The following is a 57,671-nucleotide window of genomic DNA, read 5'->3' on the forward strand; positions in this document are numbered from 1 at the left end:
CTGTTAGGGGCCTATTGAGGAGGAAGAGAGAAGAAAGTCGGGCTTTTTTGGTGGCGCCAGGAGGTGTTCTTGAGGGGGTTAGCGAATTACGATTCCAATTGGCTCGTAGAGGCCCCTAGATGGGCCGCAGAGGGCCACTTTTGCGGCGCAGTCTCACCGCACTCGCGCGATACCGCGCATTGAAACCGTGTCGGTCTGCGCCGTCCAGGTCTCCGTGCAGGGGTCTCACCGCACTCGCGCGATACCGCGCATTGAAACTGTGACCGGGCTTACCGTCCTTGCCGTTGAGCGTCTCACCGCACTCGCGCGATACCGCGCATTGAAACTGTGACCGGGCTTACCGTCCTTGCCGTTGAGCGTCTCACCGCACTCGCGCGATACCGCGCATTGAAACTAAGCCACCCCGGCGCCCAGGGAGCCGCTGTCCGTCTCACCGCACTCGCGCGATACCGCGCATTGAAACTGAATCGTTCCAGCGAGGAACCAGCCCCCAGGTCTCACCGCACTCGCGCGATACCGCGCATTGAAACAGACCTTAGCGGCCATACATACATCGTTCTGTCTCACCGCACTCGCGCGATACCGCGCAGGCAAAGGCACCTCACCCCCTGTGTCCCCCTCTCCACGCAGTGGCGAGGGGGAAAGGCAGCGGCGTACGGCAAAAGGGCAACGGCCCCAGGTGCGCCATCTGCGGAGGTGGTGGTTGTTGCCGTTCGCCCCCTCGCCACTGGTGGAGAGGGGGAGTCGAGCGCAGCGAGACGGGGGTGAGGTACGCCAGGAGGAACCGCGCGAGACCGCGCATTGAAACCCTCCGGCCTTGGCCCCTTCCTTGGTTTGGTTGCACCGTAACCGCGCGAGACCGCGCATTGAAACACAAACAACTTCTATGAACTGAAACGAGTCCATAGTCTCACCGCACTCGCGCGATACCGCGCATTGAAACGTTACCCTCGGTGTCGTTCCAGTTATAGAAAAAGTCTCACCGCACTCGCGCGATACCGCGCATTGAAACTCAGACATGATGGCTGACCTCCTTTCAGTTTGTCTCACCGCACTCGCGCGATACCGCGCATTGAAACGAACCGTAGGTGTTGCGGCAGCGGGCCGAACCGTTGCACCGTAGCCGCAAGAGACCGCACAGGCAAAGGCACCTCTGCCCCAAGCAGTGGTGAGAGCCAGCGGAAGGTTGCGCCAAGAGGAGGTCGGGCTGCTCTTGAGTGGGTTAGCCCTGCTTTGAGTGCTTGGGTTTCGCGGGTGCCGGCTTCTGGAACACGAGGATGTACTGGTGGTGGATGTTGGAGATGAAGGCGAAGGGGATCCCGAAGGGATAGAGGTTCTTGTTGTTCTGCGCGAGGATGGTTACGCCCTTGAGCTGCAGACCCAGGGCCTCCACGCGTGCAGCAAGGTCGGCATGGTACAGGTAGAAGCGCGGTCCGTGGCGGAAGTCAGACACGATGACCGCCATGTATCGTTTGGGCTTTAGCACGCGTCCACACTGCCCGAAGATGCGGGCCAGCTCGTCGAGAAACTGGTCGTAATCCTCGAGGTTGCCCAAGTCACCATCGCTGTCGCTGTACTGGGTCGGCAGACCGCGCGAGGTCCGTTCGGCATGGGCCTTGAGCCCGGCCTTCTTGGTGAGAATGCTCCAGTAGGGCGGACTGGTGACCACGAAGTCGAAGCTGTCGGCCTCCATCTCCTGAAGGCACGAGCGTGCATCGCCCTCCACCACAGACAACTCCAGCGAGGGCTGTGGTTGCCCCGAGACGGCCTCGGTCTGCAAACGCTCCCGAGCCACCTGCGCCCACTCGGGGGAAAGCTCGATGCCGACGCCCTTGCGTCCGGCAAGGGCACAGGCAAGGAGCGCCGAGCCACTCCCGACGAAGGGGTCGAGGACTCGCTCGCCCTGCTTGGTGAACAGCCGGATCAGGCGCTCGACGTCACGCTCGGAGAAGGTTGCCGGGTGGAGAGCCTTGAGTGCGCTTCGCGGCGGCGCCTGGCTGTAGACGAAGCTGTCGTCAAGCTGGCCGAGCAGGCGCTCGACCTCCTCCGGCGCATCCGTCTGCCGCAGCCACTGGACGAACTCCCCGGCGAGCTCCGAGAATGCCTCGTTCCCATCGTCGCCACTCAGCCAGAAGCTCTTGGTCTCGATCAGCCACTGGCGGTTGGGCAGGTCGTTGAGTGCGTTTTTGGGGTGAACCGGGTCGTCCAAGTCGTCTTCCTCCGGCCGGCTTCGCGGCGGTGGCTACTGCTTCTTCGCGTGGTGCTGGAGGAGGATCTTGATCAGGTCTTCCTCCTGGGTGACGATGATGATCTTCATGTCCTTCTCGTCACCGGCCTGGATGGTGAGGGTCTTGTGCTCCCCCGTGCTCATCTCGGAAAGGGCCGCGTCTTTGTACTTGTCCTTGTAGAACTGGGCCACCTTCCCGAAGGCGTCAGAGGTGGTGAACTGGGCCTGCGTGACATCTGTGTCGCCGCCCGAGACGGTGCTCGCCTGCTCCTGTTTGGCGCCGGGGTAGATCTCGATCCCGAGCTTGGAGAGGTCGCCTTGCTTGCCGCCCTGGTAGGTGACTTGCTTCCCATCGGGCCCAGTAGTCTTGACGGTGACCTGATCCTCGCCCTGCTTCTGGGCCTGGACTTCGACGACGCCGTTCTCAGTCTGGAGGCGGGCTGTCTCGCCCTGGGCGAGTTTGGCGGCCTCGCCCACATTCCGCAGATCCGTCGCGGCTTCCTTCGCCTTTGAACATCCCCCGAGCATGACAGTGGCCATAGAGACGACACAGCACGCCACAAGCAAAGCTCTGCAAGCCATGGTGAAGGTCCCCTTTCGGCGGAGTTCAGGCGACCGGCTTTTCCATCTTACCACAGGGCAGGCGCGGTCACAACGGGCCCTCAGCTCGCGGGCCCATTGACGGCACCTCACCCCCTGCCCCCTCTCCACGCAGTGACGAGGGGAGAAAGGCAAAGGCGAAGGGATGACGGCAAAGGCCCTCACCCCAGCCCTTCCCGAGGGGAGAGGGAGAGTGGACGGCGGTGAGAAGCGGGTAACCACTGGTGCGGGTGAAGTGGCGAAGGTCGCGACGCCGGGCGTGTGGAACCTGAGAGGAGTGTTTTCGTGTTCTGGTTTGGGAGAGCCTGCCCGTCGTCCGGGGCAGACGAGTAGCATGTCTTCGAGGTGACATCGATGCAGAGACAGCGGATATGGATCAGCTCGATCGTGGTTGTGCTTCTGGTCGTCGCGCTATACGCCTTCAACACCCTCTCGGAGCGGCCCAAACCGCCGGCCGATGTGAATCTGGAGGGGCGTCTCGCCAAGGAGACTCCCGAGGAACCGGCCGAGAACGCTGCGACGCCGGAATCCACCGTCGGCGAAGCCAGCAACGCTGCAACCTCCGAGGCGACGGCGGCCTCGGAGCAGTCAGGGGCGGACAAAGAGGTCGTCGCCCGCGCCAAGGGTTCGGTGGTCAAGCTGGTCACCGACAAGGGCACCATATACCTCGACCTGTACGATGACAAGACGCCGATCACCGTCGGCAACTTCCTGGACTTGGTCGGGAAGGGTTTCTATAATGGCCTCACCTTCCACCGGGTCATCGCGAACTTCATGATCCAGGGCGGAGACCCGAAGGGTACCGGCGAAGGCGGCCCGGGCTTCACGATTCCCGACGAGGCCGACAAGGGCCTCAAGCACGTCCGGGGCAGCCTCTCGATGGCGAAGACTGCGATGCCCAACACGGGCGGCAGTCAGTTCTTCATTTGCCACTCGCCGCAGGCGCACCTGGACGGCGTCCACACGGTCTTCGGCGAGTGCCTGCAGGGCATCGATGTCGTCGACTCCATCCAGATGGGCGACAAGATCAAGAGCGCAACGATCCTGAAGAAGTCGTCTGCGGCGGATGCGGACATCGCGAAGGGCAAGGCGGCAAGGGTGCCGGAGACCAGTGGAGGATAGTAGCCGGCCTGACAAGGACGTGCTCCTGTACCGATGCGATGACCCAGAGGAAGGCTCCCGGAGGGCTGTCGCGAGGCAGGCCGAGACCCAAACCCGCAGGCGCCGGACAGGATTCCGGTGACGGGGTGCCGGTTGATCCCCGCCTGCTGCCGAATCGGTTGACCGCCGATATGCCACCACTGTACACTTCCGCCGTCCCGGCCGGAGGCGTGTGATTGCGCCTGGGGACGAGCGGCCTTTTCCCTGGAGAGTGACCTTCTTTGGCAGCGGCTCCCGATGGTGACGCAAGGAAGCTTGGCGCCGGTTCCATCGCCCTGTTCGCGGTAAGCGCCCTACTGGTCGGCGCGATCGGCAGCGCCCAGTTGTGGAAGGCGCAGATGGGCGCCTACCCCGTGCCCTTCGGTCGGATCGTCGGGGTCATCTGGATCGCCGAGCTGCTGGCCTACTTCACGGTTATGCTGGCCCAACTGGGCGGCAAGGTCAGTGGCGCACCGGTCTTCGCGGGCGTTGTGGCCGGGATGGTGCTCCGAGCACTGGAGGCGGCTCTGGCAGCGATCCTCGGCAGCCCGGAGAACTCCAAGAGCTTTGGCGATGCCTTCGGCCACTACTACGCCGGTTACTACCTCGGGGCTGTGCTGCAGATCGTCGTCACCGCGCTGTTTCTGTGGCTGATCCGCACGGCCTTTGAGCCGCCGGAGGTCGTGCTGGTGGCGCCGAAGTCTGACGTGCCTGACATGGATCCCGAGCGACTGCGGGGCTTCCATGAGGTGACCGAGCGTCGCCGTGAGCTCATCGGCCAGCTCATGAACGCGGAGGACATGCAGCCGGAGAGCGAAGAGGCTCCACAGGCTCCGGCCGAGCAGGTGGTACTCACGCCGCCGCAGGCGCAAGAGGAATCTGCGGGGACGCCGGAAGCGCCCGCTGCGGAGGAGCCTGTCGAGGAGCCTGCTGCAACGGTCGAGGCCGAGCCGACTGCACCCGTCGCTGAGACGCCGACTCCCGAGCCTGCCCCGGAGACCGTGACTCCACCGGCAGCACCACCCCTTCCACCCGTGATCTCCACGCCGATCATCACACCGGCGGAGCCGCCTTTGACCTCGGAGCAGTCCGTCATTTTGGCCCTGCGTGAGGATGATGACGAGCGGCCCGTGCGGTCGGCTGTTGAGACCTTCCGGCCGGAACCGGCTCGACCCGCTCCGCCTTCAGAGCCACCCGTGCAGGTCACTGAGCAAGAGACCGCGACGAGTGCATCGGTGCCAAGGCCTGCACCCGAGGCCCTGGCTGCCGTCGCGGAGACCCTCAATGCGGCGACGGTGGAGATCGGCGCAGGCACTGCCGTCATGCGGCCGACACGCGAGGGTCGCGTGGTCGCCCTCGCTGCCGAGGGGCTGTACATCCTCGATGCGGTGCTGAGCTCCGCCGACCATTTCTGCCGCGGAGCCTCCTGTCTGTGCCGCGAGGCACGCATCGGCGACCCACGCAAGATCCTGCTGCGCTATCCGGGCGGCTATGCCGGAGCTGCCATGCTGGGTGATGAACAGGGAGGCCTGCTGACGCTGCTTGGTCTGCCCCGAGGTGCGAATCTGGGGGTCGCCAACCAGGCGCTGAACAAGCTGGAGACGCTGCAGCTTTCCGGTCCGCTTCCCGCATGGCCGCAGGGCCCTGAGCCGGAGTTTCCGCCCGCGTACCGAGATGCGGACCTCGAAGGGCGCATTGGTCCGCTCCTGGAGTGGGTGCCGGAGGCCGCCGGTCTCGCGTCGACTTCGTCCTCCGCCGGAGGGCGGCAGATTGTCACCCTCAGCCGCGATGCAGCAGCGTCGGCCTCGATCGCCGGAGCGGTCGCCCATGCCTGGGGAACTGCCGAAGCCCTGTGCATGGCGCTGAGCCGACCTCGCTGCGACCTGGTCATCTGGAGCGCAACGGGAGGGACGGTGGCCTGCGGAGCGGCGACAGTGGCCGGTCAGCACCTGCTGGTCGCACTGATCCAGTCGGGACCTGAGGCCGCGGGACCGGCCAACGTACGCCTGGGCCAGATTCTCAACAGCCTCGGCCGCGTCGCCGGTGAGAGTTCCATGAGCGGGGAATGAGCATGCAGCGCGCTTCGAAGCCCGAAATCGTCGCCCTCGTTCTGCTGGGCCTGGGGCTGTACAACCTTGCCCTGTGCCTGCGAGCGGCCCAGCCGGGGCTGCTGGAGACCGACCTGCCCGGGTACGTGTGGCCGCTGGGTGCGGTCGTGATCTACGCGGCCGTGGCCCTGTTCATGGCCGGGGCGAACCTGCGGGCTCTGTTGCTGCTGGCCCTGTGTCTGCTGGCGCACGTGCTAGAGGCGCTGCTGATGGGACTGGGGTTCCTGGTCCTGGCCAAGGAGCCCGGTGGACTCTCGGCGACGGTCCTCGGGCAGGGGCTGTGGGCCTATCCCCCGGCCACCTTGCTGCAGATCGCTTTCGTTGTCCCCTTCGTCTACACCCTCTATGCGGGTCTGCACCGCGAGTCGACGGCAGACCCGATCCCCCTGGTGCTGGCCCCTCAGACCGCCACTGAGGTGCCGTCTTCGGTCGACACTCCCGCAGGGGGCGACAGTGCGTAAGGTCCTCCTCCGGCTCCAGCGGCAATGGAAGCGCCTCAGGTCACGGGTGTCTGCCTTGACGGCTCCCGGGACCTTCCTGTGCGACTCATGCCGCTACGACTACCGCGGAGCCTGCAAACAGCCCCAGCGACCGAATGCGAGAGCGTGCGAGGATTACCGTCGGCGGTGAGAGGGTGGCGGACCGGCGGGGCTAGTGGTGATATGCCATGGTGAGGACGAGGACGACCATCACGACAGCGAGGATGACTTTGAGCAGCGTCCCTGCGACCCGGCCGAGCATCGCGCCAACTCCGGCGCGCTTGGCTTCCTCCACAGATCGGCCCGCGCGGCGCTCGTACCAGTAGCCGCCGGCGAAGCCGCCGAACACTCCCCCGACCAGGGGCCCCACGACCGCACCGACGAGACCGAGGACCGGGCTTAGCACCGCAGCGCCCGCGAAGGCCCCGATCATGCCTGCCACGAAGGCCCACATCATCCCCCTGGAGGAGCCCCCGTACTTCTTCACTCCCGCCGCCCCGATCACATTGTCGGCGACCTCGGCAAGAACCGAGATGCCGAGCAAGACCAGCAGGAACCACCAGGGAAGCTTCCAACCATTGAGGGCCGAGAAGACGAGAGCGTCGGCGACGATGACCAGGGTGCCCGGGATACCCAGCAGCGTCAGCACCGCGCCGGCAAAGAGCACCAGCACGAAGAGGAGGTGACCCAGGATCATCAGCAGGCCAGAGAGGGTTGCCATGTGCCCTCGTGTGGACGGGGAAGGTAGTGTCGGCAGAGAGGGATAGGGCGAGGCCGAAGGGGCCCCGCCCTATCGCGTTGTTGCGTCTAGAAGATCCGCCGCGCACCCGCGTAGTGGTCGGCGTAGTAACCCGAGCCCAAGTCGGAGATCTTCACGCCGGAGCGGCTGTTGGCGGCATGGATGAAGTTGCCCTGCCCAATGTAGATGCCGACGTGTGAGATGCCCGCCCGGTAGGTGTTCTGGAACACCAGCACGTCGCCGAGCTCCAACTCGTCGCGGCTCACGGGGCGTCCCTGGAGGTACTGCCCCGTGGTTGTCCGGGCCAACTCGACGCCGAACTGGCGGTAGACATAGGAGGTCAGGCCGGAGCAGTCAAAGACCTCCGGTCCGTCGCCGCCACGGACATAGGGCTTGCCCAGGTGCCTCATGGCCTCGCGGACGACGGCACGGCCGCTTCCTGATCCGGAACTGCCGGTGATGCTGGTGGACGACGAGATACCCGATCCGGAGGAGCCATTGCCGTAGTGCTCGGCCCGGGTCTTCACGAGGTCCTGATTCACCCAGCCCATGGTTCCGTCGGTGAAGGCGACCTTGAACCAGTCGGACTTCTGGTCGATGATGACGACCTCGGTACCGAGAGGAGCCTGGGTGACCACAGCCTCGCTGGTGCTTGCGCCCTTGCGGACATTGACGCTGGGGCGGTTGATCCAGCCGGCCTTGGCTTCGGTGCGCTCTCCGTTGACGACCTTGGTGGCCTCAGCCTGTCCCGGCGGCTGGAAGTCGAGGACCCATCCGGCGGCCCAGCCGTCATTGCCTGCAGTAGTGCGGACCTTGCACCACTGGCCCTGAGTGTCGACGACCGTTACGGGCGTGGCCTTGCTGAGCGAGAACTTGACGTCGCGGTCAGTGCCGGCACCATAGCGGACATTCGTCCCGTCGTCGGAGATCCAGGCGCGGAAGGGCTTGAGCTGGCCCTCGACCTGAGGCTCCTCGTCGTCACCGGCACGTGAGCTGGGCGCAGGGTCATCAGGGCTCTTGGCGATGGTGGTCTGTGCGCCGTGACGGCGGACGTACCAGCCGGCAATCCAGCCGCTACGACCGTCGAGGGTCGCGACCTTGCACCACAGCCCCTTCTCGTCCTTGACCCATACCGTGTCGCCCTGACGGAGTTGCCCCAGAGAGCTGGAGCTGGTGCTGGGACCCTCGCGCAGGTACACGGAGCTTCCCACGCAATAGGCCTTGTCACCATTGGAGCCTCCGCTGCCCGCGAGAGCCCGACCCTTGTGGGCGTCGGTCTCAAGCAGCTCGCGCAGGACCCAGCCGTAGCCGTTCGGAGTCCGGCACTTGCGCCAGTCCCCCTGGGAGCTGATGACGTAGATCTTGTCACCCTTGGTGAGCTGGCCGACCATGGAGTAGCCGACCGACGGGCCGCTGCGAACGTTGACCACGTTCTCCTTGATCCACACCGGTACGGGTGCGAAGTCGGGCGTCGTCCCGGAGGAGGCCGGTTTCCGTCCGGCGGCCGGATCGGTGACCAGCAGGTCGGAACGGATCCAGCCCCAGGTGCCGCCCTCGGACTTGACCTTCCGCCAGCCGCCATCGCTAGCGACGACATAGACCTTCGTGCCGCGCTTCACTTGTGCGGCGCAGTCCGTACCGACATCGGGCCCCTTGCGTAGGTTGGCGATCTCGGGCTCGATCCACGCGGCCGTGACCTTGGTGGACTTTGAGCTCGAGCTCGAACTGGAACTCGAGGAGGGAGCGGTGAAGCGGACGTACTCTTCCTTGACCCAGCCCGACTTCCCGCCAGAGAGAGAGACGCGGCACCAGCGGTCCTCGCGGAAAGCGGAGACCTCAACCTTCTGGCCGCGTGTGAGGGTACCAACTGATTCGCTGCTGGTGCCCGGCGACTTCCGGACGTTAAGTACCGATGCGTCTACCCAACCCGTCTTGGCCGATGCCAGACTCGGGAGACCCCAGAGCGCCAACGCCGCCAGGGCCAGTACTATCTTGTTGTTATTCATGCTGTGAACACCTCTCCGCAAGCAGTGGCAACCCCGAATTATAGAACGCCCCTCTCGCGGGAGTCAAACCGCCCGGCCCCGGAAATGAAACGTTACATGGCGAAATCGCCCGCTTCCGCCCGATCACTTGACTCGTTCACAAACACTTCCTATTTGTCTTCTCAGACGCCGGGCTCCTCGGGCCCCGACTGGACGCTTTCGGAGGCCCCTGGCCAGGACACGCACTCAGGACAACTCGACCGAGAGTCCGTCATAGGCGACCGACAGACCCGGGTGGCAGGCCTGCTCGACGAAGCGGTCGTGGATCGGGACGAAGTGCTGGCTCAGGTGAGTCGCGTACACGGGAGCCCCGTCGGTCAGCAGGCCCTTGTCGCGCAGCTCACTCGACAGGCGGCACAGGGTTGCCCAGTTCAGATGATGAGTGAGGCAGTCGGGGTGACCGTCAGCGTCCAGCGGGCCGAAGGTGGACTCGATCACGGCGCCCGTCAGATGACGCCCGTCGAGGAGCTGCCACCAGAGGTCTTCGGGCCATGCCGTGTCGGTGGCGTACAGCACCGAGGCGTCCCCGTTGCTGATCACATAGGTCAGCGAGTTCTGATTCGTCCAGTCGTGGCGGGCAGGCAAGGTGAGCACCTGCCAGGTCCCCAGGTCGAGCTCATCGCCCGCGTGAATCTCGTGGGCCTCGAGAGGACCGTCGACCGAGGCGAGCTTGCGCACTGTTGCCTCGTTGCCCCACACCTGCAGCGGCTCGAGACCGGCGGCTGCGCGACCTCTCGTCAAGGCGCGGAGCGACTCCGGGTCAAGATGGTCGCTGTGGGCGTGGGTGATCAGCAGGTGTCCGATCGCCTCGGGCCTGACGTGCATTTCGGCCAGTCGCCAGGCAGCCGTCGGTCCGCAGTCGATGAGCAGCGAACGATCGATGAGGAGGCTGGAGAAGGTGCGCAGGTTCCGCCCGGCGAGTTGACGGGCCTCACGACAGATGGGACATGAGCAGGTCAGGGCCTGCAGGTAGTCTGCAGCGCCGGTTCCAACGAAGTCCAGTTGCATGTTAGTGCTCCCGTGCTATGAAGGTGGGCTGACCGTCGGCGGAGACCTCGCTCTGCGACCGGCCATGGTCGAGATCGGCAAAGGCGGCGTTCGCCCTCTGCAGGAAGAGTCCGGTCGTCCATCGCTCGCCTGCCGCAAGAGACGGCAGGTCGTCTACCGAGACCTTCGCGACCAGGTAGGGCTCCAGCGGCAGGCGGTCGCGAACCTTGAGTGTGTGCAGCCCGTCGCGGACTCCAAGCCCGGCGCGGAGGATCAGGTGCGCGTCGAAGTACAGGCGCACTCCCGGTCGGTACTCGATGTCGGGGCTAGGCAACATCCGTCCGGCTTGTCGGCAGGCGACGACGAACTCCGGGCCAGGGGCGTCCATAGTGCCCAGGGCGACGTGCTGTGCGTAGTCGGGAGGATCGCCGACCAGCAACTCGCCGATCGGACTACAGTCTACGCCACCAAGCAGCGCGGCCGACCGGAGCTCACCACAGGCCTGGATCTGGCTCCAGGCCTCACGAGTGGTCGAGTGCACGAGCCAGCGCGGATCAGTCGGCCGCACGGCCGTCGGCGAGAACTCCGGCTCCAAGGCCTCTTCGACCAGTGCCTCAGCGCTGACGCCCTCCGGGCAGGCGACGATCACACTGCGCCCCTGCGCCGCCTCGTAGCGCAGGAAGTCGCCCAGACGCTGCAGCAGATGCGGAGTTCGGCGACCGAAGCTCGCGGTGTAGAGGCCGCTTCGACTCCGGCCGTTTCGCACCATCTCGTCCTCCGCAGCGCACAGGTGGAAGCAACTCCAGGTCGGGCCGAAGCTGCCAGCCGCCGAGAAGGGGTTCGAGGACTCGGGTGTCCAACCTGCCGACGCGGCCAACCACGTCACGCCGTCGTCCACCACGTCACCTCCGACAGTCTACACAACCCGGAGCCGACACCGAGGGTTCCGCGGCCTACGCTGCGGAGCGTCCTGTTGCCTATCCTGGTCGGTCTGGGAATCGTGTCAGCGCTCCTTCGGTTCGAAGGTCGGCCGACCGTCGGCGGAGACTTCCAGGGTGCCGATCAGGATCCGTCGATCGGTCTCGCCTCGGTCCGGACTCAGGCGCTCATCCGACTGGCCGATTCGCGAGGGCAAGAACAGACCGACCCACACCTCAAAGGTGCTCCCCGCCGCTTCGGCCGGGACGGAGAAGAGGCAGTCAACAGAGGACTCGCCGGGCGTCTCGAGGACACTCGCTGCCTGCGCCGAGGCGGGGTTGCCCTGGAAGATGATCCGGCCGCCGCGGTCGAAGTGGCAGAAGGGCCTCACCCCGGCTGGAGCGGCTGCGTGGACCGTCCACTTCAGCGGCAGCGACCAGCCCTGCTTCGCCGGCTGCAAGGCGCCGACGGTGACGTCGTAGTCGGCCTGCACCTGGAGCGTGCCGAGGCGGTAGCGACGATGCCCATCGCCGTCGGGCAAGGGCAAGGCGATCTGCGGCGTCCCGGTGCGACTGCCGACCGAGACATATATATCATAGGTACCGCCCTGGGCATAGTAGGGCAGCGACACGCTCAGGGCCTGCTCCGTCTCCGGCGCCTCACCCGGCGCCGCGACTGCGAGCGAGCGCATATCGAAGCTGTCGTCTACGTAGGTCGCGACGATCCCGCCCTTGCGGTCCTTGAGTGTCACGCAGGGGAAACCGCCGGGGAGACAAGGCGCTACTCCGGCATTGCGCCAGCGGCAGGTGAACTGCATCGGCTCGCCAAACTTCACCTTGCGCGGCCAGGAGGCCTCGGTCAGTTGCAGCCGGTAGCCCAGGCGCAGGTTGATGCGGTGGATGAGGTCGCCGCACTCCTGAAGGAACTCGCGAGGCCACCAGTGGATCGAGGCGTAGCTGGCATGGTAGTCCTCGACCGCCTGCAGGTAGAGCGACCCATCCTGCCAGCAGCCACGGTCGCGGGAGCCACCGTAGTGCTCACTCTCCAGGATCACCGGCAGGTTCGGCCAAAAGCCCTGGGCGAAGTTCGCATGGAAGTAAGCGTTCTTGCCACCCTGCACGAGAATGCTGTCGTCGCGGAGCGTCAGCCCCTGCTCCCGCGCATAGTCAATCGTCTCGTCGCCGCGCCCCTGCGAGGAGAAGTCGTCGTTGGCCGCCAGCAGCGTGCGGGTGAAGTACTTGCGGTGCAGGTCGATGTGACGGCGCACGGTGTCGCCCGAGAAGGGCAGACGGGTGCTGGCGAAGGTGTGGCCCTCGCCCCAGACACCGAAGGAGCCTACGTCGATGAAGGCCACCTCGGGGTTGCCATCATAGCGCTTGGCGGCTGCGGCGAGGAAGTTGCCGAGCTTCTCGAGGAAGATAGGGTCGTCGTAGTCGGGCTCCCAGAAGGGCCCGTCCTCCACGACGCCGCGGCCGGGCGTGAAGTTGTACCCGTTGGCTCCAGCCTTCTTCACCCACTCGGGCGTCGCCCAGCGCATCCAGGACTCTGAGCAGGAGAACCGGAAGGCGACCTGCTTGCCCTTGTCGATCCAGCGCTGGGCCGGGGCATCGACCACTGCCCAGTTGAAGTGGCCCTCCTCGGGCTCGACGTAGGACCAGGGGATACGCAGGTAGATCACCGTCATGCCGGGGAACTCGTCGACGGTGTCGCTGGGCTCGAGACGCGAACCATAGTTGCGCGGGTTGTTGTCATAGTAGTGGAACACCCAGCCCATCCCGGGATTGCAGAGCGCCTCCCCGGTGTCCTGCGGGTGTACCACTTCTCGCCCCTCGGGGGCTTGTGCAGAGGCCGTCATGGTCATCACCACCATGTAGATAAGGGTGCCGAGGCCGGCATAGAGACTCTTCATCGCGTAGGGAACCTCCTGCATACTGAGGCTGGATGCACGCCCGGAGGGCGCGGTGCAGCAGGTGCTTGAGCTCCTCTGCAGTTGCCGAACTTGTTTCGGCCACCTTTTTGACATCCGGTGCGGGGCGTGTTAGTGTACTGTGTCAGCTACATACCAGGTGCCTTTTGGCCCCCTTGTTCGAGGAAGCCCACTCCGTGTACCCCTTCGAGATCCACAGTCATACGAAAGAGCATTCCGCGTGCTCACGAGTTCCCGTAGAGCACCTGCTGGCCCGTGCCGACGAACTCGGCCTGGCCGGCATCGTTGTGACCGACCATCACTACCAGTGGCCGCAGGCTGAGCTGGAGAAGATCGCAAGGCGCGTCACCCGCAACGGCCTTGTGGTTCTGAGCGCCTACGAGCTGACCACTGCCGATCCGCGCACTGGTGCCCATGCCGGAGACCTGCTAGTCTTCGGCGGTCCCGACGATGCGGTGATGCCCATCTGGACGCCCTACGAGGAGGCCTGCGCTCGGGCCCATGAGCTCGGTGCAGTCACCATCTCGGCCCATCCCTTCCGTGAAGGCATGGGTGCGGGCGACCGAATCTACTACATGGACATCGACGGGATCGAGATCTACAACCAGAATCATTCGCGCCTGGATGTCCTGCGAGCACGCCAGGCCGTCCAGAAGGCCGGGTTCCTGGGAGTCGCCGGAAGCGATGCACACCGGGCTGTTCAGGTGGCCCAGTTCCTTACGGTCTTCGAGCGGCCGGTGCGGAGCATGGAGGACTTCAAGCGCGAGCTACTCGCCCGGCGCTTCCATCTGGCCTCCAACCGCCCCGACATCAACTGAGCCACTCCGGCCTGCAACCTCCGTTACTTCTCCAAAGACCGCAGTAGGCCTTCCTCGACTCGTGCCGCGTAGACCTGCGGCACACCGGTGCAGTTGGAGTGAAAGGCGACGTAGCGTGCATCGGGGCTGAAGAGGGGAGACGGATTCGTGCAGCGAGGCACGCCCACGCAGGCATGGGTCTGCACAAGGAGCTCGGCACGCCCGGTGCGTACCGAGCCGATCCACAGGTCTGCAGTGGGCGCCTCGACGGCGACCCACCAGCGGCCGTCGCGACTCACATCGAAACCCCCGAAGTGCCGCCCCTGAGCCATCACCCGCAGGTCTTCGCCCTCCAGCGCAAGGGTTACGAGACGGTCGTCGGCAAAGGCCTCGTCCGGGGTGTCGCGGTGCAGCACCGCCGTCGCAAGACGATCCTTGCCGGCCCAGTGGCAAGAGCCCCGGGGCAAGGAGAGGTCGGAATTCCCCAGGGGGACCTGACGCAGGTTCGTGCCGTCGTCGGCGATGACCTGAAGGCCGGGACCATACCCGGCGGAGAAGGTCCGGTCGCCCCCGGCCGGGCAGATCAGCAGGTCAGGGGAGGACTGCGGAGCGTACTCCACGCTTGCCTGGGCCAGCGCCGGCGACTGGAGGATCACCTCCGCCTCGCGGTGAACCAGATCAAAGCGCACAATCGCCCATAGGTCGTCGCTGACTTGCCCACAGACTGCGAAGGCTGCGCCATCGTGGCGAACGGCCCCACAGCCGCAAGAAGCGAGCGGGAATCGGGTCGCCACCACTTGCTCCTGCTGCAGGCTCCCCAGACACAGACGCCAGAGGCCCGGTCGCCCGGAAGCCTTCAGGTAGTACAGGTAGCGGCCGTCGGGACTCAGCGCAGGAGCCTGCACGCCGGCCTCGTCGAGGAGTAGCCGGAGTTGCCCTTGCTGCAGGTCCGCGAGCCAGTACTGCGGAGGCAGGTCTGGTGCGAACCGGCGCGAGTACAGCAGGTGAGTGGAGTCCTGCGTGAAGGCCGCTGCTGCGGGCGCCACGGTCTCATGGAGGAGAGGTGTGCTGGTGAGCTGGAGCACCTCGACTTCTGTGTCCGGGTCCAGTCGCGGGATGAGCTCGCAGTGAGTCGGCATCGAGGCGGCGTACATTCGGTTTCCTCCAGAGCCTTCTTCCCCGCGGAGGAGTTCGCGCAGGGCCCGACGTTAGGCTGTGTGGGTGTGGCCCTGTCGTGAAGTCGAGGCCGGCAGGGCGGAGCTTCGAACAGGTGGTGTACTCACGGCTCGCGAGTGCTCTGAGGTGACAGAGGCGGAGCGACCCATGAAGGAGGAGACACCCCGGCAAGGCACCGGCGCCTCGCGGTGGCGACTGCTCGGTCCGCTTGGCTGCCTGGCATTGCTGACGGCGCTGGTCGGTACCACTGTGGTGGCCTTCCTGGAGCCGCACTGGCTGCAGGTCGTCCGCACGGAAGTCGGCATCGCCGGTCTGCCTCCGGGCTTCGACGGACTGCGGGTCGTGCAGCTCACCGATATCCACCGCGGTCCCTATACCAGCACTGAACAGGTGCGGGCTGCCGTGGATCTCGCCAACAGCCTGCAGCCGGATCTGATCGTCCTGACCGGCGACTACTGCCACCGCAGCGCAAAGTACATCCCGGATTGCTTCCGAGAGTTGTCTCGACTGAGAGCACCCCTCGGTGTCTACGGGGTACTGGGCAACCACGACCACTGGGCCGACGCCGGTCTGAGCAGGTCCGAGATGGCCCGGGCCGGGATCCACGAGCTCACCAACCGCCACTGGTGTCTCGAGCGCAAGGGCGACCGGCTCTACCTGGCCGGTGTGGGTGACCTCTGGGCCGACCAGCAGCGGCTCGACGAGGCTCTCAAAGGCGTGCCCGCGGAGGCTAGGGTCCTGCTGCTGTCGCACAACCCGGACTACAATGAGAAGTTGCAGGATCGGCGGGTCAAGCTCATGCTGGCTGGACACACGCACGGCGGGCAGGTGGTCTTGCCCCTGCTGGGGCCGCTGGTCATCCCCTCGCGATACGGCTCCAAGTACGCGGCGGGGCTGATCCACGACGGCTGGAAGCAGGTCTACGTGTCACGCGGTGTGGGAGTCATCATCCCTCCGGTGCGGTTGAACTGTCGCCCCGAGGTGTCCTTGCTCACCCTGCGTCGGGAGTGAGTGGGTCGGTGCCTCCTGGCCGTCGTAGGCTCTGCAGCAATCGGCGTGCCGGGAGGAGGGCAGCTCACCCCATGCCTGACTCACCACTCTGGGAGACACGGGGGAAGTCCAAGTCAGGCAGCCCTCCGTCGCCAGAGGCGGGCAGCCACCTGCTTTGGCGAGTCTTGACACACTCGAAGAGGCTGGAATATACTCGGCGGGTCTAGGAGGCGTATTGAACCGCGGCGAAAGCCGCGGTCTGCGTTATGCAGTACGGCATGAAGGCGAAACTCTCTCAACTGATGGGGCGGGCGACGTGCGAGGTGGAAGCGCCCGTTCCTCCGGGTGTGGGCGCCGAGTTCCGGGGCCCTGTGAAGGGTCAGGTCGTCCTGACAAACGCCGGGGCGACGATCAGCGCCCGTGGCCACCTGAGTGCTACGGCAGTGTGCGAGTGTAGTCGCTGCCTGCTCAAGCATGAGGTGCCGCTGGAAGTAGAGGTCAACGAGGAGTGCCGGCTGGCCCAGATCGACGAGCCTCCGGCGCCGGGTGAGGAGGAGCCGCAGTCGATTCCGATCCTGGACGCCGACCTGGTGGATCTGAGCGAGTTGGTTCGTCAGGTGCTGGCGATCAACGTTCCTCCTCGGTCCCTATGCCGGCCGGACTGTCGGGGACTGTGCCCCCACTGCGGCAAGAACCTCAACGCCGGACCGTGTTCGTGCAAGGCGGAGGGTCCCGATCCCCGGTGGGCTGCCCTGCGAGGCCTCCGGTAGCTGTCAGGGGTCGCCGTTCCTGATAGGATCCAGACCTGCGCGCGGCGGATCAGCCCGCGCCCTTTTGCCGTCGCTGTAGACCAGTGGTACTTCGTGAACATCACCGGGGCACCCGTAAACAGGAGATAGTTCAATGGCTCTGCCGAAACGCAAACATTCAAATGCCCGTACCAACAAGCGCCGGGCGAACTGGAAGCTCGAGCAGCCTTCCCTCACCGAGTGCAGCAACTGCCACGCCATGATCCTTACGCACAACGCCTGCCCGAAGTGTGGGTACTACCGGGGGCGGAAGGTCGACCATACCATCAAAGGGGACGACAAGAAGAAGCGCGAGGGTAAGTAGCGCTTGGTTGTGCGGCACAACCGGAGCGATCCGGGCCGCACTGCCTTGTCTTCCAGTTGCAGACCGGTGACGTAGGGCCGGGGGACCTCAGGAGCAGCCAATGATCATCGCGCTCGATGCGATGGGAGGCGATTTCGCGCCCGAAGAGATAGTCAAAGGCGCGATTCTCGCCCAGGATGAACTCGAAGCTCAGATAGCGCTGGTCGGCTCCCAGGAGCGGATCGCACCGATCCTGGAGCAAGCGCATGCTTCGGACCGTCTGTTCATCCGTCATGCTTCCGAGGTCGTCGAGATGGAGGACAGCCCGCGTGTGGCCCTCCGCAGCAAGCCCGACTCCTCCGTCGCCCAGACTGTGAACATGGTGCTCAAGGGGGAGGCACAGGCCTGCGTCTCTGCCGGTAACAGCGGTGCCTACATGGCCCTGTGCCACACCCGTCTGCGGACGATTCCGGGCATCGACCGTCCGGCCATCGCCCTGTTCTTCCCGACTGCTGCCGGTCCCCGCGTCATTCTCGATGCGGGGGCAAATGCCGACTGCAAGCCGGCCTACCTGCAGCAGTTCGGCATCATGGGCAGCGTGTACGCTGAGTTCGCCCTCGGTCTCGAGCGGCCCCGGGTCGGGGTCTTGAGCATCGGCACCGAGTCGCACAAGGGCAACGAGCTCACCCAGGCAGCCATGCCGTTGCTGGCCGAGGCCCCCATCAACTTCATCGGGAATGTCGAAGGTGACCAGATCTTCGGGGATGAGGTAGATGTGGTGGTCTGTGACGGCTTCGTTGGCAACGTCGTCCTGAAGGTGGCAGAGGGGCTGGCGGGGATGCTCTTCTCCTCGATCAAGAAGAGCATCGCACGCAGCATGAAGGCGAAACTCGGCGCCCTGCTGCTCAAGGACGCCTTTGGGGATTTCCGTCGTCAGTTCGACTATCAGGCCTATGGCGGCGCGCTCTTGCTGGGCGTCAACGGCATTTGCGTGGTGAGCCACGGCAAATCCGATGCCCAGGCGATCAAGAACGCGCTGCTCGTGGCGGAACGATCCGCCAGGGCGCAAGTGGTAGAGCATGTCCGTGAGACCTGCCAAGGTCTCATGGAGACAAGCCAGAGCCTTAGCGTCTGACCAGGCGCTCGAAGCGATGGGAGCGCTCTGGGATCCACTCGGAGCCGAGAGTTTCCGGGGGACTCCCTCGGTGCGGTATCGCGTGTGCCTTCCGGCCTGGACCCTATCCCTCGCAGCCACCCCGCTTGACCTGACGACCCGGGCTGCGTCCCAATGAGGACAGAGCTGCACATGGAAACCCGTGGCGCGTGCATCATGGGGCTGGGTTCCTACGCCCCGGAGAGAGTGCTCACCAACGACGATCTGAGTCGGATCGTCGATACCAACGATGAGTGGATCCTAGACCACACGGGCATCCGTGAGCGTCGCATCGTTGCCGAGGATCAGGCGACCTCCGACCTGGCCTGCGAGGCAGCCAGGCGGGCCATGGAGGACGCCGGCGTCTCCCCCGCGCAAATCCAACTGATTCTTGTTGCAACCGTCAGCCCCGACCACCACATGCCGGCTACAGCCTGCCTCGTTCAGGACAAGCTGGGCATCAAGGGTGCCGGGGCCTTCGACCTTGTCTGTGGCTGCACGGGGTGGGTTCAGGCTCTCGTCACCGGCGCGCAGTACGTCCAGTCCGGCTCTATGGACCATGTGCTGGTGATCGGCGCGGACAGCTTGAGCCGTATCACCGATTGGACCGACCGCGCCACCTGTGTCCTCTTCGGCGACGGTGCCTGCGCTGCTGTTCTTGGCCCCTGCGAGCCTGGCCAGGGGCTGCTTGCCTTCCGCATGGACACGATCGGGGAGGCAGCTCCGCTTCTGGCCATCCCCGGCGGCGGCAGCAAGATGAGGATGACCCCCGAGCTTCTGGCCGAGCACATGGACTGCGTCAAGATGAACGGCCACGAGGTCTTCAAGCTGGCCGTCCGAGGTTGTCCGGACATCGCCGCCGCAACTCTCGAGCAGGCCGGGCTTGACCCGCACGAAGTCGACGTTCTGGTGATGCACCAGGCCAACCTGCGCATCATTGAGGCAGCGGCGAAGCGTCTGGACATCCCCTACGATCGTCTGCCCATCAACATCGACCGCTACGGGAACACCTCGGCGGCCACCATCGGCCTGGCGCTGGACGAGTACCGACGCGACCACGAGCTGAAGACGGGCGACGTTGTCCTGTTCGTCGCTTTCGGGGCCGGGTTTGCCCTGGCTTCTGCCGTATTCCGTTGGGTGTAGTCAACCGCCAGGTAGCCCTGCGGCCCTCGCGGGAGTTGGGCTCCGTCGGCGACCAATACAGGGAGGACCTCGCATGGATTTCGCCTTCACCGAGGAACAGCAGGAGATCTTCGACGCCGTTGCCGAGATCTGCAAGGATTTCAAGGCCACGTCGCGCCAGGTAGATGAGTCCGGCGAGTACCCCTGGGCCAACATCCAGGTCATGCGTGACTGCGACCTCTTCGGGATTCCCGTCCCTGAGGAGTACGGCGGCATGGGCATGGGCTACCTCGAGTGGGCTGTTATCGGCGAGATGCTCAGCTCGGCCTGCACCACCACCGGAGCCGTCTACGGCGCCCATATGCTGGCCCTGTACCCCATCATGGCTTTCGGCAACGAAGAGCAGAAGCAGAAGTACCTCACCCGCCTCGCTACCGGTGAGAGCATCGGCGCCATGGGCCTCACCGAGCCCGCCGTCGGCTCTGATGCAGGTTCCGTTCAGACGCGTGCCGAGAAGCGCGGCGACAAGTACATTCTCAACGGCACCAAGATCTTCATCACCAACGCCGGCGACGCAGAGGTCTACGTGGTCGTGGCCAACCTGCACCCCGAGAAGGGGACCCGCGGCCTGACCGCCTTCATCATCGAGAAGGACTTCCCCGGCTTCACCTTCGGCAAGAACGAGAAGAAGATGGCCTACCCCTCGCTGTCGAACCGCGAGCTCATCTTTGAGGACTGCGAAGTGCCGCTGGAGAACCTGCTGTACAAAGAGGGCCGGGGCTTCCGCGTAGCCATGGACCTGCTCGACGTGGGCCGCATCGGCATGGCCATCGGCGCCGTCGGTCTCGCGCAGGCCGCCTACGAGGCCGCCGTCCAGTATGCGCTGGTACGCGAGCAGTTCGGCCGCAAGATCAGCGAGTTCCAGGCCATCCAGCATCACCTGGCCAACATGGCCATGGACATCGAGTGCTCCCGCAACCTGGCCTACAAGGCCGCCTGGATGAAGGACCAGGGCGTGGAGTTCTCCAAGATCGCCGCCATGGCGAAGCTGTACAGCTCCGAAGCCGCCAATCGCGTCTGCGACAGGGCTGTCCAGGTCCACGGTGGCCATGGCTACACCGCCGAGTTCGACGTGGAGCGCTACTACCGCGAGGCCAAGCTCTTCGATATCGTTGAGGGGACCTCGGAGATCCAGCGTAACGTCGTCGCCGTCAACCTGCTGCGCGAGGCCATCGGCAAGTAGTCCGGCGGAACCGAATCGATCCTTACATCACGGGCGTTCCCACGAGTGTGTCAGGACATGAACCTCATCGTCTGTATCAAGCAAGTTCCGGACACCACTGAGGTCCGGATTGACCCGGTCACCAATACGCTGGTTCGCGAAGGGGTTCCGAGCATCATCAACCCCTTCGACGAGAACGCGATCGAAGAGGCGCTCCAGCTCCGCGAGAAGTACGGCGGCGAGGTCACCATCCTCACCATGGGGCCACCGCAGGCTGCCGATGCCTTGCGTCAGGCCCTGGCCATGGGCGCCGACAAGGCCGTGCTGCTATGCGACCGTGCCTTCGCCGGCAGCGACACTCTCGCCACCAGCTACGCACTGTCCAAGGCCGTGCGCTACCTCGGCGAGTATGACATGATCCTCTGCGGTAAGCAGGCCTTCGACGGTGACACCGCGCAGGTCGGCCCCGGTCTCGCCGAGCACCTGGGCATCCCCCAGGCCACCTACGCCATCCAGGTCGGGGTGGAGGGCAAGAAGGCCCGTGTGAAGCGCCTGCTGGATGATCGCTTCGAGCTCGTCGAGATGTCCATGCCCTGCCTGATCACCGTGGTCAAGCAGATCAACGACCCGCGGCACGCCAGCCTCAAGGGCGTCATGAAGGCCCGCAAGGCCGAGATTCCGACTCTGAGTGCCGAGGACATCGGTGCCGACCCGGAGCGCTGTGGCCTGAACGGATCGCCCACCAACGTGGTGCGCATCTTCACTCCGCAGCGTACCCGCAAGGCCGAACGCCTCGAGGGTGAGCCGCCGGAGATGGTAGCGACGCTCGTTGAGAAGCTGAGGGCAGACAAGGTCCTCTAGGCCCGAGCGTACGACAAAGCCCTCAGAAAGCTTGGTATCTGGCATGTCCATTCACGTTGATCTTGAGAAGTGCACCGGCTGCAAGCTCTGCCTCAGCGCGTGCCCCTACGGCGCCGTTGTCGTGGAAGAGGGCAAGGCCCGCTTCACCGACGATTGCAACGGCTGCGGGGCCTGCGCCTCCTCCTGCCGGTTCGACGCCATCATCGTCGAGCTGCCGAAGAAGGAAGACGTCGACACCAGCCAGTACAGCGGCATCTGGGTGATCGCCGAGGTCCATGACGGCCGCCTGGCCGATGTGACGCTGGAGCTTTTGGGCGAGGCCCGCCGACTTGCCGAGACTCTCGGCGAGGAAGTGTCGCTGGCGCTGCCCGGCAACGGAGTCGAAGGGCTTATCCCGCAGGCCGCCGCCTATGGCGCCGACAAGGTCTACCTGGTCGAGCATGAAGTGCTCACCCAGTACCGCACCGGTCCGTACACCGACGTCATGTCCGGTCTGATCCACACCTACAAGCCGGAGATCGTGCTCATCGGCGCGACTCCCATGGGCCGCGATCTCGCCAGCCGCATCGCCGCAAGGATCGGCGCCGGCCTCACCGCCGACTGCACGGGGCTCGATATCGACGTGGAGACCCGGCTGCTCCAGCAGACCCGTCCGGCTTTCGGCGGCAACATCATGGCGACGATCCTGTGCCGGAACGCTCGGCCGCAGATGTCCACCGTGCGCCCGCGGGTCATGAAGAAGATCGAGCCCCGCGAGGGTGTCACGCCGCAGGTCGTTCGCGTGTCGGTCGACCTCAACGAGCGCGTTGTGGCCTCCAAAATCGTCGAGATCCTCCGCGAAGAGGGCGGCGAGCAGGTCAACCTGCAGGATGCTGAGATCATCGTCTCGGGCGGCCGCGGGCTGAAGAAGCCCGAGAACTTCTCGCTCATCCGCGAACTGGCCGACGCCCTGGGTGGCGCTGTCGGCGCCTCGCGCGCAACGGTCGATGCCGGATGGATTCCCGCCTATCACCAGGTCGGCCAGACCGGCAAGACCGTGCAGCCGAAGCTCTACGTTGCTGTGGGTATCTCCGGCGCCGTGCAGCATCTGGCCGGGATGTCCTCCTCCGATTGCATCGTAGCGATCAACAACGATCCGAGCGCACCGATCTTCGACGTTGCCACCTACGGAATCGTGGGCGACCTCTTTGAGGTCGTCCCGGTGCTGACGAAGGCCATCAAGGAGGAGTTCGGGCGATAGGAGGCGCAGGCCGCCTCTGCCGCAAGGCAGGGGACCGCTGTGTCTTCCGACAGGCCCGGTTCTTGCATGAAGCTCATGAAGCCCAGGATCGCCTACATATTCCCCGGACAGGGGTCTCAGACGCCCGGCATGGGCAGAGAGCTTGCGCAGGACTCTCCGGCGGCCGCCGAAGTTTTTGCGGCCATCGATGACGCTCTGGGCTTTTCTCTCAGCGAGATCATGTTCGGCGACGATGCCGCCGCGCTGATGCCGACGCAGATCCAGCAGCCCGCGATCTTCGCCCACAGCATGGCCGCCTTCGCAGCACTGCGCAGCCGCCACCGCGACGGACCGCAGATGCTTGCCGGACACAGCCTGGGCGAGTACGCCGCCGTTTGTGCGTCCGGAGCCCTGGAGCTGTGCGAGGCTGCCTGCCTGGTGCGCACCCGCGGTGAACTGATGGGCAAGGCCGCCGAGGAAGTCGGTGGCGCCATGGCCGCCGTCCTGGGGATGACAAACGAGGAAGTCGAGGCTCTGGTTCAGGAGGCCTCCTCAGCAGGCGTCCTGGCTATTGCGAACTACAACACGCCGGGTCAGGTCGTTATCTCGGGCGAGGCCGAGGCGGTAGCCAGAGCCCGCGAACTGGCCCGCGAGCGCTCCAAGAAGGTCATCCCGCTCAAGGTCAGCGGCGCCTTCCACTCACCACTGATGGCTCCGGCGGCCGAGGCCCTGCGGCCTCACCTGGAAGCGGCCGACCTGTGCAAAGCCATGGTGCCGGTGGTGTCGAACGTGGACGCCGTTTCGCGCTGGGACGCCGAGGGCATCAGGCAGGGCCTCATCGCCCAGGTGACCCAGAGCGTGCGCTGGGAAGACAGTGTGCGCTGCATGATCGCTCTCGGAGTTGAGGCGTTCATCGAGCTCGGGCCGGGCAGCGTTCTGAGCAAGATGATCCCGCGCATCGAGGACGGGGTGCCTGCCTTCAGCGTCGGGACCCTGGCCGAAGTGTACGCGGTGCTGGAGCTGCTGGGCTGATCCGTACAGCGGCACCGGCCGACGGAAAAGCACTCGAGATCGGGCTCACGGGCCCTCTCGCAGGAGGTAACACATGGTTCTCGAAGGCAAGATCGCAGTCGTGACCGGCGCAGGGGGCCTCATCGGGCGGCATATCGCCAAGACCCTGGCCTCCGATGGTGCGGACATCGTCGTCAACGACATGGTGGAGCAGACGGCCAAGCAGACGGCGGAGGAGATCGAGGCAATGGGCCGGCAGACGCTGGTTACCATCGGTAGCGTCGCCAAGGCCGAGGACGTCGACGCCATGGTCGAGGCCGCCCTGGAGCGCTTTGGTCGCATCGACATCATGGTCAACAACGCCGGTATCACCCGGGACGGTCTCCTTGTGCGCATGAAGGAGGACCAGTGGGACCTGGTGCTCGACGTAAACCTCAAGAGCGCCTTCCTGTGCACCCGTGCCGTTGCGCGCCCGATGATGAAGCAGAAGGGCGGGCGGATCATCAACATCGCCTCGGTCGTCGGTGTGACGGGCAACGCCGGACAGGCCAACTACTCGGCCTCCAAGGGCGGGCTCATCGCTCTGACCAAGACTACGGCGAAGGAACTTGCCAGCCGCAACGTCAACTGCAACGCGGTTGCACCGGGCTTCATCGAGACACCGATGACAGAGCAACTGCCTGAGGAGGCACGGACTGCCTGGCTGGCGAACATCCCGCTGGGCCGGCCGGGCACGGCGCAAGATGTGGCTGACGTGGTCGCATTCCTGGCGGGCCCGCGGTCGTCTTACGTGACCGGTCAGGTGATCAGGATCTGTGGCGGCATGGTGATGTAGCGCTTCTGGACCGAGCATTACCCTACCAGTTCAACTGGGTAACCGACGCACACAACCGAAGGGAGACAAGCTGGATGGCCCTGTTCGAGAAAGTCAAGGAAGTTATCGTCCGTGAGTTGTCCGTTCCGGAGAGCAAAGTCACCGAGAGCGCGAGCTTCGATGGCGACCTGAGCGCCGACTCGCTGGACGTTGTCGAGCTGGTTATGGCCCTCGAGGACGAGTTCGACATCGAGATCCCGGAAGAAGACGCAGAGAAGATCCGCACGGTGGGCGACGCTGTTCGCTACCTTGAGGAGAAGGGCGTTAGCGCGTAAGAGCGCTACCTTGCTGTCTCGGTGGGACAGGCGGCCAGCCGGTTCTTGTAGTGCGAGGCCGGCGATGCAACCGACGGGCTGCCTGTCTCACCGCCGCTTACTGACACTCTGGGGGGTGCACCCTGTCCGCCCTGGCAAGCTGTCAGATATGCGGGTCGTGTGACCAGCAGACCTAGGTCGACCATGGGCCGGCGCGTTATGTCAGGTGCCGCGAAGGCGGCCTGATTGCCAAGGCCGACGCGGAGGCACTGCTCGCGGAGGCCGAGGGGCACTACGCCGAGGAGAGCTACTTTGGCGTCTATTCGCGCTGGTTTGCGCGGAAGCTGTGGAGTGCGCGACGCAGGATCGACCTGTTGCGGAGCTACCAGCCGACGGGCTGCGTGAGGTCGCCAGAGTCCTAAAGCCCGGTGGGGTCCTTGGGCTGGTCGTACCCAGCGGGGAATATCTGCGGGCCTGTCTGTTCCGCAACACCTATCAGAATTACCGGGGGCTGTGGGCACGAACGCACCTCGTGTACCACAACGCGCGGACCCTATCGCGGGTGCTGGTCTCTTGTGGCCTGCAACCGCTGCCACTTCCGCTCGTGCACCGTGGGGCGTTGTGTCGTGGCCCTGCGGAGGCGGCGGCGGAGCTGGTGGCGAGTGTACCGCGATATCTGCTCGCATCCTTTCGCAGAGCCTGTCGTCTCAGCCGGAGCCTGCTCGTGATCGCGCGCAAGGCCGTCTGAGGCCCACAGGAATCCTGAGCAACGAGGGCCATCACCATGCTGAACCGAGTCGTCATCACCGGAATTGGCTGCATCTCCCCAGTGGGACACTCGCTGGCCGAGGTATGGTCTGCCGCCGTCGAGGGACGGACCGGCGTCAAGCAGATCGAGCTGTTTGACACGACCGAGTATGACGTCCATTTCGCCGCGGAGATCAGCAACTGGGACCCGACGGCCTTCATGGACGGCAAGCTGGCCAAGCGCTGCGACCGCTTCGTGCAGTTCGCCATCGCAGCGGCCGACCAGGCTCTCGCCGACGCCCAGTTGGGCATCGCTGAAGATAACGCTGACGACATCGGCGTCGTGATCGGCTCGGGCATCGGCGGCATGCACGTCTGGGAGGCCCAGCACGAGATCCTGCTCAACCGGGGTCCCAAGCGTGTGTCGCCCTTCCTGATCCCGATGCTGATCTCGGACATGGCCTCGGGGATGGTCTCCATCCACACCGGCGCTCGCGGGCCGAACTATGCCGTGGTTTCGGCCTGCGCCAGCTCCACCAACGCCATCGGTGACGGCTTCGAGCACATCCGTCGCGGCACCGCGAAGATGATGATCACCGGCGGCACCGAGGCGGCCATTACCCCGATCGGGCTGGCCGGCTTCTGCGCCGCCAAGGCACTCTCGACTCGCAACGACGATCCGGCGACGGCCTGCCGGCCCTTCGACAAGACCCGCGACGGCTTCGTCATGGGCGAGGGTTCCACGATCGTGGTCCTTGAGGAACTCAGCCACGCCGTGGGGCGCGGTGCGAGGATCTACGGCGAGATCGTGGGCTACGGCGCCAGTGGGGATGCGCACAACATGGTTGCGCCGGAGCCCTCGGGAACCTGCGCCGCCAGTGCGATGCGAGCCGCCCTCAAGCAAGCAGAGATGACGCCCGACGAGATCGACTATGTCAACGCGCATGCGCCGGGGACTCCGGGCGGCGACGACATGGAAGCGCGGGCACTGGGGCTGCTGTACTCGGGCGACTACTCGCCGATGGTGAACTCCACCAAGCCCATCCACGGTCACCAGCTTGGCTCCACCGGTGCGACCGAACTCGCACTGTCCCTGATGATGATCCGCGACGGCCTGGTGGCACGCACGCTCAACTGCAACGAGGTCGACGACGACATCCGCATCGACGTGGTGAGGGGTCAGAACCGCGAAGCTCGCGTCGACACGATCATGACCAATTCCTTCGGCTTCGGTGGGCACAATGCTGTACTCATCGCCCGCCGCTACGAGGGCTGAGAATCTGCCGGGCACGCCCGGCCTTAGCAGGCGCACTGTGGAAGAACGCCGCAACAACGAGACAAACAACCATCTCACGCAGGCCGACCTGAGTGACAAGCACTGGGAAACGGTCGCGCAGGAAATCGGCTTACCTGAGGGCATGTCGACGGCACTGCTGCGCCAGGCCTTCACCCATGCTTCCTTCGCCCGCGAGGCGAACATGGGCGCTACGGCCTCCAACCAGCGATTGGAGTTCCTGGGCGACGCCGTACTCGACGTCATCCTCGTCGAGTACCTGTACCTGCGCCACCCGGACATCCCCGAAGGCCAACTGACCAAGATGAAGGCGACGGCCGCCCGGTCGCAGACCCTGGCGCGGATCGCCCGGCAGCTTCACCTGGGTACCTATCTGCTCCTGGGACGCGGCGAGCAGGAGACCGGTGGCCGCGAGAAGCCTTCTCTGCTGGCGGACTCCTTCGAGGCCCTGGTCGGCGCGATCTACCTGGCGACCGGCCTCGAAAGGACTCGCAGCTTCGTCCTCAGCCGCTTCGAGCAGGTGCTGGCCGAGATCGAGGCGCAGTCGACTATCTACGACCACAAGACGAGTCTGCAGGAGCTGCTCCAGGAGCACGCGAAGCAGACGCCCTCCTACGTCACGGTGCAGACCCTTGGGCCGCCACATGACCGGACCTTCGTCGTGCGGGTGCAGTTCCGGGGCATCAACATCGGTGAGGGTGAGGGCTCCAGCAAGCAGGCCGCCCAGCAGGCAGCCGCTCGACACGCCCTCGAAACCCAGGAGACGTGGCTCCCCGACGCGCTTGCGGAGAAGTAGCCCCTAACACTTCCGCACCGCATAGCGCAGAATCGTGCGGACCTCCCGCGCATCGGGTTTGGTCAGGTACTCCTCTTCGTGCGGGCCCGCGAGTTCGTAGCCCTTGGCTGCGATGAACTCGTGCAGGCGATCGACCGACGGCTTCTCCTCCGAGTAGGGACCGATGTGCAGGATCTGCGCCACCGTGCCATAGGTCCAGCGCTCCACCTTCAACTCCACCGTCTGGTCCTTCGAGGCGATCTCGGTAACGTCCTCGGGGATCGGCAGGCCCCAGATGCCCGTCCACTCGTCTCTGGCTACGGTGTGCGCGTCCGGCCACCGTGCGCGCAGCGGGCCGACCTTCATCTCGCGCCCCTGCTTCCTGAGAGTGAACTTCAGCCCAAAGACGCTCCCGAACAGGGCAGGCATCACCCGCTCCATCTGTGGGCCGGGCTCGCCGTGGGTGTACACGACGGCCATGGTCTGGTCCGGCATCTCCAGGATCTGCGGGTCCGTGCGCTTGACAGCCGGCATGAGGTCATCGACTCCTTGGCCAACGCAACCGGTGGAAGGACCACCGCCCTCGCAGCGCGAAGTCATCTACCCTATTCGGAAGCGTTGGTATGTACGAGTTCGCCGTCGCCGGGCCCGGTCCTGCCCCGCGTCCACCCCGTGTCACCGGAGGCACTCCGATGAGTCGTCGCCCGATGAGAGTCCGCGCTGTGGCCGTCGTCATCTACGACGACGAGACGCTTTTGGTGGAGTCCACGCACTCGCCTGGGTCCTGGGTGCCGCCGGGTGGACGCGTCGAGAGTCGCGAGGCCTTGCAGGAGGCGGCGGTGCGCGAAGTGGCCGAAGAGACCGGCGTGCAGGTAGAGACTGCGGGGATGATCGCCTATCGTGAGCTGTGGTGGGGTGAGGAGGACCTGCTGGAGTTCTACTTCGCCGCTCGACCCATCGGCGAATCGGCCGGCTGGGCCGGTTCAGGTCCCGAAGGGCGTCCTGCGAAGTGGGTGCGACTGGAGGACCTGGACAGCCTGCAGTGCTACCCGCTGGCGCTTCATGCTCTCTGCCGACTGGCCCAGGAAGCCCTCGAGGGCTCTGAACTCGTGGCCTGGCACATGGGTACCGAGGAGGTCCGGGAATGAGGCGATCTGTGCAGTGGGCCTGCCTGTCGGCGGTCCTGTTTCTGGCCGCAGTACAGCTTTGCGCAGCGCCCACTTCGGTGGCCTATCTGTGCAAGTACGGCGAGGCTCCGCGTCGGCTGCAGACTCTGCCCGTTCCGGCCACCTCCGAGCCCCTGGATACCCTCAAGAGCTGGGACCTGTTTGCCGTGGATAGCATCGCCCGCGCCGTGCGAGGACAGGCACGGCTGACTGATGCCTTGCCCCTCTTTGAGACGCTGCTTCGCAACGGTCCCTACGCCGGCGCTTTCGCGGAGAAGTCGGCGACGATCGAGCCTTTCACCGCACTGCGTGCCCGCCGGTTCCTGGATGCCGCCGCTCGTCTGGCAGCGGGTCCGAATCCGGGCCTGGTGCGTGAGCTTCTAGCAGACGCCAAGCTGGTCGCGCTGCTTCGCCAGGACACCACGGGTTCCGCTCGCACCGCCGGGGACTACTTGCTGGCCCACGACCTGACCGGCGCTGATGCGTCTTCTGCGCGGGCGAGATTCCTTCCCTGGCTGCTGGGCACACAGGAGCAGGTGAGCGACCCCGAGCTTGCGGCACGCTGCCTGACCCAGGTGGATCAGGGCAACCTGGGCGGCGACGTCGCCCGACTTCTGGCCGACACCTACCTGTGGGACTTGCGCCTGTTCCTCCTGGCCTACCCGACCGACGAGGAGCTGGCGGCGGCCCTCAAGCTGCCGGACGACCAGCTCACTTCGACCTACACCCAGAAGGTCTCGGCAGCACACCTGCGCTACTTCCTCTTCGGCGGACGCGAGGTCAAGGCAGTTGCAGAGGCCTGGGACGGCTTCGAGGCCGACCGGTTCCTGAAGGAGCATCCCGACTTCGCCTGGGTTGCCCATGCCGCCGCTCTCGCCCATGAACTGCAGGCAGGGACGGTCCTGCGAGTGACCGGCGAGGACACGCTGCTTCTGGGCAAGTCCGGGGAAACGCTGCCAAGGACGTATCTTGTCGAGCCCGCGCAGGGCGCGACCTATGCGACCGCCTCCCTCGTCTGGCCCCGGTCGGTAGACAAGACCTACGACGGTGTGCGCTGCCTACAGGACACGACGCTCGTGCGCTATCTCTCCCCTCTCAGCGCGCAGGCCAAGGATAGCGGTCTCTCCTACCAACTGGCCTTCACCAAGGCCGGCACGCAGCGGCTGACCTTCGAGTACCGGCTCTACGGGCTGGACCTCCAGACGGTCAGTCATCCGGTGGTCGTCCGCTATCCGGGCACCGAGGAGACCGATCCGACGGCAAGCAATCAGCGGTTCTCGCCACGATCGGTGGTGCTGGAGCTCACGACGCCGCCGGCTGGATTCGTGCCGGTTGCCAACGCCGGGCAGGTGCCCTCCGCTGGACAACCGCAGGTGATCAACGGTGGCCGCAAGGTCTTCGAGTTCACGGACGGCCGGCACGCCATGGAGCACCTTGTGGTGTACGAGATTCGCGCAGCCTCCGAGGACCGCTTCCCTGAAGAGGTCACCTACTGCGACCCGAACCCTCGCGGCGACCAGGCAATCAGTCAGCGCGCCACTGAGGAGGCCGAGACGCAGGTCGCCAAGCCCCTGCAGGGCTACTTCGACCTCGTCCCCGGCCGCTACCGTGTGCTCGGACGCGACTGCTGGGTCGGTCGGAAGGGCTGCGGCCAGGACGGTCAGTGGTACTACGTGCTTTGCCGCGGGACCGAGACCTACTACAAGCGCAGCGAGCTGTACCCGTACCAAAAGTACTGGGATCCGCTCATCGGTGAGCAGTCGGTCTATGACACCTCGAAGATCAAGGACGACACCATCGCCTATACCGAGGCGGTGCTCCAGGCGCTGAGGGCAGTGGGTCCGGGCAAGGCCCCGACGACCGCCAGTGCCACGCCTGGGGAGAAGACCACAGCGTACCTTGGCGAAGCTCGTCAGATCCTCCAGGAGGACACCGACTTGGTGGCCCGTGCGAATCTGATCGTGGCGGCCTGGCAACAGAAGCGCCTCGACAACGAGGCTGCTGCGAAGACCATGCAGGAGGACATTGCGGCCGCCTACGATGCTCTCTCGGCGCGAGCTGCGGCCCTGTCTGCGCCCGACCCGACACTGCAGAGGATTCAGGAGGGAGTGACGACGGCGCTGAGCGTGGGCGTTGCTGCCTCGGGGCTAATGCACCGTGGGATCCTCAGCGCTGACCCGGACAAGGTGACGCGCGGCATCAGTCTGCTGCACAGCTTCGACGCCGACCGCCAGGCCCTACAAACGCGAGTGATGACCTTCGGGCTGGAGCTGAAGTAGCGTCGCGGAGGGCCAGGGCGTCCCAAGGTCCTGGCCCTCGTCCCCGTCTTGCGGAAGGGCGAGTTGGCATCTGATGAAGTGCCGTCTCGTCTTCCAGAACCAGGCAGGTCCCCGCGATCTCGTGGCGAAGAGACCGCGACGAGGTCCGTCGTCCTGAGCCGTCGACGCAGACCTCGCTGTCACGAGCCACATCGACAGTGGCCCTCACACCTTCCACCCACCGAACGAAGGGATCCCGGCAGACGGTCTACCCGCCCTGCCCATCTGACAAGGAGCGCACAGACATGAGCAAGCTGGCAATCTACGGAGGCCCCAGGACCCTGGACCCGGCGGAGATCAAGCCCTGGCCGCCAATCGATGAGACCGACGAGAAGCTGGTGCTGGACGCCCTGCACGCGGAGAAGCAGGCTCGTGGCGATCACGCCCTCGCCTTCGAGAAAGAGTTCGCGGAGTGGAACGGCAACCGGTATGCCCTCCTCACAAACAGCGGCACGGCAGCTCTGCACATGGGCCTCGTCGGCTGCGGCGTCGGCGCCGGCGACCATGTGCTGGTCACCGCCTACACCTGGAGCTCCAGTGCTACCTGCATCCTGCACCACAACGCCATCCCCATCTTCGTCGACATCGACTTTGACACCATCAACATGGACGTCGACAAGATTGAGGCCGCGATCACTCCTCGCACCAAGGCGATCGTCGCAGTGAACCTGCACGGCCTGTGCCTGGACTATGACAAGCTCCTGGCCGTCGCCCGCAAGCACGGCCTCAAGGTCGTCGAGGACTGCTGCCAGGCACACGGCGCGCAGTTCCATGGCAAGAACTGCGGCACTTTCGGCGACTGCGCCGCCTTCAGTCTGAATCAGAACAAGTGCATGTGCAGCGGTGAGGGCGGCGTCTTCGTCACCGACGACGAGGAGGTCTACCAGAACGCCTCGCAGCTCTGGAGCTTCGGCGAGGTCCGTAAGCCCGAGGAGCGCCGGGACTACCATGCCTACGCCCTGGGCTGGATGTACCGCAACAACGAGCTGACGGCCGCCTTCGCTCGCGCCCAGTTGGCCAAGTACCCGCGTCACTTCGAGATGCTGCGGCGCAACGGTGCGGTGCTCAATGAGATCCTGCCGGGCACTCGTGCCCTCATCCTGCCCACTGAGCCCGAGGGCTTCGTGCACAACTGGTACAACTACAACCTGCGCGTCGACTACCAGGCCGCCGGATGGACCGGCGATCGGCGCCGCTTCCGCGATGCCGTCAATGCCGCGCTCAATGCCGAGGGCGTACCCACCAGCATCTGGCAGCAGTTCATCCTGCCCGAGATGACGGTCTTCCAGGCCAAGAACGCCTACGGTGGCGGGTTCCCCTGGTCGATCCCCGGCGCCGATGAGGGCGTCAACTACGACCCGGCGCAGTTCCCGGTGGCGCAGCGTCACTGCGAGAGCTACATCGCCCTCGTCATGGCTCTGCGCGCGCCCAATGGCCCGGACATCGCCGAGAAGATCGGCCTCGGCATCCGCAAGGTCTTCGACAACATCGGCGAGATCGATCCCGATCGCATCCTCCCGCAACAGTAAGGGTGAGTCACTTGAAGCTGTGCATGATGAGCTACACCATGGCCCGTCAGGGCGTGGGCGTCGAGGATATCGTCCGCTGCGCCGAAGAGCTCAAGCTCGAGGGCATCGACTGGGTCAGCACCTATGATCGTGACCCGCACGAGCTGAAGAAGCTCAGTGACGCCGCCGGTCTGACGGTCGCCTGTCACACCTTCTTCCTGCCGGGCTTTGCCTCCGGGAGCGACTGGCGTGGTGCGGCTAAGCGAGGACTCGACAACGCCCGCGTCCTGGGCGCACCCGTGGTGATGATTCCGACAGGGACCGCCCCGGACCTGAGCCGCGACGAGTTCCGACGTCAGTGGACCGATGCCCTGGAGGAGATCGCACCCCTGGCCCGTGAGGCCGAGATCGCGTTGACGATCGAGAACTTCCCGGGTGCCGAGAGCGCCTTCGTCACCGCCGCCGACTTCTATGCCGCGAAGGAGCGCGTGCCCGACCTGAAGCTCACCTTCGACGACGGGAACGCCGCCAGTGGTGAAGACCCGGTCGCCTCCTTCGAGGCTTGTGCGAAGGACGTCGTCCACATCCACCTGAAGGACTGGATCGTGCGAACCGAGCCGACCGAAGGGTACCGCAAGATGCTCGATGGTCGGTACTTCAAGGCCGCTCTGATCGGCGAGGGCGACATCCCGACCGCTGCCTGCTGGGAGGCTTTCCGCCGGGCAGGCTATGCGGGCTTCATCAACATCGAGTATGAGAGCAACGAGATTCCGGCCGCCGAGGCCATGAAGAGCGCAGTCGATTTCCTCCGGAGCCTCTGATAGAGGGCTCCATGCTCTACACAGGAGGCGGCATCAGTCGCCAAAGGGAGAAGCTTGAACATGAGCGCCAGAGCGTCCTATGGATGGGCCAGTCGCGACATCACGCCGCATCGGCCAGTCTCCTTGCGCGGCCAGTTCAACCTCCGCATCGCCACCAAGATCATGGACCCGCTGACCCTCACCGTGCTCGCGGTCGAGGCCGACGGTGAGCAGGTGCTTCTCGCCTCGATCGACAGTTGCGCCGTCGACCAGGAGATGCTCGAAGTGGCTCGCGAGAGGCTGCACGAGAAGCTCCCCGAGGTCGATCCCCGCAAGCTGATCACCGGGGCCACTCACACCCACACGGCGCCCTTCGCAGGCGGCAAAGTCGGCCTACAGAAGGACGACGACTACACGAAGGACATCCGCGCCAAGTACCCGGACTACATGACCGCTTCCGAGTACTGCAGCTTCCTGGCGGACGCCCTGGTCTCAGCGGCCTGCGAAGCCTGGCAGAATCGCAAGGTGGGCTACCTGGCCTGGGGATACACGAACGCGGTAGTGGGCGAGAACCGGCGGGTCCGCTACTTCGACGACCGCGCGATGATGTACGGCAGCACGCACACCGACGACTTCTCCCACATCGAGGGGCACGTCGATCACGGCCTGCACCTGCTGCTCACCTACGATGCGGACCAGAAGCTCACCGGCGCAGTGGTGAACATCCCCTGCCCGTCGCAGTGCACCGAAGGCTCTCAGGACTCCATCTCCGCCGACTACTGGCACGACGTTCGCGAGGCTCTGCGAGCCATCTACGGCGCAGACCTCTTCGTCCTGCCACAGTGCTCGGCAGCCGGTGACCAGAGCCCGCATCGGCAGGTAGACACTCGTGCCGAGGAGCGCATGCTCCAGCTCAAGTACGGCGCGGGCCTCAGCCGACAGGATAACCGCGGCCTGCGCAAGGAAATCGCGCACCGCGTCGCCGTTGCCGTAGAGCATATCGAGCCGGTGATCCGCAAGGACCTGCGCGACAGCGTGGTCCTCAAGCACGAGTACCAGACGCTGAAGCTCGATCACTGGAAGGTGACCGACAAGGAGTACGAGACCTTGCAGGCGGAGAGCAAGGAGCTGCAGGCACGGCTGGAGGAGCTTGGCGACGGCGACCGTCTCAGCTCGGCCTACACTTCGGCTCACTCGCGGCTTGCCTGGTGCCAGCGCGCGGTGGACCGCTACGAGCATCCGTTGGAGAACGTTCCCGTCGAGGTCAACGTGGTCCGGCTGGGCGATATCGCCATCGTCACGGCGCCCTTCGAGTACTACCTGGACTTCGGCGACCGGATCAAGGGCCGCTCCGAGGCAGTGCAGACCTTCGTGGTGCAGCTGGTCGGTGGCGGCAGCTATCTGCCGACCGAGCGTGCAGCCGCGGGTCTCAGCTACGGCGCCATTCCTGCGAGCTGCAAGGTCTCGCCGAAGGGTGGCCAGCAACTGGTCGAGGCAGCGGTCGCAACAGTCCGGAACATGTTTGCGGGCTAGGTGGCTCGGATCGTGGTGACGGTCCGGCTGCCCGCGGACATCTGAGAGTACGCGAGCTCCAGGGCCCCGACAAGGGTTCTGGGGCTCGTTCTATGCCAGAGCCCTTGACAGGGGAACGAGCCAGTGCTATATGTAATTCACATAGTATGTCAATCACATAGAGTGTAGCCATGCGCCGAGGATGCTGCCCGAGACATCAGAACATGCAAGGCCCGTGCTCCTGTGGACTGGGACGGATGTCCCGCCTGGTGGAGCCCGTCATCCTGAGCCTGCTATCTCGTGACCAGGCCCGCTACGGCTACGAGATCATGGAGCAGGCGAACCGCGAGGCGCTCACCGACTCTGAGATCGATGCCGCCGTGGTGTACCGCACGCTGCGAACCCTTGAGGACGCGGGCTGTGTGCAGTCCGAGTGGCAGCCGGGCGACGGCGGACCGCACCGCCGGATGTACCAGATCACACAGGTGGGGCGCGAGCACCTGGAGGACTGGCTGAGTGTGCTGGCCCGGCATGGCGAGCGGCTCAGCCAGTTCGTGCAGCAGCACCGGACTGAGTAAGGCAGGAGCAGGTGCAGGCCTGCTCCGTTTTCGGCTATCGTATATGTAAATCACATACAGCGGAGGTTCACGAGATGAAAGCGGCAATCGCTTGCGATGGAACACGAGTTTCCCAGCACTTCGGGCGATGCGAGAAGTACCTCGTCGCCGAGCTTGACGGCACAGATACACGCAGCGTGCAGTGGCTGGCGAACGCCGGACACGAACACGGAGTGCTGCCCGAAGTCATCCGGCGCGAGGGCGTGCAGGTAGTAGTGGCAGGAGGCGCGGGGCCACGAGCCCAGCAGCTCCTGGCTGAGTATGGTGTTCAGATGATCCTGGGGGCCTCGGGCGATGCCCTGGAGGTCCTGCAGGCCCTGGCCCAGGGGACTCTGCAGCCCGGCGCGAGCTCCTGCGACCACAGCAAGTGCGATCACACCGGGTGCAATCATACCGGCTAAGCGTCCGGCCTGCGGCGCATGCGGCCAGACGCATCACTGACAAAGGACGAGGTGACCCGAATGCGAGGTTACGGCCGTCAAGTAGGGTTGCGAGGCCGGCGTGGCTCCTGTGCCGGCAGGCGTGGTGACTGGAGGGGTGGCATGGGAAGAGGGCCCGTTGCTGAGTGTGCCTGCCCGGCCTGCGGCGCGAGGATGCCGCGACAGCCGGGTGTCCCCTGCTACCAGCACAAGTGCCCCAGGTGCGGAGCGGCGATGGCACGGGCCGACCGGACCTGCCGCGCTCTGCAGCAGACCACCACTCCGCAACCGCAAGAGCCCCATGCCAGCAGCAGTACAGAAATCGAGGAGAAGTGAGCATGCCGGAAGACTGGTGTCCCCCGGAGTACAAGGCAAAGAAACAGGACGCACCACAAGATGATCATGCGGCGCAGGAGGAACGGATCCGTGAGCACGCGGCGAACATGTCGCACCAGATCCTGGTGCTGAGCGGCAAGGGAGGCGTCGGCAAGAGCACGGTGGCCACAAACCTGGCCTGGTCGCTCGCAGCCCGTGGCCTCCGCACCGGTCTTCTGGACGCCGATATCAATGGCCCCACGGTCCCGCTGATGATGGGACTGCAGGGCCAGATCGGGAAGGGATCGCTGGGACTGACACCCATGCCGGTGCTCGAGAACCTGCTGGTCATGTCCATCAGCTTCTTCCTCGATAGCCCCGACACGCCGACAATCTGGCGCGGACCTCTCAAGGGCGGGATCATCCGGCAGTTCATCGCCGACATGGATTGGGGCCCGCTGGACTACCTCGTTATCGACCTGCCGCCAGGCACCGGCGACGAGCCCCTGACGGTGGCCCAGACCTTCCCGGCGGCCGACGGAGGCCTGATCGTGACCACGCCCCAGGAGGCCAGTCTGTCGGTGTGCCGCAAGGCGGTCAACTTCCTGAAGGCCGTGAAGCTGCCCTGCCTCGGCGTCATCGAGAACATGAGCGGCTTCCTCTGCCCGCACTGTGGCGAGAGGACCGATATCTTCTCCACCGGCGGCGGAGAGACGATGGCGCAGCAGATGGGCGTGCCCTTCCTTGGCAGCCTCCCGCTCGCACCGGAAGTCGTTGCTCTCGGTGACGAGGGCCAACCCATCATCGGGGCCCAGGCCTCGGCGGGACTGCGGGAAGCCTTCGATGAGGTGGTCGGCAACCTGCTGGCCGTCCAGACGCACTAACCCCCGACCACACCGCAGAGCAGGCGAGCCCCAGGGCCCCGACGAGGGTTCTGGGGCTCGCTTTGTCTTTGGTTGACAGGAGCCGATTCGTATATTATATATTCTGCGTTAGCCACAACCGTTGCTGCTGCCGACAGGTGTTCAGGAGGGCTCTGAGCGACATGAAGATAACCGACGTCAAAGCCATACCGGTCAAGGGCCGCCACTGGCCACGCTTCCCGATGATCTTCATCGAGGTGTATACCGACGAGGGCCTCGTCGGCACCGGCGAAGCGCTGACCTTCCAGGCGACCGGCGTGATCCAGTCCATCGAGAGCCTTGGCGAGTGGATTCGCGGCGAGGACCCTCTGCGCATCGAGCGCATCTGGGAGCGCTGCTTCCGCCGTGGCGCGAACCTCCCTGCGCTGAGCGGGATCGAGACCGCGCTGTGGGACATCGCCGGACAGGCCGCCGGGATGCCGATCTACCAACTCCTCGGCGGTGCGTGTCAGGACCGCATCCGGGTCTACGCCGACGGGTTCTTCCGTGGTGCCGATCCGACGCCGGAGGCCTACAAGGAGAAGGCTGCTGCTGCCGTCGCGCAGGGCCTCACGGCGCTGAAGCTGGACGTGGACGACTTCATGGGGCGCCTCAGCGGAGAGGCGAAGCCCGGTGAGGAGCGCCCGCTGATCCGCTGCCACGGCACGAACCTGGGACGCGGCATCCGCAACAAGGAACTGGAAGAGGTACAGTCGAGTGTGGCGGCAATCCGTGAGCACCTCGGCCCCGATGTAGACCTGGCGCTGGATTGCCACTGGGCCTTCGATGTGCCCTCGGCGCTGCGACTTGGCCGTGCCCTGGAGCCCTACAACCTGCTATGGCTGGAGGATCCGATCCCCTCGGGCAACGCTGCCGCCCTGGCCAAGCTGTCCGAGCAGTTGGCCGTGCCGATCTGCGTCGGCGAGGCCTCCAAGACCCGCTACGAGTTCCGTGAGATCTTCGAGCGCCAGGCAGCGGACATCATCATGCCTGACGTCGTCTGCGCCGGCGGTGTCCTGGAGATGAAGAAGATCGCCGCCCTCGCCGACACCTACTACATCCCGATGGCCCCGCACGACATGGTTGGCCCGGTGGCAACGGCGGCCAGTGTGCAGGTGTGTGCGTGCATCCCCAACTTCCTGATCCTCGAGCACCAGATGAACGACGTGCCCTGGCGCAACGACCTGGTGGATGAAGCGCCGGTCGTGCGCGACGGACACATCGACGTACCGACTCGCCCCGGTCTGGGGCTTCGCCTGAATCACGACGCCCTTGCTGCATACCGCGCTGAGTGACACGGAGAGGAGATTCGCATGAACCCCGAACTGGTTCCGCTGCTGGTTAACGGTCAGGACGTTACCACTGGCCGCACCTTCGTGGTCGATGATCCGGCCACCGAGGAGCAAATCGCCCAGGTGGCTGCCGCTGACAAAGAGACGACCCTTGCCGCGCTCGAGGCCGCCAAGAAGGCCTTCCCGGCCTGGTCGAAGACCACTCTCGCCGAGCGCAAGGCAATCGCGCTGCGTTACGTCGATTTGCTCGAGCGCGACCGCGAGCACCTGACGGACCTGCTCGTGGCTGAGACGGGCAAGCCTCGCGACGCTGCGGGCTACGACGTGACCATTCTGGTCAACTCGGTTCGCTTCTTCCAGGAGGAGGTCGAGCGGATCCGTCAGGAGGTCATCCCCGACCCGACCGGACGGTTCCATCACTACGTCCTGCGTCAGGCGCTGGGGGTCGTCGTCGGGTTCCTGGCGTGGAACTACCCTCTGCTGAACCTGGGCTACAAGCTCGGTCCGATCCTGGCCACGGGCTGCACCTCGGTCATCAAGCCCTCGCGGCATACTCCGCTGGCGACCCTTGCCTCAGCCCGGTTGCTGTCTGAGGCCGGTGTTCCTGACGGTGTGGTCAACGTCATCGCCTGCGACGACCGCGAGACCACCAGGGTCCTGCTGCAAAGCGACATCCCGGCGCTGGTGACGATGATCGGCTCGACCGCTGCCGGCCTGGAGGTCATGCGCACCGCCTCCACCAGCATCAAGCGCTACTCGCTGGAGCTGGGCGGCAATGCCCCGGCCATCGTCTACCCCGATGCCGACCTGCAGGACGCCGTGAACCGCATCGTCGATCTCAAATTCAGCAACGCCGGGCAAGTCTGCGTGGCGCCGAACCGGGCTCTCGTGCATGCCGAGGTGCTGGAGGACTTCCTGCGCCTGGCCGCCGAGCGCGTCGGGAAGTTCAACCTCGGCAGCGGCGTCGGCCCCCTGCCGATGATGGGGCCGATGATCACCGCCGACGCTCGCGACCGGATGCTGGAGCTGGTGCAAGAGTCCGTAGCCGACGGCGCGAAGGTGGTCTGCGGAGGTAGCAGGCCCGAGCAGCCGGCACGCGGGTACTTCATGCAGCCGACGGTCCTGCGCGACGTGCGCCCTGAGATGCGGATTGCTCGCGAGGAGATCTTCGGGCCGATCCTGCCGGTAATCCGCTTCACCGAGGACGAAGAGGCGCTGGCGATGGGCAATGACACCAACTATGGCCTCGCGGCCTATGTCTTCACCACGAACCTGAGTCGCGCGCTGCACGCGGTGGAGACTCTCCAGGCGGGTAGCGTGTGCGTGAATGAGCCGCACAACGGCGTGCACCTTCCGCACGGCGGTCAGAAGCAGAGCGGCCTGGGTTGCGACCGCTCGCACTACAGCCTCGAAGAGTACATGACCCTGAAGCGCGTAACCATCCGCAAGTAGCCTGAGGGCGAGGTCGCTGTGAGCAGTCCGAGAAGCGTCGAGCCAATCCCGCAGACCCAGCTTCTGCAGTCCGTGGCGCTGGAGCACATCCGCGACGCCATCCTGGAGGGCCGACTGGCGCCTGGGACGCCGCTGCGGATTGGTGCCCTGGCTCAGGAGCTTGGGGTGAGTCCGATCCCGGTCCGCGAGGCGCTGCAGGTCCTGGCGACCGAGGGACTCGCAGTGCACCTCCCCCGGCGCGGGATGGTCGTGAGCTCGCTCACCGCCGAGGACATCAACGACACTTACGAGGTGCGGGAGGCGCTGGAGGGTTTCGCGGTCCGCTGCGCTGCCGGAAGGATGAGCCCGGAGGGACTCGCCGAATTGCAGGCGATGCTGGGGCAGATGGAGGAGGCGACCGAGCGGGTCGACCATGAGGCCCTGCTGCGACTGGATCGCGCCTTCCACACCCGTCTGTGCGAGGCCTATCCGAACCGTCGCGCCTGGACCTTCCTGCGGCAGCTCTGGGACTACACCTACCGGATTCGCCGGTTCTACCCGCGCTCGGAGGGACGGCTGCGAGTCACGATGGTAGAGCACCGGGCGATCCTGGCGGCCTTTGAAGCAGGTGACGGCGAAGGCTGCGAGCGACTCATACGTGCCCATCTGGATGGTGCGCGTCAGGATCTGCTGGAGCGTCTTGGCGACGAAGGCGAGGCAGAAGCAACCTGAGTTCCGCAACAGCCCTGTTGCCGTCCGCGTATGCCTCACGGAGGAAGCGAAGAAGCCTGCCTTGCGGCAGGCTTCTTCTGTGACTGGTGGCAGGTGGACCGGACACCGTGCCTGCTACCCGAATCGCTTGAAGGCCTGCGGTCGGCGAGTAGCGAAAGGACCGCCACCAAGGAGGCGACCCATGGAACCCTTCACCCAGACCTTGCGCCGGCTCCTCGACGAGACACCTGTTCTTGACCCGCATTGTCACCTGCGTGCCAGTCGTCCCCAGGCCGACACCCTCGCCGACCTCGTGCTGTATCACCATGTGTGGGTGGAGCTTGTCTCTGCCGGAATGCCCGTCGAGGCCACCAGCCGCGCCGGGCTGCCCCACGAAGTCGCCGACCCGGACATGCCGCCGATGGACCGTCTTCGGGCTGCACTTCCCTGGCTCTCCCACCTGCGCAATACAACGCTGGGCTACCTGCTGCGGACTCTGCTCGAGGACTTGTACGGCGTCCCCGGCGGGCAGTTGACGGAGGACAACCTTGAGGAGGTAGCTGCGCAGGTCGCGGAGGCGAGTGCCTGTGAAGGCCGTGCCGTCGAAGTCCTTCGCGATCGTTGCGGCATCCGAAAGGCGCTGACCGTAGAAGCCTCAGGACGCCCGCCGATCGGTGAAGTGATCGGCCTGGGACGCGAGGGTGTCCCGACGAACCTCCTCAGCGGCAAGCAGACGCCCCGGCAAGTCCTGGAGGGTATGGCGCGGACGCTGGGCTCTGAGTTGCGGACCGGTGAGGACTACGCCGCCGCAATGAGGCAGCTCGGGGCCCTTCGCGGCAAGAGCAGTTTGCGCTTTGTCGGTGTGTGGGTGCTGCCCTCGATGACACTCCGGCAGCCGCAGCCCGGCGAGATCGAGGGTATCCTCGATCGCGCTCGGGAGGACCGTCCCATCTCGCCGGAGGAAGCGGGCCTGCTCTGCGGCTTTGGTCTGACGCACTTCCTGCTCGGTATGCGCGAGGGTCATCTGCGCACGATCCAGCTCATCGTCGGGGCGGAAGTCCTGCCCCCACACCGGTCGATCACCCAGTGGAGTCCGGAGCTGCCCGGCGGTCTGGCAAGACTGGCCGGAGCCTTCGAGGACTTCCAGTTCAACTGCTCGACCGCCAGCGACCTCTTCACGCAGGACCTGGGCATCCTCGCCAAACACCTCCCGAACGTCAGCGTCGCCGGTTACTGGTGGCACGTACTGTACCCGCACTATATCCGCAAGAGCCTCGAGACGCGGCTGGACATGGTGCCGGCCAACAAGATCGTCGGGTTCTTCTCCGACGCCTACCATGCGGAGTGGTGCTACCCGAAGCTGAAGCTGGTGAAGCAGATCCTTAGCGAGGTGCTGGTCGATCGCGTCGAGCGTGGGCTCCTCACCGAGGACATCGCTCTCTCGCTCGTGGCACCGCTGCTGCATGAGAACGCAGCGCGAATCTACGGGGTCGGATAGTCACAGCACCCGCGAAGGCGAAGTGCCTTGCGGCGGGAGCGAAATAGGTGGCCCAGGGAGGAGCCCGACCGGACGTCAGCGAACCAGTCGCAGGCCGCACCGAGGAGCGCAGAGCAATGGCCGCAGCACAAGCACCGCACACTTCACGAATCCGCAGCCGCCGACTGGCGCTGGTGGGAGCGATCGCCTTCCTGATGGCGCTGTCGAGATGCTGCCTCGCAGCGGAGGCACCGCAACTGAAGCCCTTCGCCCTGTGGCAACTGAAGAATCAGACGCACAGCCAGATGATGTCCTATGTGATCCGCAGCGAGTCGGGCAAGGTCATCGTCATCGACGGCGGCATGGCCGGTGACGCAAAGTACCTCTCCGCCTTCCTTGCGAAGCTGGGCGATCATGTCTCCGCGTGGTTCCTCACTCACCCGCACGACGATCACATGGACGCCCTGACCGCGATTCTCCCGAACCCCGGCAAGCTGCAGATCGACGCCCTCTACGCCTCCATGCCCAACCGGGAGTGGATGGCCCGCTACGGCTCGAAGACGGAGCTGCAGGCCTATGACCGAGCCTGCGCCGTGTTCGCCGAGACCGGGCGTGCGGTTACCGAGCTGCAGCTTGGACAGGAGATCGTCCTCGACGGGCTGCTCTTCGAGGTCCTTGGTGTCAAGAACCCCGAGATCACCGCGAACCCGGTCAACAACCAGAGTCTTCTGCTGAGGCTGTCCGGGGCCGGACGAACCGTGCTGTTCACCGGCGACCTGGGCGTCGAGGGCGGACGCAAGGCGATCACCGGGGCCTACGCGAGCAAGCTCCATGCCGACTATGTCCAGATGGCGCACCACGGGCAGAACGGCGTCAACGAGGCCTTCTATCAGCACGTCGGGGCAAGCCATTGCCTGTGGCCGACGCCGCTGTGGCTCTGGGACAACGACAAGGGCGCCGGGAAGGGCTCCGGGCCCTGGCGAACGCTGGAGGTCCGAGCCTGGATGGACAAGCCGCCGGCGAAGACGCACCATGTAGGCTGTAGGGATTCCGAGCTCATAGACTGAGGTTGCCAAATGGCTGAAGAGAGAAGCGCTAAGGAACCTGTGTCCACTCAACTGCCCGGCTATACGATCCCCGTCATCGACCTCGCCGAGGAGACTGAACGGCAGGTCGTCGTGGATCGCGAGCCGGGCCAGTATCTGGGCCACCCGACGACCGTCCTGCTGAAGGACGGGAAGACGATGCTGATCGTCTACCCGAAGGGCCATGCGCGGGGCGCCATCGTGCTGAAGAAGAGCACCGATGGTGGTCTCACCTGGTCGGAACGGCTGCCGGTGCCGGAGAACTGGGCCACCTCGAAGGAGATCCCTACCCTCTACCCGACCGTCGATGCGCAGGGCAGGCGGCGGATCCTCCTGTTCTCGAGCGAGTACCCAATCCGCAGGGCCGTCTCCGAGGACGACGGCGAGACGTGGTCGCCGCTCGAGCCCATCGGCGACTTCGGCGGAATCGCTGCGATGTGCGACTGTATCCGCCTCAAGGACGGCCGCTACATGGCGCTGTTTCATGATGACGGCCGGTTCCTGCGCAACGAGGGCACGGCCACGAAGTTCACCGTGTTCAAGACCCTCTCCGAGGACGGGGGCATGACCTGGAGTGAGCCCTTCGTCATCGCCGAGCACCCGCAGGCGTGGCTTTGTGAGCCGGGTGCGGTGAGGTCGCCGGACGGTCGCCAGATCGCCGTGCTACTGCGCGACGAGAGCCGCAAGTTCAACTCCTTCATCATCTTCAGCGACGACGAGGGTGAGACCTGGACTGCGCCGCGTGAGGTGCCGTCATCACTCACCGGCGACCGCCATCAGGCCATGTACGCGCCCGACGGTCGCCTGTTCCTCAGCTTCCGCGACAAGGCTCGTGAGAGCCCAACCTATCACGACTGGGTGGGCTGGATCGGCACCTACGAGGACCTCGTCGAGGGTCGTGAGGGGCAGTACCGCGTGCGCTTCCTGCACAATACCAAGGGCCAGGACTGCGCCTACCCGGCGGTCGAGTTGCTGCCCGACGGTACCTTCGTGGTCACCACCTATGGCCACTGGGTCGAGGGTGAGCAGCCCTTCATCGTAAGCGTCCGCTTCCGGATCGAGGAGATTGACGCGAAGGCACCCGGACGCTAACAGAGCCGCCAGCCCCTCGGCCCAGGCCACAAGAATCAGCAAAGGGCGACCCGCTACAGAAGACGGGTCGCCCTTTCTGGGTTTGCGGCAGGGGGTTCGCTACTCCGGGTAGTCGACCTTCATGACCACGTCGAGGACCGAGTACACGCCGCTGCGCAGCTTCGCGGACTTCCAGAGTGCCTCGCCGACCTGCGGGCTGTTCGACGCGCCGAACTGGAAGGTGTTGCGGCCGGCGGCGATCGGTACCGTGAACTTGCCGGGCGCGTCGAGCACCGTCTTGCCGTCGACCTGAAGGCTCATGTCCTGGCCCTTCAGAACCAGTCGGTAGGTGTGGAAGTCATCCGTGGTGTTCATCTCGTACTTCTGCTTGGTGCTGTACCAGGAGATCTCGCCGGGGGTGAGGATCACGCGGTCACCGGCGACGCCGTTGCTGAAGATGATGCTGTTGATGCCCGAGATCACCTTCGCCTGAACCTCGGCCACAGTCTCCCGAGCGGGATCGGCGTTCCACGGGTAGACGAAGTAGAGGTACTCCCCGCTATCCACGCCACGGTCAGCGACGAGCAAGGCTCCGTCCTTCGCCTCGGCGACGCGGTTCTTGCCGAGCGTCTCCGCGCTCCAGGGCGAGGCCGGTATCTTGTCTCCCTGCCAGGTGACATCCCACAGGTACTTCTCGGTCGGGACGGCCGTCGCCTTGAGCGTAACCTCGTTGTGACCGGGCTTGAAGATCGTTGCGGGCACCGGGTACTCCCACCAGGCGTCCTTGCGGGTCGGGGCAGAAAGGTCGGTACCGTTGACGGAAGCCTCCGGCCCGGTCGGTGCGGTCGTCATCACGCAGAGATGGACGGTCGCGCCTTCGCCTTCCTTGCCGAGCTCAATCGGCACGGTGATTGGCTTGTCCTGGCTGAGCGCCCAGGGGTTGTCCGGTGTGAGGATGGGGACGTTTTGGAAGCGCTCCCCGTCCTTGAGGTACATGCTTGGCCGGTAGTTGCGGACGGTAACGAAGTAGGTCTTGTCCATCGAGGCCAAGGCCTTCGGGTCACCGATCTCCGAGAGCATCGGCGCCTTCGGGTTGAAGAAGTTGAACAGGTAGATGCCGTCGGCGCCGGCCTGCCAGACCTCGGCGGCACGAGCCCGGTAGGTCTGCTGCGAGCCCCGGTTGTAGACCGGCGTCTTGGCCCGGACGCGCGACTCACTCAGCGAGGGGTAGACCGGGACGCCGTACTTGTGCCCCAGGTTGATCAGGTACTCCCAGGGGTTGAGCTGGTAGTAGCAGGTGCCGCTCAGCAGGTCCACATACCCCTCCTGCAGCCAGCGCTCGATATCCAGGCCCACTGCCCGCGCGTAGTCGACCGAGTCCGGCACGCGCACCGCAATCAAGATCGGACGGCCGCGCTTGCGGCCCTGCTCATCGGCCATGACTCGGACGCGGCGCACGAGGTCGGTCATCATGTCCAGTTCCGCCTGGCTCGCGGTACCGCCATAGGCGACGGACTTGAAGTAGCTGCAGTGGCGCAGGAAGTCGAGCTCAACCCCGTCGACGTCGTAGTTGGTGCAGATCTCCTCCAGGTAGCGGAAGGCCAGGTCGCGGATCTCCGGGTGCGTGTAGTCCACGCCGCTCCAGGGGCCGAACTGGGACTTGTTGTCGTAGCTGCCGATGAGCCACTCCGGGTGCTGGTACTTCAGCGGCGGGAAGAGCGGGTATGGGTTGTCCGGTGAGTGCGCAGCGTCGTGGGTGTCGTTCATGCGCATCGAACAGAAGATTTCGATCTTATGCTGCTTGCCGAAGTCCACGACCATCTTGAGCGCATCCGTGCCGAGGTTGATCAGGTCGCGCGTAGCGTTGCGCCCATCGAGGACCTGTCGGTCCAGGACGGTGCCCACTTTGGTGTTGTAGGTGAAGTTGCTGAAGCCGGAGCTGATCGGGCAGTAGAAGATCGTATCAACCTGCGAGCCGACCAGCGGCGAGGTCCTCTGCAGGAGCGCGTTCTCCACCGTGAGCGGCAGGTCCTTGGGGTAGTAGAGCACATCGCAGCCATCGTTGTTGAGGATGATGCGGCGCTGACGATGCGCCAGTTCCTTCCGCTGCTGCACGAAGGCGTCCTGCGACCAGGCTTCGGTCATGACGGTCACCACCATTAGCGCAAGTATCGCGAGACGGTTTCCCATGGGAGGCACCTCGTAAGGTTGTGCAACTCACCGGTTGTGGCTGAGAGCGGCTCGGGTCGTGAGTCCCCTTCAGAAGCCTCGCTTCGCCGTCTGCCCGCGTCCTCCTCCTCGCTGGTGACAGACGGCTCACGCCCTGGGAAGGTCGGAGTTGATGTGGGAGGAACAGAACCAGGTTTCCGGCACGAGCAACACAAGGAGAGAAACTGAGATGAGACTGAAGCAAGTGGTCATCGGCGGGCCGCGCGAGGATCAGCAGTGGCGCGGGATTCCCAGCATCGAGCGCAGTCCGGGCGGAAGGCTCTTCGTGTCCTGGTTCTCCGGCGGCAAGATCGAGCCCGAGGAAACCAACCGTGTCTATCTCCAGACCAGCGACGACGATGGCCAGAGCTTCTCCGAGCCGATCGTGAGGTGCGACCCGGAGGGCAAGACCCGCGCCTTCGATCCGTGCCTGTGGTTCGACCCGCGCGGACGCCTCTGGTATATCTACAATGTCGGCAACCGCGAGGAAAACCAGCACGGGGTCTGGGCGCAGTGCTGCAGCGAACCGGACGCCCCGCAACTCCAGTGGTCTGAGCCGAAGCGTCTTGGGTTCGACGTGCCCTTCAGCTTCCGCAGCAACAAACCGACCGTGCTCAGCACCGGCGAGTGGCTGCTCCCCGTCACCTGGGCCGAGGACACCCGGGGCGACTGGTTCGCCGGCGACCGCCAGCTTCAGGGCTGCGCGATCTCCGAGGACGAAGGCGAGACCTGGACGCTGCACGGCGCGGTGAAGGCCCCCTCCTGGGCGCTGGAGTGCATGTTCATGGAGCTGCACAAGGGCGACGTCCGTATGTACACCCGCTGCGGCGGCGGAGTCATCGACGAGAGCCTGTCGAGGGATCGGGGTCGCACCTGGAGCGAAGCCCGCCCGACGACCATCACGAATCCCGGCTCGCGGTTCTTCGTGCGCCTCCTCGCGAGTGGGCGCTGGCTGCTGATCAACAGCCCCGACCCGAAGGCCCGCACCGGAATGGTCGCCATGCTCTCCGAGGATGAAGGCCGGACCTGGAGCGCACCGCTGATGCTCGATGAGCGCACCAACATCAGCTACCCCGACGCTTGCCAGACCGCCGAGGGTCTGATCTATGCCGTACACGATCGCGAACGCCAGGGGGCAATGGAGGTCCTGCTGTCGGTCTTCTCCGAGCAGGACATCGTGCCCGGACTTCCTTAGGCCTCACTCAGCAGGAGCCTGCCATGCAGCCCAGATGGCACATCGCGTTCTGCAACGTGACCGTGACCGAGTATGCCGGGGTGCCCTACCGGGACTACTACGGTTCGCCTGCGGTGATGCTCGAGGCACAACTGACGGCGCAGGAGGTCGCCCAAGAGCGCTGGGGAGTCGGGCAGTTCCTGCGTCCGCACGTGGATTCGCCCTCCTGCACCTTCGCCTCCTACCTGGGCGCGCCGGTCATCGAGCCCGAGGAAGACGAGGTCCCGTATCTCGACGCCGCCCGACCGCTGCTGACGGAGGTGGCGCAGATCGACCGGCTTCGTGCAGGCGACCCTCGCCGCGACGGTTGGATGGCGCGGCGCTGGAAGGCCTGGCAGTACTATACCGCCCGCGGCTACAAGGTCGGTCTGGGCGGCTATGACGGTGGCGCCGTGACGGCGGCCTGCGAGATCAGCGGCGGGCAAGCTCTGGCGTGGTTTGCGGAGAGTCCGGAGGCGGCGCAGAGACTGCTGGAGGCCATGGTCGCGGCGACGGAGAGTCTTGCGACCTTCGATGCGTCGCTGCGAGGCGACACCTACAGGGGGCTCAGCTACACCGGCGACGACTTCTCCGGTCTGCTGTCGCCGGGGATGTTCCGGCGCTTTGCGGTGCCCTGCTACCAGCGGCTCTACGCCGGTCAGGAGCACCGGTACATGCACAGCGAGCTTCTGCGTGCCGAGCACCTGCGGATCGCTCGCGACGAAGTCGGCATCACCGAGTTCCATGGCGCGGGCTGCAAGAACCTGACCCTCGCGGAAATGCACGAGATCATGGGGAACGCCTTCTGGACGCAGCTCACTCCGCAGGAGATGGAGGAGCTTGAGCCGGAGGCCCTCGACGAGCGCATCAAGGAACTGGCGGGATGCGGTGCCTCGCACGTGCAGCTCTATCCCGGACGCGGGACTCCCGACAGGAACATGGAGGCTGCGATCGCGGCGGTGCAGCGCGAGTGTCCCGGTGGTCCGGCGTGGTAGAGCGCGAGAGCCTCACACCCAGAAGCCGTAGGTGGGGATGCCTTTGAAGATGCCGATCAGCGTCCAGACGCTACCGACAAAGAACTCGCCGAGCACGAGGCCGATGAACAGCGGCATGGCGGCCCGGTACATCTTGGCCCGGCCGTAGCGCAGGATCACGGCCTTCAGAGTCCAGGCGATGAGCAGGGGCAGCCACAGGCAGTTCATGGCCCAACTGCCCGAGACTGCGTAGCCGATGGGATGGAAGGGCCAGCCGGCGAACCGAGCGCGCCCCTCGAAGAGCAGCATGACACCGACGAACCCCGCTCCCATGGCACCGATCGGGCCCCAGGCCGGTCCCTGCGGACTGGTCAGCCAGTTCTGCAGCCGCTGGTAGGGCTGGCGACCGAAGCTCCGAGCAGTGCCTCCCCACTTCGCGCCAACACCCATCCGGAAGCCCGGGTCGAGCCATCCCCAGAAGCTCCCCACCGCGCCGAGTACGGACGCGAGGATCATGGCGCCGGCGAACTTGCGTGCGTCGAAGCCGACCTCCTCGGCCATACGGAAGCCCTCAAGCTGATGGGGCATCTCGTGGTTGCGGTAGGCGCGGTTCTGCCAGAAGAGGATGGACAGCACCACCAGGTCCTGCTTGCGCAGGTTGGCGGTCCCGACGACCTGCGGGATGATGAGGTCCGGTCCGGCGAAGTGCAGATCGTGGACCGGATGCCCCAACTCCGCCCGGATACGCGTGACGACCACGCCGAGCATGAAGAAGATCGCGAAGTAGGCCAGCGCCACCGATAGCGAGGCTCCGCCATGCACGAGCATGGCCACGAGTGCCGCGCAGCCGAGAACCATTCCCCAGAAGGCCACCGGGATCGGCAGCGGGTCATCGTCCGAGCTATCGCCTCCCGGCCTGCTGCGGTCACCCCAGACCTGAGACCAGATGTCAACCAGATGCGAGCGCATGGCCCACAGCGAGAAGGCAAAGAGGCCGACGTATCCGCCGAAGGCCTGCTCGTTGAGATAGGGCGGTGCGCTGGCTGTCCAGCTCTGCGGCTCGAATCCCAGGGCGCTCGACAGCACCCGCAGCGCCTTCCACCAGAAGAAGAAGAACCAGCACGAGAAGAGCTGGTCCTGCGGCAGCAGGTATCCCAGGCCGATGGCAAAGGGGTAGAAGGAGATGGGCGTCCAGCCCAGGGCACGCCACGGCCGGGTCTTGATGAAGGGGCTGAGATCCCAGACTCGCACGCGGATCATCGGCACCGACGGGTACAGGACATGAAGGCCGTTGAGCAGGTCGATGCTCGCCGCCAGGGCGAAGCCGATCCACAGGAGGCGGTTGCGGAAGAGCAGTCCCCGCGGCTCAGTGATCTGCAACGGCAACACAACCAACGGGTAGCTGAGACGTTCGCGCTCGGTCCACTGCTTGCGGATCAGCACGTTCATGCACAGCATGACCAGCAGCATCAGGACCATGTAGACGGACCAAGTGAGTACGGGCACACCCCAGGGGGCCAGGTGCGCGACGGTGTAGGGAGTCGTGCCGCCGTTGAAGAGTGCCTCGAGGGACTTCATGTCCCTGACGACCCAGCCCTTCGGCAGGTCGGCGAGGAAGAGCTCCTCCCACTTGTTCTCCGGTGTGGCCAGCCAGAAGGGTGCGGCCATGGCCGGTGCCAGCATCTGGATACTGTCATGCGCGGCGAGTCCCGAGGCGATGGACAGGCAGGTGTAGACGACCAGCAACTCGCCCTGCGACAGCGCCCAGCGGGGAGCACGCCACAGGAACAGTTGGTTGACCCCGCGCAGCAGGAGGATGCAGAAGATAACGTTGAAGAACAGGGAGACGGTGGTGGGGTGCCCGCTGTAGCGGACCTCCTCCATCATCACGATCCAGTAGCAGTTGAGCGGGGCGAGGAGGCAGACAAGCAGGAGGGAACGCCAGGTGACGGCCGGGCGTGTTGCGGGTTCGCGCAGGTGGCTTGCGAGCAACTGCACTTCGGGCCCCCACCGGGACGAGGGTGCAAGGAGGGCGCAGGTCACCGACACAGCCTGCGCCAATTTGCTGTGCGACGGAATCCAGGTGGGGCAATTCGCGACCGGCCGCCGGTCCGCCTCCTCAGCAGGGAAGAGAGAAGGAGGCCGTCTATCGTGCTCGCAGCGTCAGCGGCAGCGACGGCTGCGAAAGGACTACCACCGTGCCTCGGGCGGTGACGGGTACCGGGGTTCCGTTGGCCGTGGCCTCCGTGAGTCTTCGGCCCGGAACCGCCAGGCGCAGACGGATCTTGCTCGGAGTACCCCGCTCCAGTCCTCGCAGGGCCACCTCAAGCTCGTCACCACGGAGTCGTGCCCGCAGGCTGATCGGGCCCCAGCGAGTGGGGCAATCAGTTACCGCGAGACCGCCCGGCCCCGTCAGCCACCGTGCCGGGCAGGCCCGCAGCAGGTGCAGCACGTCCTGGTCGCGATCGTCGTCCACCAGCAGGTGCTTGAGCATCAGTGGAGCCATGGCCTGACTCGGCACCACCTGCTCAGCGCCGCCCTTTACCGTCCGGAACCCTTGCGGCCCAGGCAGTACGGTCACTTGCTCGTAGGAGGCCCAGTATCCGCGCGAGTGGTGGTGCGCGAGGTGCCCGTAGAAGCTGGTCAGGTAGCCTGCCACATCCTCAGCGTCCAGCAGGCCGCGCGTCCAGTGCCAGGCAGGCCAGTCGTCGAGGTGTCCGCCGAAGCGGGTCGTACCCAGCAACTCGCCGCCATGATCACGACGGTAGCGAGCGATCGCTCGCACGACGGAGGTCTCCAGCACACCCGCCGAGACCATCTCCAGCAGGTAGCGGTAGTTGCAGTAGGAGGCGTGGCGCGACTCGGTCATGCGCTCGAAGGGTGGCGGCTGCACGGGACCGGCAGGTACAAACCCGGAGGGATGCGTCGCAGCCGCTACGGCCGCCCGGATGTCCGCCTGGTATGCGGTCGCCTCTGCCGTCAGCGCTTCTCCCTCGTGGCGCGTCACCGGGTCGGCCAGGAGCGCTCGGCCCAGGTCACGCAACCCGCGGCAGACCCACACATCGCCGGCGAAGTAGAACTGCTTCCACTCCGCGGCGTCACCGTGGTAGTCCGCCTCAGGCAACCCGGGGAGGAGGCCCCGGGTCGTCGCGTCGTCCGACGCCAGGGCCTCACGGCGCAGGTCCAGGAGACGGCGGGCAACTCGCCGCAGGATCACCAGGTGCTCGTCCCACCAGGACTGGTCGGCCGAGAGCTCCCGGTAACGTGCAGCGGCGGCCAGCAACTGCCCGTACTCGGCGACCGCGGGACCGTAGTAGTCGAAGGTCCCGTCGGGCTGCACATACCGGCCCAGGTAATGGCTCAGGGCGTCGCGTGCGTGGTCGAAGCGCCCCCACTCCATCATGGCCCAGGTGAAGAACAGGACCGCCGGCGGGAAGCTATCATGGCGCGGCTGATCGTAGGTGCCCACGCCGTAGCGCGGCAGCACACCCCGGAAGGTCAGGTCAACAAGTCGCAAGGAGGCGGCCACGCCCTGCTGCACTGAGGCCTCAGGGACTCGCACTTGCAGGCCGTCGGCGGCCCAGGACTGGTGCCGCAGATGCGCCCCTAGCAGCGCCTGGTAGAAGCCCAACTCAGGCGCGACGACACCGGCACAGGAACGCTCGTGACACAGCGTCTCTCCTTGCGGCGAGAGGGTGCGCAGGCGACGGTACACCGCGAGTTCGCCGGCTGGACCATCGGCGAGAGCGAAGGCGATCATCTCGACGCCCTGCTGCTTGTCCTCGTCCCAGGCGCCGTAGCACACCGCGTTCATGGACTCGCCCAGCAGACCGTGAGCACAGCGCGAGGAGGCAGTGATCTCGAAGGCGGCCCCGAAGTGCCCCTCGATGGCACCGTCTGCACGCACCACGGCACGGTCTTCGGTGCGCTCGTCCCCGAGGAAGGTCATGTCCAGCAGTCGCGGCAGGAGGTCGGCGACAGCGGCAAAGGACGGCTCGCCCTGAGCCTGCGCCTGCTGCGCGAGGAGGTCCTTCGAGGCCTCGAGGAGAGCCTGGCAGTGCGAGGAATCGTCCGCCGGGACACGAGGGAGACTCTCCAGCGACCCGAAGGGCCGCTGGAGCCTTCCGCGCACCATGGGCGGCTCGGTACTGAGGAAGAGAAACTCCGTAGGACTCTCGAGGACGGCGAAGGGCGTTTTGGTTTCGCGATAGGTGGCGCGCAGCGTCCAGCCGGCGAGCGTCTCCCCGGCGGTGAGGTGGTGCTGAGAGCCCGCGATCCGGACCGTCGCCCCGCCGTCGGAACGCAGGGCAACCAACTCAGGCTTTGCGGCAGGCATGATGTCCCCCTGATGGCTGGTGGCAGCGGATGATGCTCCGTGAGGTGCGAGAGGTAGAGTGGGGCTCAGGTCAGCGAACGTGCGCCGTCGCGCCACGCATAGAAGGCGGGCTTGGGCTGCCCCTGCTTATCCACCAGTCCCCAGGCCGTCTCCGCAGGGCAATCGGGCGAACCGCACTGCCAGCAGGTCTCCTGGTCCTCCCAGCGGTAGAAGAAGACTCCCAGCAGGGCCCCACGCTGTGTCTTGAGAGCTTCGAAGGCGGCCGCCACGAACTTGGCCTGGCCGTCGGGGGTGTGCCCTTCGCCCCAGCCGTAACGCCACTTACGGAGCTTGCACACCGGCTGGTTCGTGCGGGCTTCCTCCTCCGTCTGGATGCCACCTGCCGAGGAGTAGCCCCACTCGTTGATGAGGACCGGCTTGCTGGTGAGGGCGTACAACTCGGCGACCCGCTGAGCCCAGTTCTCCGGACCGCCGGCCCCCCAGGTTCCGTAGTAGCCGTCGATTCCGCAGTAGTCGAGCAGGCAGTCCTGGCGACCGTGCAGGTAGCCGAAGAAGTAGAGGGACGGCGGCGCGCCGGCGGGGTTATGACCGACGATCAGTGAGGGATCGGAATGCTTGAGGCCGCGAGCAGCGGCAGCGACAAGATCGCAGGCCTGCCGCGGATTCAGCGGCCCGGCGAACTGGGTGATGTCCAACTCATTGGCAAGCTGCCACACGGGCACGAGTCCCCGCAGGTCCTCGGCGAGCCACTCGCAGGTGGCCTCGTAGTTGCGCAAGAACTCCTCGCTGCCGAGCTCGCCGTACCAGGCGGGGAAGCGGTTCCTCCACTGCAGCTTCAGGCTACCATCGGGCTGGGCGACATAGGTTCCGCCACCCGGTCCCGGGGTGATGCCCATGACCTGGATGCCGGCCTTGGTGAAGCGCCGCACGGCCTCGCGGTTCTTGAGGTACTGGGGTGACAACTCGCCGCCGAGACGATCCACAAAGGGATAGCCGAGGCCCTGGCGGACCCAGCCCATCCCCGCCTGCTTGAGCAGGTCCGTGTCGGCGGTCGGGAAGGCAGAGGTGCCGATCATGAGCGGACGCATCGCACGACCTCCCGTTGTCGGGCAGCCTCTGAGCCGCCCCTTGTCACGGCTGGGGTACCTGCAGACACGACCTTGTGGCAGCCCTAACCCTTCAGCTTCCGCGCGATGTAGTTCGTCAGTCCGTCGAGTGCTGAGTAGACCACCGGCACCACGAACAGGGTCAGGAGGGTGGAGGTAGCAAGGCCGCCAATGACGGCGGTCGCCATCGGAGCCTGAACCTCCGAGCCCTTGCCAAGGCCGAGCGCGATCGGCAGCATACCCAGGATGGCAGCCGAAGCGGTCATGAGAATTGGCCGCAGACGGGTCGGGCCGGCACGGAGCAGGGCCTCATCGCGGCCCATTCCCTGAGAACGCAGGTGGTTTGTGTAGTCCACCAGCAGAATCCCGTTCTTGACGACAATGCCAACGAGCATCAGCGTCCCGATGAAGGCGGTGATCCCAAAGGAACGGCCTGTGAGGAACAGGCCGAGAGCGACGCCGGTGGCGGCCAGCGGCACGGTGAGTAGAATCGTGAAGGGGTGCAGGAAGGCCTCGAACTGCGAGGCCAGCAGCATGTAGATCAGGCCGATGGCCAGGATGACGGCCAGCGCCATGCCCGCGAACTCCTCACCACGACGCTTCTGGCTGGTCCCCCAGTCCCAGTAGTAGCCGGTTGGCAAGGTCACGCGGGAAAGGGCCTTCTTGATGTCCGTCTGCACCTCACCGGGTGACCGCCCCTGGGGAGAGCCTGTGACGGCAATGTAGCGCTGCCGGTTCAGGCGGGTGATCTGGCTGGGACCGGTTCCGTAGTTGGCGTGCGCAACCTGGTTAAGGGTGATGGCGCCCTGGGTGTTGTTCCCCGAGGAGGGGCTGACGACAAGGTGCAGCATATCCTCCACGGTCTTGCGCTTGCCCTCGGGCACCTGGACGATGATGGGATACTGGAAGCCGCTCTCCTGGTAGTAGCTGGCGATGCTGCCGTTCGTGGCGGTGTTGATGGTGTTCGCGACGTCGGAGAAGCTCAGGCCGAGCGAACTGGCCTTGTCGCGGTTCACCTGCCACTGGATCTCGGGCATGGCCTCCTGCCAGTTGACATCGAGGTTCTCCAGGCCGGGAATGTCTCGCAGGGCGGCCATGACTTCCTTGGCGGTGCTGGAGAGGGTAGCGAGGTCTTGGCCGAAGATGTCGATCTCAACGTTCTGCCCCCCACCAGTCATGAGGGAGGAGACCAGGTCGTTCTGCTCCAGACGGGCCGAGACTCCGGGAAGCGCACTGAGCTGCTTGCGCAGCGAGCGCATTACCTCCTGGGTCGTGGCTTTGGCATCGGGCTTGAGTTTGGCGGTTACCGAGCCCTGGAAGGGAACGCTCTGGCCTACAGACCCGGCGCTGCGCATGTTGGCCCCGGCAGCGGCGAGAACAGTGTCTATGTTGGGGTTGGCGCGGACAATGTCCTCGACCTGCAAGACCACCTCATTGGTCTTCTCGAGGGCGGTGCCCACGGGCATCTTGATGCTCACGCTGAAGTCGCCGCTGTCGGTGGCGGGCATGAGCTCGGTACCAACCTGGGCCATGATCGGGAGGCTTCCGATCGTGATCACCACGGCGGCGATGAGGACCGTAAGGCGGTGATGGATGGCCCACTGCAGGCCGTTGCGGTAGGACTGATCGAGGGCGTCAAACCACTTCCCGGCTTGCCGGAAGGCGAGCTGCAGCAGGCCGCGGTGCCTGACCTCGCCGTTGATGCTCTCTGCGTGCGCCTCGCCGGAGATGAGACGAGTGGCCAGCATCGGAACGGCGGTCAGAGCCACTACCAGCGAGATCGCCAGTGAGAAGACGACCACGAGAGCGAACTGCGTGTACATCTGCGCCGCCTGACCCTTGATGAAGACCAGGGGCAGGAACACGACCATGACCGTCCAGGTCGACGCAAAGACGGCGCCCATGATCTCCGTGGTCGCATCCACCGCTGCGGTCCAGACGTCCTTACGGTCGCGCTCGATATGCCGGAAGATGTTCTCCAAGACAACGACCGCATCGTCTACGATCAGACCGGTTGCAAGAGCGAGACCGCCCAGCGACATCGTGTTGAGCGTGAAGCCGCAGAGGTAGACCAGGGAGAAGGTGGAGATGATTGCGGTAGGGATGGAGATCGCAACGACCAGGGTGCTGCGGAGGTTGCGCAGGAAGAAGAGCAGGATCAGGATCGCGAGCGTGCCGCCGAGGAAGGCGCTGATCTTCACATCGTTGATGGACTGCTCGATGTAGGAAGCCTGGTCGTAGGCGACACTGAAGGAGAGGTTCGGGTAGAGCTCCCGGACCTTCTCAATCTTCTCCTTAACCTCGTAGCCCGTGCTGATGGTGTTGGCTTCGCTCTGCTTGGCGATGGACAGACTGGCCGAGGGCTCGCCGTTGAAGCGGGTATAGACGCGGGTCTCGTCGTGGCTGTCGCGGACGTCGGCGACCTCACCCAGGGTTACGAGTCGCCCGTTGAGACTGGTGATGGGTAGCTTAGCCAGCTTCTCGGGACTGGGAAGCCATCCGAGACTGCGGATGACGTACTCTGTGTTGCCTTGCTTGCCGATGCCCGCCGGGAGGTTGAGGTTCTCCTGCGAGATGCGCTTGATGACCTGGCTGAGAGTGACGCTGTGGGCGGCGAGACGCACCGGATCGGCGTCGATGATGATGGCGCGCTCTTGCCCACCCGAGACGGTGGCGGAGGCAACACCGTTCGCCGCCTCGACCATCGGCACGACCTGGTTCTCGAGGATCGTGCGCAGCTTGACGGGATCGCTCTCACCGGTGACACCGTAGACCAGGATCGCCATCTGGTTCGGGTCGAACTTGCGGATGATGGGGGTCTTGAGAGTCGCGTCGTTGGGGAACCGCTGCTTGGCGCGCTCGACAAGCTGCAGGACGTCGACCGCGGCCTGGCCCATGTCGGTGCCCCACTGGAACTGGACCCGCACGGAGGAGCTACCCTCTGTGGTGCTGGAGTTGACCTGGTAGATGTTGGGGGCTGCGGAGACAGCCTCCTCCACCGGCCGTGTGATCTGGGTCTCGATCTCCTGCGGTGCGACGTTGGGCCAGCTCGTCTGCACGGAGATGGTGGGCAGTGAGACCTTGGGCAGCAGGTCAACAGGCAGGCGCGTGAGACAGACGGCTCCCAGCAGTACGGGAGCCAGGACCAACATGGTCATGGCCACAGGTCGGCTTACGGCTATGCGCGCGATGTTCATGAGGGCGGGCGAGCTTCCTTCGATGGCGTGGCCGGCGCTTCAGCGCCAGGTGCCGTTTGTCTGTCGCCGCGACCTCCGGCCCCTCTCGGAGAGGTGCCGGGGAGAACGGGCTTGACCGTCTTGCCGTCCTTGAGCGGCACGGAGGTGACGGTTACCACCTGCTGGCCGAGATCCAGGCCGGAAGAGACCGAGATGTACTTAGCGTCGGACAGCCCCACACTCACGGGCTGCTTGCGTACCTTGCCGTCGGGGTCGA

The 57,671-nt window shown here is 65.4% G+C and carries 48 protein-coding genes and 2 CRISPR repeat arrays (1 of these 50 running past the window's edge); of the genes, 33 read left to right on the plus strand and 15 right to left on the minus strand.

Annotated elements, in window-relative coordinates; all coding sequences use genetic code 11:
• Positions 1-150 precede the first annotated feature (150 nt).
• A CRISPR array of direct repeats spans positions 151-596; the repeat unit is 36 nt; unit sequence GTCTCACCGCACTCGCGCGATACCGCGCATTGAAAC.
• A 176-nt stretch (positions 597-772) separates the two neighbouring features.
• Positions 773-1,079: direct repeats of the CRISPR family, unit length 36 nt; unit sequence GTCTCACCGCACTCGCGCGATACCGCGCATTGAAAC.
• A 143-nt stretch (positions 1,080-1,222) separates the two neighbouring features.
• Positions 1,223-2,209 carry a DNA methyltransferase gene (locus ABFE16_16260; protein ID MEN6346858.1) on the minus strand — a complete coding sequence of 329 codons (987 nt, stop codon included), beginning with the start codon at positions 2,207-2,209 and terminating at the stop codon, positions 1,223-1,225.
• A gap of 33 nt (positions 2,210-2,242) precedes the next feature.
• On the minus strand, positions 2,243-2,809 hold the full coding sequence (locus ABFE16_16265; protein MEN6346859.1) for a hypothetical protein: 567 nt from the start codon (positions 2,807-2,809) through the stop codon (positions 2,243-2,245).
• A gap of 648 nt (positions 2,810-3,457) precedes the next feature.
• Between ABFE16_16265 and ABFE16_16270 the strand changes: the two genes are divergently transcribed.
• The 3 genes from ABFE16_16270 to ABFE16_16280 all read left to right on the plus strand — a co-directional run bounded on the left by ABFE16_16270 (position 3,458) and on the right by ABFE16_16280 (position 6,536).
• A complete protein-coding gene (locus ABFE16_16270) occupies positions 3,458-3,949 on the plus strand; it encodes a peptidylprolyl isomerase (GenBank protein MEN6346860.1) in 492 nt (163 codons plus the stop codon).
• Between the two features lie 260 nt (positions 3,950-4,209).
• On the plus strand, positions 4,210-6,036 hold the full coding sequence (locus ABFE16_16275; protein MEN6346861.1) for a hypothetical protein: 1,827 nt from the start codon (positions 4,210-4,212) through the stop codon (positions 6,034-6,036).
• On the plus strand, positions 6,033-6,536 hold the full coding sequence (locus ABFE16_16280) for a hypothetical protein (protein ID MEN6346862.1): 504 nt from the start codon (positions 6,033-6,035) through the stop codon (positions 6,534-6,536). Before ABFE16_16275 ends, ABFE16_16280 begins: the two co-directional genes overlap by 4 nt.
• A 190-nt stretch (positions 6,537-6,726) precedes the next feature.
• On the opposite strand, the gene ABFE16_16285 is transcribed toward ABFE16_16280, so the two are convergent.
• The 5 genes from ABFE16_16285 to ABFE16_16305 all read right to left on the minus strand — a co-directional run bounded on the left by ABFE16_16285 (position 6,727) and on the right by ABFE16_16305 (position 13,152).
• Positions 6,727-7,275: a DUF456 domain-containing protein gene (locus ABFE16_16285; protein MEN6346863.1), complete on the minus strand. Its 549-nt coding sequence runs from the start codon at positions 7,273-7,275 to the stop codon at positions 6,727-6,729.
• Between the two features lie 86 nt (positions 7,276-7,361).
• On the minus strand, positions 7,362-9,299 hold the full coding sequence (locus ABFE16_16290; protein ID MEN6346864.1) for an SH3 domain-containing protein: 1,938 nt from the start codon (positions 9,297-9,299) through the stop codon (positions 7,362-7,364).
• Positions 9,300-9,524: 225 nt separating this feature from the next.
• Complete coding sequence (locus ABFE16_16295; protein ID MEN6346865.1) at positions 9,525-10,346, minus strand: MBL fold metallo-hydrolase; 822 nt, start codon at positions 10,344-10,346, stop codon at positions 9,525-9,527.
• Position 10,347: 1 nt separating this feature from the next.
• Positions 10,348-11,223: a hypothetical protein gene (locus ABFE16_16300; GenBank protein ID MEN6346866.1), complete on the minus strand. Its 876-nt coding sequence runs from the start codon at positions 11,221-11,223 to the stop codon at positions 10,348-10,350.
• 105 nt (positions 11,224-11,328) lie between these two features.
• Positions 11,329-13,152, minus strand: a complete 1,824-nt coding sequence (locus ABFE16_16305; GenBank protein MEN6346867.1) for a DUF4832 domain-containing protein — start codon at positions 13,150-13,152, stop codon at positions 11,329-11,331.
• Positions 13,153-13,346: 194 nt separating this feature from the next.
• Here ABFE16_16305 and ABFE16_16310 point away from each other — a divergent pair, with 194 nt between their 5' ends.
• Positions 13,347-13,988, plus strand: a complete 642-nt coding sequence (locus ABFE16_16310) for a PHP-associated domain-containing protein (GenBank protein ID MEN6346868.1) — start codon at positions 13,347-13,349, stop codon at positions 13,986-13,988.
• Positions 13,989-14,011: 23 nt separating this feature from the next.
• Here ABFE16_16310 and ABFE16_16315 read toward each other — a convergent pair whose 3' ends face one another.
• Positions 14,012-15,121 carry a hypothetical protein gene (locus ABFE16_16315; protein MEN6346869.1) on the minus strand — a complete coding sequence of 370 codons (1,110 nt, stop codon included), beginning with the start codon at positions 15,119-15,121 and terminating at the stop codon, positions 14,012-14,014.
• Positions 15,122-15,290: 169 nt separating this feature from the next.
• Here ABFE16_16315 and ABFE16_16320 point away from each other — a divergent pair, with 169 nt between their 5' ends.
• The 13 genes from ABFE16_16320 to rnc all read left to right on the plus strand — a co-directional run bounded on the left by ABFE16_16320 (position 15,291) and on the right by rnc (position 27,778).
• Positions 15,291-16,154 carry a metallophosphoesterase gene (locus ABFE16_16320; GenBank protein ID MEN6346870.1) on the plus strand — a complete coding sequence of 288 codons (864 nt, stop codon included), beginning with the start codon at positions 15,291-15,293 and terminating at the stop codon, positions 16,152-16,154.
• Positions 16,155-16,411: 257 nt separating this feature from the next.
• Positions 16,412-16,903, plus strand: coding sequence for a DUF177 domain-containing protein (locus ABFE16_16325; protein MEN6346871.1), 492 nt, complete (start codon positions 16,412-16,414; stop codon positions 16,901-16,903).
• A gap of 133 nt (positions 16,904-17,036) precedes the next feature.
• Positions 17,037-17,246, plus strand: coding sequence for a 50S ribosomal protein L32 (rpmF, locus tag ABFE16_16330; GenBank protein MEN6346872.1), 210 nt, complete (start codon positions 17,037-17,039; stop codon positions 17,244-17,246).
• Positions 17,247-17,346: 100 nt separating this feature from the next.
• On the plus strand, positions 17,347-18,360 hold the full coding sequence (gene plsX / locus ABFE16_16335; GenBank protein MEN6346873.1) for a phosphate acyltransferase PlsX: 1,014 nt from the start codon (positions 17,347-17,349) through the stop codon (positions 18,358-18,360).
• A 171-nt stretch (positions 18,361-18,531) separates the two neighbouring features.
• Entirely contained in the window at positions 18,532-19,521 is a 990-nt protein-coding gene (locus ABFE16_16340) for a beta-ketoacyl-ACP synthase III (protein MEN6346874.1), read from the plus strand.
• A 73-nt stretch (positions 19,522-19,594) separates the two neighbouring features.
• A complete protein-coding gene (locus ABFE16_16345) occupies positions 19,595-20,743 on the plus strand; it encodes an acyl-CoA dehydrogenase family protein (GenBank protein MEN6346875.1) in 1,149 nt (382 codons plus the stop codon).
• A 57-nt stretch (positions 20,744-20,800) separates the two neighbouring features.
• Positions 20,801-21,583, plus strand: coding sequence for an electron transfer flavoprotein subunit beta/FixA family protein (locus ABFE16_16350; GenBank protein MEN6346876.1), 783 nt, complete (start codon positions 20,801-20,803; stop codon positions 21,581-21,583).
• A 43-nt stretch (positions 21,584-21,626) separates the two neighbouring features.
• The gene (locus ABFE16_16355; protein MEN6346877.1) at positions 21,627-22,823 is read left to right on the plus strand and encodes an electron transfer flavoprotein subunit alpha; all 1,197 of its coding nucleotides are present in this window, start codon (positions 21,627-21,629) and stop codon (positions 22,821-22,823) included.
• A 75-nt stretch (positions 22,824-22,898) separates the two neighbouring features.
• The gene (gene fabD, locus ABFE16_16360; protein MEN6346878.1) at positions 22,899-23,834 is read left to right on the plus strand and encodes an ACP S-malonyltransferase; all 936 of its coding nucleotides are present in this window, start codon (positions 22,899-22,901) and stop codon (positions 23,832-23,834) included.
• 73 nt (positions 23,835-23,907) lie between these two features.
• Positions 23,908-24,648, plus strand: a complete 741-nt coding sequence (gene fabG, locus ABFE16_16365; GenBank protein ID MEN6346879.1) for a 3-oxoacyl-[acyl-carrier-protein] reductase — start codon at positions 23,908-23,910, stop codon at positions 24,646-24,648.
• Between the two features lie 74 nt (positions 24,649-24,722).
• Complete coding sequence (acpP, locus tag ABFE16_16370) at positions 24,723-24,962, plus strand: acyl carrier protein (protein MEN6346880.1); 240 nt, start codon at positions 24,723-24,725, stop codon at positions 24,960-24,962.
• 763 nt (positions 24,963-25,725) lie between these two features.
• Positions 25,726-26,964, plus strand: coding sequence for a beta-ketoacyl-ACP synthase II (fabF, locus tag ABFE16_16375; GenBank protein ID MEN6346881.1), 1,239 nt, complete (start codon positions 25,726-25,728; stop codon positions 26,962-26,964).
• A gap of 37 nt (positions 26,965-27,001) precedes the next feature.
• Positions 27,002-27,778 carry a ribonuclease III gene (gene rnc / locus ABFE16_16380; GenBank protein ID MEN6346882.1) on the plus strand — a complete coding sequence of 259 codons (777 nt, stop codon included), beginning with the start codon at positions 27,002-27,004 and terminating at the stop codon, positions 27,776-27,778.
• Positions 27,779-27,781: 3 nt separating this feature from the next.
• On the opposite strand, the gene ABFE16_16385 is transcribed toward rnc, so the two are convergent.
• Entirely contained in the window at positions 27,782-28,291 is a 510-nt protein-coding gene (locus tag ABFE16_16385; GenBank protein ID MEN6346883.1) for a GyrI-like domain-containing protein, read from the minus strand.
• Between the two features lie 158 nt (positions 28,292-28,449).
• Here ABFE16_16385 and ABFE16_16390 point away from each other — a divergent pair, with 158 nt between their 5' ends.
• The 14 genes from ABFE16_16390 (at position 28,450) to ABFE16_16455 (ending at position 44,402) form a co-directional block, all read left to right on the plus strand.
• Positions 28,450-28,905: an NUDIX domain-containing protein gene (locus ABFE16_16390; GenBank protein MEN6346884.1), complete on the plus strand. Its 456-nt coding sequence runs from the start codon at positions 28,450-28,452 to the stop codon at positions 28,903-28,905.
• A complete protein-coding gene (locus tag ABFE16_16395) occupies positions 28,902-31,202 on the plus strand; it encodes a hypothetical protein (protein MEN6346885.1) in 2,301 nt (766 codons plus the stop codon). The genes ABFE16_16390 and ABFE16_16395 overlap by 4 nt, the downstream gene beginning before the upstream one ends.
• A gap of 284 nt (positions 31,203-31,486) precedes the next feature.
• Entirely contained in the window at positions 31,487-32,770 is a 1,284-nt protein-coding gene (locus ABFE16_16400; GenBank protein ID MEN6346886.1) for a DegT/DnrJ/EryC1/StrS family aminotransferase, read from the plus strand.
• 11 nt (positions 32,771-32,781) lie between these two features.
• Positions 32,782-33,570, plus strand: coding sequence for a sugar phosphate isomerase/epimerase (locus ABFE16_16405; GenBank protein MEN6346887.1), 789 nt, complete (start codon positions 32,782-32,784; stop codon positions 33,568-33,570).
• A 60-nt stretch (positions 33,571-33,630) separates the two neighbouring features.
• Positions 33,631-35,082 (plus strand): hypothetical protein, encoded by a 1,452-nt coding sequence (locus ABFE16_16410; GenBank protein ID MEN6346888.1) that lies wholly within the window; start codon positions 33,631-33,633, stop codon positions 35,080-35,082.
• 236 nt (positions 35,083-35,318) lie between these two features.
• The gene (locus ABFE16_16415) at positions 35,319-35,639 is read left to right on the plus strand and encodes a PadR family transcriptional regulator (GenBank protein MEN6346889.1); all 321 of its coding nucleotides are present in this window, start codon (positions 35,319-35,321) and stop codon (positions 35,637-35,639) included.
• A gap of 74 nt (positions 35,640-35,713) precedes the next feature.
• Entirely contained in the window at positions 35,714-36,079 is a 366-nt protein-coding gene (locus tag ABFE16_16420; GenBank protein MEN6346890.1) for a NifB/NifX family molybdenum-iron cluster-binding protein, read from the plus strand.
• Between the two features lie 356 nt (positions 36,080-36,435).
• Entirely contained in the window at positions 36,436-37,296 is an 861-nt protein-coding gene (locus ABFE16_16425) for an Mrp/NBP35 family ATP-binding protein (protein ID MEN6346891.1), read from the plus strand.
• Positions 37,297-37,457: 161 nt separating this feature from the next.
• Positions 37,458-38,609, plus strand: a complete 1,152-nt coding sequence (locus ABFE16_16430; protein MEN6346892.1) for a mandelate racemase/muconate lactonizing enzyme family protein — start codon at positions 37,458-37,460, stop codon at positions 38,607-38,609.
• Positions 38,610-38,627: 18 nt separating this feature from the next.
• Complete coding sequence (locus tag ABFE16_16435) at positions 38,628-40,058, plus strand: aldehyde dehydrogenase family protein (GenBank protein MEN6346893.1); 1,431 nt, start codon at positions 38,628-38,630, stop codon at positions 40,056-40,058.
• 18 nt (positions 40,059-40,076) lie between these two features.
• The gene (locus ABFE16_16440; protein MEN6346894.1) at positions 40,077-40,769 is read left to right on the plus strand and encodes a GntR family transcriptional regulator; all 693 of its coding nucleotides are present in this window, start codon (positions 40,077-40,079) and stop codon (positions 40,767-40,769) included.
• 181 nt (positions 40,770-40,950) lie between these two features.
• Positions 40,951-42,246 carry a hypothetical protein gene (locus ABFE16_16445; protein ID MEN6346895.1) on the plus strand — a complete coding sequence of 432 codons (1,296 nt, stop codon included), beginning with the start codon at positions 40,951-40,953 and terminating at the stop codon, positions 42,244-42,246.
• A gap of 116 nt (positions 42,247-42,362) precedes the next feature.
• A complete protein-coding gene (locus ABFE16_16450; protein MEN6346896.1) occupies positions 42,363-43,292 on the plus strand; it encodes an MBL fold metallo-hydrolase in 930 nt (309 codons plus the stop codon).
• A gap of 9 nt (positions 43,293-43,301) precedes the next feature.
• On the plus strand, positions 43,302-44,402 hold the full coding sequence (locus ABFE16_16455) for a sialidase family protein (GenBank protein ID MEN6346897.1): 1,101 nt from the start codon (positions 43,302-43,304) through the stop codon (positions 44,400-44,402).
• A 99-nt stretch (positions 44,403-44,501) separates the two neighbouring features.
• On the opposite strand, the gene ABFE16_16460 is transcribed toward ABFE16_16455, so the two are convergent.
• Positions 44,502-46,571 carry a hypothetical protein gene (locus ABFE16_16460; protein ID MEN6346898.1) on the minus strand — a complete coding sequence of 690 codons (2,070 nt, stop codon included), beginning with the start codon at positions 46,569-46,571 and terminating at the stop codon, positions 44,502-44,504.
• A 208-nt stretch (positions 46,572-46,779) separates the two neighbouring features.
• Between ABFE16_16460 and ABFE16_16465 the strand changes: the two genes are divergently transcribed.
• Positions 46,780-47,784, plus strand: a complete 1,005-nt coding sequence (locus ABFE16_16465; protein MEN6346899.1) for a sialidase family protein — start codon at positions 46,780-46,782, stop codon at positions 47,782-47,784.
• 23 nt (positions 47,785-47,807) lie between these two features.
• Positions 47,808-48,797: a uroporphyrinogen decarboxylase family protein gene (locus ABFE16_16470; protein MEN6346900.1), complete on the plus strand. Its 990-nt coding sequence runs from the start codon at positions 47,808-47,810 to the stop codon at positions 48,795-48,797.
• A 12-nt stretch (positions 48,798-48,809) separates the two neighbouring features.
• On the opposite strand, the gene ABFE16_16475 is transcribed toward ABFE16_16470, so the two are convergent.
• The 5 genes from ABFE16_16475 to ABFE16_16495 all read right to left on the minus strand — a co-directional run.
• Complete coding sequence (locus ABFE16_16475) at positions 48,810-50,774, minus strand: DUF6785 family protein (GenBank protein ID MEN6346901.1); 1,965 nt, start codon at positions 50,772-50,774, stop codon at positions 48,810-48,812.
• Between the two features lie 148 nt (positions 50,775-50,922).
• A complete protein-coding gene (locus ABFE16_16480; protein ID MEN6346902.1) occupies positions 50,923-53,112 on the minus strand; it encodes a hypothetical protein in 2,190 nt (729 codons plus the stop codon).
• A 65-nt stretch (positions 53,113-53,177) separates the two neighbouring features.
• A complete protein-coding gene (locus ABFE16_16485) occupies positions 53,178-54,200 on the minus strand; it encodes a hypothetical protein (GenBank protein ID MEN6346903.1) in 1,023 nt (340 codons plus the stop codon).
• 83 nt (positions 54,201-54,283) lie between these two features.
• Entirely contained in the window at positions 54,284-57,415 is a 3,132-nt protein-coding gene (locus ABFE16_16490) for an efflux RND transporter permease subunit (GenBank protein MEN6346904.1), read from the minus strand.
• On the minus strand, positions 57,412-57,671 hold the 3' portion of the coding sequence (locus tag ABFE16_16495) for an efflux RND transporter periplasmic adaptor subunit (protein ID MEN6346905.1). The gene runs 1,414 nt beyond the window's last position; only the last 260 of its 1,674 coding nucleotides appear in the window; the start codon falls outside the window, past its right edge — the gene reads right to left on this strand; it ends in the stop codon at positions 57,412-57,414. The genes ABFE16_16490 and ABFE16_16495 overlap by 4 nt, the downstream gene beginning before the upstream one ends.

The sequence above is a fragment of the Armatimonadia bacterium genome (genome assembly GCA_039679385.1).
Lineage (GTDB): Bacteria > Armatimonadota > Zipacnadia > Zipacnadales > JABUFB01 > JAJFTQ01.

Bases quoted from the DNA above. Each gene is read 5' to 3' on its own strand.
- ABFE16_16470 (MEN6346900.1), top strand. From the start codon at position 47,808: ATGCAGCCCAGATGGCACATCGCGTTCTGCAACGTGACCGTGACCGAG.
- ABFE16_16450 (MEN6346896.1), top strand. From the start codon at position 42,363: ATGGCCGCAGCACAAGCACCGCACACTTCACGAATCCGCAGCCGCCGA.
- acpP (MEN6346880.1), top strand. From the start codon at position 24,723: ATGGCCCTGTTCGAGAAAGTCAAGGAAGTTATCGTCCGTGAGTTGTCC.
- ABFE16_16350 (MEN6346876.1), top strand. From the start codon at position 20,801: ATGAACCTCATCGTCTGTATCAAGCAAGTTCCGGACACCACTGAGGTC.
- ABFE16_16395 (MEN6346885.1), top strand. From the start codon at position 28,902: ATGAGGCGATCTGTGCAGTGGGCCTGCCTGTCGGCGGTCCTGTTTCTG.
- ABFE16_16430 (MEN6346892.1), top strand. From the start codon at position 37,458: ATGAAGATAACCGACGTCAAAGCCATACCGGTCAAGGGCCGCCACTGG.
- ABFE16_16400 (MEN6346886.1), top strand. From the start codon at position 31,487: ATGAGCAAGCTGGCAATCTACGGAGGCCCCAGGACCCTGGACCCGGCG.
- ABFE16_16445 (MEN6346895.1), top strand. From the start codon at position 40,951: ATGGAACCCTTCACCCAGACCTTGCGCCGGCTCCTCGACGAGACACCT.
- rpmF (MEN6346872.1), top strand. From the start codon at position 17,037: ATGGCTCTGCCGAAACGCAAACATTCAAATGCCCGTACCAACAAGCGC.
- plsX (MEN6346873.1), top strand. From the start codon at position 17,347: ATGATCATCGCGCTCGATGCGATGGGAGGCGATTTCGCGCCCGAAGAG.
- ABFE16_16315 (MEN6346869.1), bottom strand. From the start codon at position 15,121: ATGTACGCCGCCTCGATGCCGACTCACTGCGAGCTCATCCCGCGACTG.
- ABFE16_16305 (MEN6346867.1), bottom strand. From the start codon at position 13,152: ATGAAGAGTCTCTATGCCGGCCTCGGCACCCTTATCTACATGGTGGTG.
- ABFE16_16485 (MEN6346903.1), bottom strand. From the start codon at position 54,200: ATGCGTCCGCTCATGATCGGCACCTCTGCCTTCCCGACCGCCGACACG.
- ABFE16_16410 (MEN6346888.1), top strand. From the start codon at position 33,631: ATGAGCGCCAGAGCGTCCTATGGATGGGCCAGTCGCGACATCACGCCG.
- fabD (MEN6346878.1), top strand. From the start codon at position 22,899: ATGAAGCCCAGGATCGCCTACATATTCCCCGGACAGGGGTCTCAGACG.
- ABFE16_16420 (MEN6346890.1), top strand. From the start codon at position 35,714: ATGAAAGCGGCAATCGCTTGCGATGGAACACGAGTTTCCCAGCACTTC.
- ABFE16_16455 (MEN6346897.1), top strand. From the start codon at position 43,302: ATGGCTGAAGAGAGAAGCGCTAAGGAACCTGTGTCCACTCAACTGCCC.
- ABFE16_16320 (MEN6346870.1), top strand. From the start codon at position 15,291: ATGAAGGAGGAGACACCCCGGCAAGGCACCGGCGCCTCGCGGTGGCGA.
- ABFE16_16460 (MEN6346898.1), bottom strand. From the start codon at position 46,571: ATGGGAAACCGTCTCGCGATACTTGCGCTAATGGTGGTGACCGTCATG.
- ABFE16_16385 (MEN6346883.1), bottom strand. From the start codon at position 28,291: ATGCCGGCTGTCAAGCGCACGGACCCGCAGATCCTGGAGATGCCGGAC.
- ABFE16_16290 (MEN6346864.1), bottom strand. From the start codon at position 9,299: ATGAATAACAACAAGATAGTACTGGCCCTGGCGGCGTTGGCGCTCTGG.
- ABFE16_16345 (MEN6346875.1), top strand. From the start codon at position 19,595: ATGGATTTCGCCTTCACCGAGGAACAGCAGGAGATCTTCGACGCCGTT.
- ABFE16_16390 (MEN6346884.1), top strand. From the start codon at position 28,450: ATGAGTCGTCGCCCGATGAGAGTCCGCGCTGTGGCCGTCGTCATCTAC.
- ABFE16_16435 (MEN6346893.1), top strand. From the start codon at position 38,628: ATGAACCCCGAACTGGTTCCGCTGCTGGTTAACGGTCAGGACGTTACC.
- ABFE16_16325 (MEN6346871.1), top strand. From the start codon at position 16,412: ATGAAGGCGAAACTCTCTCAACTGATGGGGCGGGCGACGTGCGAGGTG.
- fabF (MEN6346881.1), top strand. From the start codon at position 25,726: ATGCTGAACCGAGTCGTCATCACCGGAATTGGCTGCATCTCCCCAGTG.
- ABFE16_16425 (MEN6346891.1), top strand. From the start codon at position 36,436: ATGCCGGAAGACTGGTGTCCCCCGGAGTACAAGGCAAAGAAACAGGAC.
- ABFE16_16280 (MEN6346862.1), top strand. From the start codon at position 6,033: ATGAGCATGCAGCGCGCTTCGAAGCCCGAAATCGTCGCCCTCGTTCTG.
- ABFE16_16490 (MEN6346904.1), bottom strand. From the start codon at position 57,415: ATGAACATCGCGCGCATAGCCGTAAGCCGACCTGTGGCCATGACCATG.
- ABFE16_16355 (MEN6346877.1), top strand. From the start codon at position 21,627: ATGTCCATTCACGTTGATCTTGAGAAGTGCACCGGCTGCAAGCTCTGC.
- ABFE16_16285 (MEN6346863.1), bottom strand. From the start codon at position 7,275: ATGGCAACCCTCTCTGGCCTGCTGATGATCCTGGGTCACCTCCTCTTC.
- ABFE16_16265 (MEN6346859.1), bottom strand. From the start codon at position 2,809: ATGGCTTGCAGAGCTTTGCTTGTGGCGTGCTGTGTCGTCTCTATGGCC.
- ABFE16_16415 (MEN6346889.1), top strand. From the start codon at position 35,319: ATGTCCCGCCTGGTGGAGCCCGTCATCCTGAGCCTGCTATCTCGTGAC.
- fabG (MEN6346879.1), top strand. From the start codon at position 23,908: ATGGTTCTCGAAGGCAAGATCGCAGTCGTGACCGGCGCAGGGGGCCTC.
- ABFE16_16465 (MEN6346899.1), top strand. From the start codon at position 46,780: ATGAGACTGAAGCAAGTGGTCATCGGCGGGCCGCGCGAGGATCAGCAG.
- ABFE16_16340 (MEN6346874.1), top strand. From the start codon at position 18,532: ATGGAAACCCGTGGCGCGTGCATCATGGGGCTGGGTTCCTACGCCCCG.
- ABFE16_16480 (MEN6346902.1), bottom strand. From the start codon at position 53,112: ATGCCTGCCGCAAAGCCTGAGTTGGTTGCCCTGCGTTCCGACGGCGGG.
- ABFE16_16295 (MEN6346865.1), bottom strand. From the start codon at position 10,346: ATGCAACTGGACTTCGTTGGAACCGGCGCTGCAGACTACCTGCAGGCC.